Raw genomic sequence first — 57,671 nt, 5'->3', positions numbered from 1 at the left:
CCGCCATACATCACCGCTACACGATCGCAGGTCTCCGCCACCACGCCCATGTCGTGGGTGACGAGGATCACGGCCATGCCGAGGTCGCGGCTGAGCGCCTGAATGAGCCGTAGGATCTGATCCTGGATGGTCACGTCCAGCGCCGTCGTCGGCTCATCGGCCAGCAGCAGCTTCGGGTTGGACGCAAGGGCGATGGCGATCATCACCCGTTGCCGCATACCGCCGGAAAACTCGTGCGGGTAATCGCCGAGCCTGTTGCGCGCCGCGGGAATGCCGACCATGTCGAGCAGTTCGATCGCGCGCGCCTTTCTGGCTTTCCCATCCAGATCGGTATGGGCGGCAAGGTTTTCCGATATCTGCAAACCGACGGTCAACAACGGGTTCAGTGACGACATCGGCTCCTGAAAGATCATCGCGATCTCGCGTCCACGCACCCGTCTGAGCGCGCCCTCGTCGAGCGGCACCAGATCCCGGCCCTTCCAGAGGATTTCGCCGCCGACGCGGCCGCGTGGCCGCACGATGCCGAGGATCGAGCGCAAGGTGATGCTCTTGCCCGAGCCGGATTCGCCGACAAGCCCAAGGATCTCCCCCGCCCGCACCTGAAACGAAACATCGTCGACGGCAACAAGAGGGCGCTCTGGCAGGCCGAATTCCGTGCGCAGATGCCGGACGTCCAGAACCGTTTCTTTCTCGAGTTGGTTCATGTCAGCGCCCTTTCGGTCGAAGCAGATCGGCCAGCGCGTCGCCGACGAGGCTGAAGCCGAGGCCGGTGAGCACGATGGCGATGCCCGGCATCAGGCTCATCCACCAGGCTGTCAGCAGGAAGTTGCGGCCTTCGGCGATCAACACGCCCCATTCGGCCGCCGGTGGCTGTGCGCCCAGGCCGAGATAGCCGAGCGAAGAGCCGAGCAGGATGGCGAGCGCCATATCGGTCATCCAGTAGACGATGATCGGCGAGATCGCGTTGGGAAGCAGATGCCGGAAGATGATGCGTCGGTCGGAATAACCGAGCACGCGGCCGGCCGCGGCATAATCATTGGCCTTTTGCGCCATGATCTCGGCCCGCGTGAGACGGGCGTAGTACACCCAGTTCACCGCGGTGATCGCCACATACATGTTGACGAGGCCAGGCCCGAGCACCGCGACGATGGCGATGACCAGAACGAGGAAGGGAAAGGTGATGATCGCATCGACGCAGCGGCCGAAGATGGTGTCGGCGATGCCACCGTAATAGCCGACGAAAGCTCCGACCGTCATGCCGATCAGAAGTGCGAAGATCGTGGCGAAGAAGGCCATCTGCATGTCGACGCGATAGGCCCAGATGACGCGCGAGAGCACGTCGCGCCCGAAATTGTCGGTGCCGAAGGGATGGGCGAGGCTCGGCCCCTGCTGGATTGCACTCAGGTCGAAGGCAAGCGGATCGTAGGGCGCGAACATCCCAGGGAACAGCGCCAGCGCGATCGACAGCGCGAGGATCGCAAAGCCGATGACGAAGGACGGTCGTAAGAAGGCCCGGCCGAGGAAGGCGCGCACGCGACCCGCCTTACGGATGGGAGATTGCACGACGATACTCATGACTGACGAAGCCTCGGATCGAGCCAGGATTGCACGATGTCCGTCAGCAAGAAGACGACGGAAACCAGCACGGCGAAGGTGAGTGTGAGCCCCTGGATCAGCGGATAGTCACGCGCGAAGATCGCCTCCAGCATCAGCCGGCCGACGCCCGGAACGGCAAAGACGGTCTCGGTGACCAGCGTTCCGCTCATCAGGTTGCCGATGGAAAGGCCGAGCAGCGTCACGGTGGAGACCAGTGCGTTGCGCAGCACATGCCGGGTCATGACGATGCGCCGCGAAAGCCCCTTGGCGCGGGCGAACTGCACGTAGTCGGCATCGAGCACCTCGATCAGCGAGGCCCTGAGATTGCGAAGAATGATGGCCGAGGTGTAAAGCGCGACGCTGAGCGCCGGCAGGATCAGGTGATGAAGATTGTCGAGAAAGCCCGTTCCGTAGCCGCCGACAGGAAACCAGCGCAGCTGGGCTGCGAGGACCGTCAGCAGCACGAGGCCGATGTAAAAGACCGGCATGGACAGCCCGACCTGGAAGACGCTGCGGATTGCAACGTCGACCGGACGATTGACCCGCGACGCGGCAAGGAACGCCAGCGGCCCTGCGAGAGAGATCGCCAGCAGAACGGAATAGAGCGCCAGGAAGACCGTGGTCGGCAGGCGCGCGAGGATGATCTCGGTGACCGGAGCCTTCAGCATGATCGAACGCCCGAGATCGCCGGTCAGCGTGTTCTTGACGAACACGAGGAACTGGATCGGCAGCGGCTGATCGAGGCCGAGATTGTGGCGGATCTGCTCAAGTTGCGCGTCCGTTGCCTTGGCCTCGGCCATGGCAATGGCCGGGTCGCCGGGCAGCAGCCGGACGAGCAGGAAGATGAAAATCATCACCAGAAGAAAAGTCGGGATGATCTGCAGCAGCCGCGCCAGAAGATAGGATAACGAGGGCATGGATTGAACCTTGTAAGAGATGTCGGGCAGCTCTCGCCGCCCGACATCCTGAATTCAGGCTGTCGTCACTTGGCCCGCCAGGCCTCGGAGAAGTCGTTCGCACCGAGCGGCGTCTGCACGTAGCCCTCGATCGACTTCGAGACGGCAACGGCAAAAGGGGTCTCGAACAGGAAGAGCAGCGGCGCGCCCTCTGCATAGACTTCCTGCATCTGCTTGTACTCGTCCTTGCGCTTGGCCGGATCGACCTCGATGTTGGACGCTTCGAACAGCGTGTTGAACTGCTCATTGTTCCAGCCCGTGCCCACGGCCTGGCGCTGCTTGTAGTAGCCGAGCCAGCCGGTCACCTGCGCCGGGTCGTTGACGTCGTTTGCCCAGCCATAGGTGTGGATGTCGAAGTCGCCGGAGCGGTTCTTCTCGCCACGTGTCGGGTTGTCGACCTGTTCGACCTTGAGGTTGACGCCGAGCGGCGACCACATCTGCTGCAGGGCGGTGAACAAGGTCGCGTCGTCGGCGCTGCCGGCAAGCGTCGTAAACTTCACCTCGAAGCCGCCGCCGAGACCAGCTTCGTCAAGCAGCTGCTTGGCCTTGTCTGGATTGTAGGGGTAAAGCGGCTCAGGTCCGTAATGGAGCTGGGTGGCGGCCGACATCAACGACGTCATCGGTTTGCCGGTATCGAAAGTGACGAGCTTGATCAGCACGCTCTTGTCGGTGGCGTAGTTCAGCGCCTGCCGCACTTTTACATCAGCAAGCGGGTTCTTGGAGCCGTCCTTGCGTGTCTCGCGCGTATTGATCGGCGCGTAGACGATGCGGGTCGAGGGAAAGAGCTCCATCTTCAGCGCCGGATCGGCGCTGAGTTCGCCAACGCGAGCGAAAGGAATGAACTCCGCGGCATCAACTTCACCGGCCTGAAGCTTGAGGATGCGGGTGGCATCGTCTGGGATGATGACGAAATCGACCTGATCGAGATAGGGCAGCGGCTGCCCATCCGTGCCGGGCCGCCAGTAGTTGGGATTGCGTGCGAAGGTCATGCTCGAGCCCTGCACGCGGCTCTTCATCGTGAATGGGCCTGATGTGACCGGGCCGGCCTCGAAGAAGGCACGCGCCTTTTCCTGGTCGTTGGCGCCGGCCGCCTTCTCGAAGGCCGCTTGCGGCATGATGCCGGTGTTGAAGGTTGCGAGGATAGAGACGATGGTCGGGTCCGGGTTCTTGAGCGCCAGCGTTACCTGATTGCCATCGGCGGAGACTTTGTCGACGGCGCCAAGCAGACCCGCCCAAGGACCAAGCTCGGGATTGCGGGCCCGGTCAAGGGAAAACACCACGTCGGCGCCGGTCAGGGCCGACCCGTCGGAGAATTTCAGTCCGTCGCGCAGCTTGAGCTTGATCGAAAGCCCGTCGGCAGCAACGTCATAACCCTCGGCCAACCCTGGAACGATCGAACCGTCCGGGCCGTTGCGCAGCAGCGTTTCGTATAGGCCGGTGACCATCCAGAGGTCCGGGTTGCGATCGGCATAAACAGGATCGATGACCGTGGAATCGTCATAACGCGCAAAGGTCATCGCACCGCCACGTTCGATGGCGAGCGCAGACGTGGCCGCGGCCAGCCCAAGAGCGGCACCCAGTAAGATCGGCAACAAACGTTTCATCTCTCACTCCTCCTGTTTGATCGACCGGCTAGCGCCGGCACGACGCCTCACACCAATTGGATATTGGATCCAATTTTTCCGAACGTTTTCCTTTGCGTCCGGATTGCAGCGAAGGCATTCTTGTTGTTCCCCTTTTTAAAGCGGTACTAAGCCGAGTTGATCAGCTTGCATAACCGACTTTAGCTGGACTAAAGTACAACAATAGACGCGAGTCAAGCGGAAAGAAAATCATGCCTCTCGATACCGATGAGGCGCCAGCGGCAGACGCCGGCGCCCCCCTCACCGACATGCCTGCGGCCGCAACGATCGGCCAGATGCTGCGCGCCCGCCGCAAGGAAATCGGCAAGACGATGAAGCAGGTCGCGCGTGAAGCCGGCCTCACGGAGGGCTTCATCAGCCAGATCGAAAGAGGTATTTCAACCCCCTCGCTGATCTCGCTCTACAATGTCGCCAATGCGCTCGGCACCAGCGTCGATACGTTCCTGTCGCAGCCGCCGCAGCACGCCCATTCCATTGTGTCTCACGCCGGCGAACGCCGCGGTTACAATGTCGAGACGAAGGAGCGTGTCTATGAACTGCTCGAGCGCGGCTTTCCCGGCGCCCAACTCAACGGCTGCATCACCCACATGCCGGCCGGCTACGCTTCCGAGCTGACCAGCCACGAGGGCGAGGATTTCCTCTATCTGATTGAAGGCGAAATGCTCTACGAGATCGACGGCAAGGAATATGTCCTGAAAGCGGGCGACACCCTGCACTTCCCCTCGTCGCTACCGCACCGCGCCCGCAACATCGGCGCAGGGCCGGCCCGTGAACTCTGGGTCGGCACCACGCGCATCATTGCCGAACAATAGCGTCTGACGGCCTATTGCTTGCGTGGCCAGGTATCGGCCAGCCGGTAGCCTGATGGCCACGGATCGGCCGGGTCGAGCATCACCTGATGCGTACCGGTCACCCAGGCACGGCCGGAGATTTCCGGGACGACGGCCGGGCGCCCGCCAACGGTGGTTTCGCCGACGATACGGCAATCGAACGTCGAGTCGATAATCGAGTGGCCAACAAAACGCTGGCCGACCTTGATCTGGCCGCGCGCGTGAAGCACCGCCATCCGCGCGGAGCAGCCGGTGCCGGTCGGCGACCGGTCGAGCTTTGCCGGCTGGATCACCACTGTGTTGCGTCCGTGCAGGACGCCATCGCGCTCTTCCACCGGCAGCGTCAGCTGGCAGAACGAGATATGTGCCCATTCCGGGTTTTCCGGATGCGCGAAGCCGAGCTGCTCGTTGGCGGCACGGGTGATCTTGATCCCGGTCTCGGCAAGCTCTCGCGCCTCATCCGGCGTCACGGAGAAGCCGAGCATGCGAGCATCGGTGATGACGAAGCTGTCGCCGCCATAGGCGGTGTCGACGGTGAGCGTGCCAAGCCCTTCCACTTCGAGCTTGGCGTCGAGCTTGCCGGCAAAGGACGGGACGTTGGTGACCGTGATGCGCTCGGCCTTGCCGTTGCGGCAGGTGGCGACGACATCGACGAGCCCGCCGGGCGCCTCCAGTACCATTCTCGTCTCCGGCTCCTGCATCGGCACGATGCCGCTGTCGAGCAGGACGGTCGAAACGCAGATCGAGTTGGACCCGGACATCGGCGGCGTGTCTTCAGGCTCCATAATGATGAAGCCCATAGTCGCGCGTGGATCCTTTGGCGGCACCAGCAGGTTGATGTGGCGGAAAACACCGCCACGCGGTTCGTTGAGCACAAAATTGCGCAAGGTCTGATCCTCGGCGATGAAGCGTCGCTGCTCCCACAGCGTCTTGCCCGGCGGTGGCGCAACGCCGCCGACGATGACATCGCCGACTTCACCCTCCGCGTGGCAGGAAACAATATGAATGACCTTGCTGCTGCGCATCTTCTCGCCTCCACGCGATGCATGCGGACCGCATCCACATGCCATGCCTTGATATCTGCCCATCGACGATCAAGAGAACGGCTCTCTTTCGGCGACCAAACGGCCGCCGCAGCCAACGTGGAAACAGTCATAGAAAGATTGGATCCAATATACAATCTGAAATATACGATTTTTTGCGCAAAGCCGCGGCGACCTCTGTTGCCCGACCAGGGGAATGGACCTATGACCAGAGCCACGGCAGTTTCCGCACTGTCAGGGACACGAAGCCTCCGGGGTTTAGACGCGATGAAACTCGATGCCGTTGATGTCAGGCAAGCCGCTTCCGCAGCCGATATCGTCTACGAGGCATTGCGCAAGGCGATCATCGAGGGTGCGCTTGTCGAGGGGGAGAACCTGCGGCAGGACCAGATCGCCCAGATGTTCAACACCAGCCGCATCCCCGTGCGCGAAGCGCTTTCGCGCCTTGAACAGCACGGGTTGATCACGACGCAACGCTACAAAGGCGCTGTCGTTGCCGGCCTTTCGATCGAAGAGATCGAGGAGATCTTCGAGTTCCGCGCTCTTCTTGAAGCAGAGGTGATCCGGCTTGCCGTCCCCAATATGGATCGAAGGACACTCGAACTCGCCCGCCGGCATTGCGACGAGTTCGGCAAGGAATCCGATTCGGCGAAGTGGGGCGAAACCAACCGGAACTTCCACTACAGCCTCTATGAGGCCGCGCGGCGGCCCTACTACCTGCAGATCGTGCGCGCCTCGCTCGACCGTATCGATCGTTATCTGCGCGCGCAGCTGACGCTGACGGATGGCATGAAGCGCGCAGCGCGCGAGCATGAGGCGATCCTCAATGCCTGCGCCAAAGGTGACGCCGATCTGGCATCGTCGCTCACCCGGGATCACATCCTCGACGCCGGCCGTTCGCTCGTCGTTTTCCTGAAGGAGCAGAGAAGATAAGCGCCCTGTCGCAGTAACGCCGCCTCACTAGGACATGTTGCTCGCTCTCGCGTAAATTGTCGTCCAACTCTTGAACGTCCGTGGTTGACAAGGCATCAGGAACCTTGAAAAAGTGAAGCTCTATCGAGACCGGCTGCGTTGGGAGGACTTATGTCTGTGCGCGCGTTTTTCGGCCTTTCCGCTCTTCTTGTTTCTGTTTTGGCCGCCGGATATCCGGCTTTTTCGGCTCCGACCGGCCGCCAGGTCGAGATCACCCAGGACGGTGACTATTTCGGCTTCGATCTGCGAACCGAACAGAATGTCTCGCTGGATCAGTGCGAGACCGCCTGCATCGCGGACCAATCCTGCCGCGCATTCACCTACAATCCCAAGGTGAAATGGTGCTTCCTGAAGTCCGACTTCAATCAGTTGAACGACTTCCCCGGCGCCATCGCGGGCAAGATCGTCCAGGCGCAGGCCGTGCAGCCGGACCTCGGCGCGCCGCCGCGACTCTCGTTTCTCTCCGACCAGATCCTTCAGGATGCACGCGACGCCAAGGCGAACCTTTCGCTCGCTGATGATCAGCAGGGCTTCGGCGTCAACAGCCTGATCGAGACGGCGCGCGCGCAGGCGGAATCGGGCATTATCGACGGTGCATTGAAGGCGTTCCAGGGCGCGCTTGCGATCACCCCTGATGACAGCGAGCTGTGGCTTGAAACGGCGCGCACGGCAAATCGCGTCACCGGCAATACCGATGTCGCGACGCAAGCCGCCCTTGCGGCGATCAACGGCTATCAGCTGACGCGGACCGCGGAAAGCCGCGCCCATGCGCTGGCCGTTCTCGCCAAGGCGCTGGAAAATGCCGAGAATTTCCGCGGCGCCCTCAATGCCTACAAGGCCAGCCTCGAACTGGTGCAATCAAAAACGGTTGAGACCGCCTACCTCGACCTGAAGGAGCGCAAGCGCTTCCGCGTCATCGAAAACACCGTTGATGCCGATAGCGCCTCGCCGCGCGCCTGCGTGCAATTTTCGGAGCAGCTACTAAAGAGCGGCGCCGACTATGCCTCCTTCGTCACACTAGACGGCGCTGCCCCGAAAGCAGTGGAAGCCAAGGGCGACCAGATCTGCGTTGAGGGTCTGTCGCATGGCCAGCGTTACAAGCTGACGCTGCGCACGGGCCTGCCCTCGTCGGTCGATGAAGTGCTTGAGGCGCCGGTCACTCTTGAGGTCTACGTCAAGGATCGCGGCCAGGTCGTGCGCTTTACCGGCGACAGCTTCGTGCTGCCCTCGACCGCGCGCCGCGGCATTCCGCTGGTTTCCGTCAACACCGACAGCGCCAAGCTCAAGCTCTACCGCATCGGCGATCGCAGCCTGGCGCAGGTGCTGCAGAACTCGCAGTTCCTGACGCAAATCGACGGCTACAGCGCCCAGCGCATTCAAGACGAAAGCGGAGAACTGGTCTGGGAAGGTTCGATCGCCATCGACAGCGTCCTCAACAAGGAAGTGGTCACCAGCTTCCCGGTCGATGAAGCATTGCCGAAGCGCAAAGCCGGCGTCTACGTGCTGACCGCAGCATCCGAAACCGGCCTCAGCCAGGATTGGGACGCCCGCGCTACCCAATGGTTCGTCGTCTCCGACATCGGCGTGTCGACCTATGCCGGCACCGACGGCCTGAACGTCTTTGCCCGATCTCTCGCAACCGCCAAGCCGATCGAAGGTGTCGAGCTGCAGTTGGTCGCCAAGAACAACGAAATCCTCGGCACGGCAACGACGGATGGCGACGGCCGCGCCACCTTCACCGCTGGTCTGATCCGCGGCACCTCCGCCCTGACCCCGGCCGTAATCACAGCCAAGAGCGGCGAAGACGACTTCGTTTTCCTCGACATGACGAGGGCGGGATTCGACCTGTCGGATCGTGGGGTCACCGGCCGTGCGGCGCCCGGCGCCATCGACGTCCTCGCCTGGACGGAGCGCGGCATCTACCGCGTCGGCGAGACGGTGCACGCGTCAGCACTTGCGCGAGACGTTAATGGCGAGGCGATCGAGAATCTGCCGCTCACCTTCGTGTTCCTGCGCCCTGACGGCGTCGAATACCGCAGGATGATCAGCGACGGCGGCAAGCTCGGCGGCCACACGCTCGATCTCGATGTTCAGGAAAACGCCATGCGTGGCACCTGGACGATGCAGATCTTCACTGATCCCAAGGCCTCGCCGATCGGCGAGAAGCAGTTTCTAGTCGACGATTTCGTGCCGGACCGCACGGAGTTCGATCTGACGAGCGAAGCAAAGGAGATCGCTGTCGGAGAACCGGTACAAGTCGTGGTCGATGGACGCTATCTCTATGGCGCACCGGCCGCCGGCCTCGAGCTTGAGGGCGAAGTGGTTCTGAAGCCGACGCGCGAAAGTGCTGCCTTCAAGGGATATTTCTTCGGCCTTGCCGACGAAGAGGCGAGCGAGGACACGCGTCTGCCGCTAGAGGACCTGACGGCTCTCGATGACGACGGCAAGTCGACCTTCGACGTGGCTTTGAGCGAAGTGCCGTCGACGACGCAACTGCTCAACGCCAATGTCACCGTGCGGATGCGCGAGGCCGGCGGTCGCGCCGTCGAACGATCCTTGACGCTGCCGGTAAAGCCGGAAGGCGCGATGATCGGTATCAAACCCGAGTTTTCGGGCGACCTTCAGGAAAACTCCGTCGGCAAGTTCCGCGTGATCGCCATCGACCCCGACGGTGCCAGGGCCGCCATGCCGGGTGCGCTCTGGAAGCTGATCAGCGTCGAGCGCAACTATCAATGGTACCGAGACGGAACCGCCTGGAAATACGAGCCGGTGGTCACCACCAAGCAGGTTGCGAACGGCACGCTCGACGTGACCGCCGATGGAGGCGAGATCGCCGTGCCCGTCGGCTGGGGCCGCTACCGTCTCGAAGTCGAGACGGCGGCCCTTGACGGACCGACATCGAGCGTCGAATTCGATGCCGGCTGGTATGTCGCATCGACATCGACCGAAACCCCCGATGGCCTCGAAATCGCGCTCGACAAGGAAAACTACGCCGTCGGCGAAACCGCCAAGCTCAAGGTTTCACCGCGTTTTGCCGGTGAACTGCTGGTAACCGTCGGCACGGAAGGCCTGATCACGACAAAGAGCACGACGATCGCTGCCGAAGGTGGCGAGGTCGATTTACCTGTCACCGCCGATTGGGGGGCCGGCGCCTATGTCACCGCGACCCTCTATCGGCCTGGCGACGCGCAGGAAAGCCGCATGCCGATGCGCGCGATTGGCATCAAGTGGCTCACCGTCGATCCCGCCGAGCGCAAGCTTGCCGTGGCCATCGAAGCGCCCGAAAAGACCGAACCGCGCAAGCCGCTCGATATCAGCCTGCAGGTGGCAGGGGCCGGCGCCAACGAAGAAGCATATGTCACGATTGCCGCGATCGACGTCGGCATCCTGAACCTGACCCGCTATGAAGCTCCGGATCCTGCCGCCTGGTATTTCGGCCAGCGCCAGCTTGGTCTTGAAATGCGCGATCTCTACGGTCGCTTGATCGATGGCTCGCTTGGGGCGACCGGCAAATTGCGCACCGGCGGCGACGGCGGCCGGGTCGCGCTGCAGGGAAGCCCGCCCACCGAAAAGCTGGTGGCGTTCTTCGAAGGTCCGGTGAAGCTCGACGCCGATGGCAAGGCGACCGTCAGCTTCGATATTCCGCAGTTCAACGGCACGGCGCGGATCATGAGCGTCGCCTGGACGAAGTCCGGCGTCGGCCATGCTGTCCGCGACGTCGTCATCCGCGACCCGATCGTCGTGACGGCGAGCCTGCCGCGCTTCCTCGCCCCGGGAGACCGGGCCGAGCTGCGGCTCGACATCGCCAACACCGACGCTCCGGCCGGCGACTACCAGGTACAACTGGCCACCAACGGACCGGTGACGGTGGAACAGGCAGGCCGCAGCGAAACGGTACGCCTCGAACAGGGCGGCAAATCCGTTCTGACGCTGCCGCTGGTCGGCCAACACACAGGCGACGGGCTCGTTACTGTCCAGCTCACCGGCGCCTCCGGACTTTCGCTCGAACAGGCGCTCAACATTCCGGTGCGCCCGGCCACACTGCCGGTCACGCAGCGACAGGTGGTCAACCTTGCGGCGGGCAGCAGCCTTACGATCGACGGCCAGTTGCTGGCAGACAGCGTGCTCCAGGGCGCGTCGGTTTCGCTGAGCGTCACCCGGTCTGCGGCCTTCGACGTTCCCGCCATCCTGATGGCACTCGACCGTTACCCCTATGGCTGCACCGAGCAGACGACGAGCCGGGCGCTGCCGCTTCTCTATATGAGCGAACTGGCGAAGCAGTCGGGCCTTCCCGATGATGGCGAAGTGACCAAGCGGGTGCAGGAAGCGATCTACCGCGTGCTCTCCAACCAGTCGTCGTCCGGCAGCTTCGGCCTGTGGGGGCCGGGCTATGGGGACCTCTGGCTCGACGCCTATGTCACCGACTTCCTGACACGCGCACGTGAACAGAAGTACGACGTGCCTGAGGCAGCGATGGTGCAGGCACTGGAAAACCTGCAGAACGGCCTCGGCTATGACACCAATGTCAAGGATCGCGGCAACGAGATCGCCTATGCGCTCTATGTGCTCGCACGCAACCGCAAGGCCGCCGTCAACGACATCCGCTATTACGCCAACACGCTGATCAATGATTTCCCGACACCCTTGGCCAAGGCGCAGGTTGCAGCGGCGCTGGCGCTTTACGGCGATGCCCAGCGGTCACAGGAGATCTTTGCGTCCTCGGCCAACATGTCGACCGGCCTCGTCAATGTCAGCCTGTCGCGTTCCGACTACGGTTCATCGCTGCGCGACGACGCGGCCGTCCTGGCTCTGGCAGCCGAAAGCCGTCCGGTTCCGCCGATCATTCCGGAACTGTCGAAGATCGTGGCGCGGCAATGGGAGCAGAAGAAATATACCAGCACGCAGGAACAGGCCTGGATGCTGCTTGCCGCCCGTGCCGTTCAGGGCGGCGACGAGGACATGCTGCTTGACGTCAATGGCGCGTCGAAGACCGGCGGCTACGCCGCGCGGATGCCCGGCGATGCGCTTCTGTCTCATCCGGTGGTGATCAAGAACGAGGGGGCGGACGCCGTCTCCGCCGTGGTCACCACGGTTGCCGCCCCGGCTCAGCCACTGTCGGCCGGCGGTGACGGCTTTGCCATCGAGCGCACTTATTACACACTCGATGGTGCCGAAGCTAATGTCAGCCAGGCCAGGCAGAACGAGCGCTATGTCGTGGTGCTGAAGGTCACCGAAACCAACGATTGGCCGTCCCGCGTGCTTGTTTCGGACCTTTTGCCGGCCGGTTTCCAGATCGATAACCCGAGCCTGGTCGACAGCGCCCAGCTGACGAACTTCGAATGGCTCGGCGAGATTACCGCGACGCATACCGAGTTCCGCAACGATCGCTTCGTCGCCGCCTTCGACCGCGCTACCGGCGATAGCCGCGAGCTGACGCTCGCCTATGTCGTCCGCGCGGTGAACCCCGGTGTCTACGATCATCCTGCCGCAAGCGTCGAAGACATGTACCGGCCGCAGTTCTCGGCGCGCACCGCGACAGGGCGTATGGAGGTTCTGGCAGCCCAATAGGCCCGATAATGTCGATAAGGCAAAAATTGCTGATCGCGATCCCCGTCGGCCTGTTGCTGACGGGGCTGTCTGCCTTTGCGCTCGACAAGGCTGACCAGGCATTTCCGCCGCCACTGGGAGCGGCTGGCATCGTGTCTCGCGAGGTTCTCGACGTCGACGGCCAATTGCTCAGGGCCTTTGCAACACCTGACGGTCTCTGGCGGCTGAACACGACTGTCGGTGACGTCGACCCGCAGTTTCTGCGGATGCTGGTTGCCTATGAGGACCAGCGGTTTCGCGAGCACGCCGGCATCGACTTCCTGGCGCTCGGCCGCGCCGCGCTGCAGTTCGTCACCAACGGCCGCATCGTTTCCGGCGCCTCCACCCTTTCGATGCAGGTGGCGCGGCTGATCGAACCGCGCGAACAACGAAGCATTGCGGCCAAGCTGCTTCAGATTGCGCGCGCGATCCAGATCGAGCGTCGGCTGTCCAAGGACCAGATTCTCGACCTTTATCTCAGCCATGCGCCCTATGGCGGCAATCTTGAGGGTGTGCGCGCTGCAAGCCTGGCCTGGTTCGGCAAGGAACCGAAGCGACTATCTGTAGGCGAAGCCGCGCTGCTGGTGGCGCTGCCGCAATTGCCGGAAAAGCGTCGGCCGGACCGCAACCACGCCGCAGCCGAAGCTGCCCGCAAGCGCGTCCTGACCCGGATGGCGGTTGCCGACGTGATCGGCGAAGGCGAAGCTGAACGGGCCGCGATGACGGCCATTCCGAACCGCCGCCTTCAGTTGCCGGCCTATGCCGCCCATCTGGCCGAGACGGCGCTACGCAAGCAACCGACGGCCGTGCAGCATCACACGACGCTGCGCCGCAATGTCCAGCGCGGCCTCGAAGCGGTTGCGCGCGAGGGTGCGGCCAAACTGGGACCGAGAGTGTCCGTCGCCATGATCATGGCCGACGCACGCACGGGCGAGATCATCGGCGAAGTCGGCTCGGCCGATTATTTCGACGCGAGCCGCTCGGGCTGGATCGATATGACGCGGATCACCCGCTCGCCCGGTTCGACGCTAAAACCCTTCATCTACGGTCTCGCCTTCGAGGAGGGCCTGGTCAGCCAGGAAACCATTATCGAGGATCGACCGGCCGATTTCTTCGGTTACCGCCCGCGCAATTTCGACATGAGCTACCAAGGCGACGTCAGCGTGCGCCAGGCGCTGCAACTGTCGCTCAACGTTCCGGCCATTCGCCTGCTCGATGTCGTCGGCCCTGCCCGGCTGATGGTCAGGTTCCGCCGCGCCGAGGTGAAGCCGGTGCTGCCGGCAGGCGAGGCACCCGGGCTGGCAATCGGCCTTGGCGGGGTCGGCCTGACGCTGCGCGATCTCGTGCAGCTCTATGCGGGTCTTGCCAATCGCGGCTTCCCGGTGCGGCTCGGCGACGGCATCACCGGCACGGCCGGTCTGATCGACGGCGAACCGCTGCTTTCGCCCGTTTCCACCTGGCATGTCTCGGATGTGCTCTCGGCCGTCTTGCCGCCGGCGGGAAGCCGGCAGCGCGGCATCGCCTACAAGACCGGCACCAGCTATGGCTATCGCGACGCCTGGTCGGTCGGCTACGACGGCCGTTATGTGCTCGGGGTCTGGGTCGGGCGGCCGGACAATGGCGCCGTTCCGGGGCTGACCGGCTATGGCGCGGCCGCGCCCATTCTCTTTGAAGGCTTTGCCAAATCCGGATTGCCGATCACGCCGCTGCCGGATGCACCGCCGGGCGCTGTGCGCATCTCCCAAATCGAGCTGCCGATCAGCCAGCGCCGCTTCTCGATGACCGCAAGCGGCCTCGTCAACGCCTCGGCGCGCGAGCCGGCGCCACAGATCGTCTTTCCGCCCGAGGGCGCGCGTGTCGAACTTGGCATCGACCATGAGACCATGTCACCACTTACTTTGAAGCTGCAGGGCGGCCGCGCGCCCTTCCGGTGGCTCGCAAATGGCAAGCCGTTGCCCGATCCGACCCGCCGGCGGACGACGCAATGGCAGCCCGATGGCGCCGGCTATTCCACCCTCACGGTCATCGACGCCGTGGGTCGGGCCGCCAGCGTGCGCGTCTTTATCGAATAGATGAGACCCTCATTCGGCTGCAGTTTGCGCACGTCGCTCGACCCGGCGTGAACGGTCAGAATACCGCCGAGGCGCCCGACTGTCCGCGTATGGAGGGTTACGGTGCATCCCGCCAACGGGTCTCACCGCATCCACTCCTTCGGATCAATGGCAACCGGTAGTGGAATGACCAAATTTGCGACCAGCACCGCGTAAGATTGACGAAATAGTAGTTCTATCAGGAGAGGTTGCAGTCGCTCACGCTGTTTGCATCGCCTCCGCACGCGAACCTGTTTATGGTTGCGGACAATTGCTGATATCAATGAAGGATTGCTGAAATGTCGAAGGCCATGAACGTCATCGTTGCCGACGACCATGCCATCGTTCGCGAAGGCTTGAAGATGCTACTTTCGACGATGGCGGGCATATCCGTGGTTGCCGAGGCCGCCGACGGCGAAGCCGTGTTGGCGCTTGCGAGAAGTGAGCCGGCAGACCTTCTGACCCTCGATCTCGGCATGCCGGGCGTGGCAGGCATCCAGTTCATCGCCGACATCAGGGAACTGGCTCCGAGAATGAAGATCCTAGTGCTGACCGCCAATATCGAACCGCGAACGGTCCGCGCCGCCATAGATGCGGGCGCAAGCGGTTATCTCACGAAGAACGGCGACCCGGCCGAGCTTGCCTCTGCCGTTGACGCGCTTGGCGCCAACGAAATCTACCTCGCACAATCGATACGCTTTGCCGTCAGCCACCCGGAGCGACGGACCTTGCCGTCCGCGACCGACGAAGCGCTTTCGCCCATTCCCCTGACCCGGCGGGAGATGCAGATCCTTTCGCTCGCGGCTCAGGGCCTGACGGCTCGCGAGATTGCCGAACGGCTTGGCATCAGCCCGCTCACCGCGCGCAAGCACCGCGAAAACCTGATGCGCAAGCTCAGCCTGCATAGCGCTGCCGAACTCGCCGCCTACGCTGTGCGCATCGGCCTGCCCATTGGCTGAAATCCGCATGCCGCGCCGGCTCCAGCGGTGACATTCCCTTAACCACCACATCATTGGCCGCAGGTTCGAGGCTCCGAAATACGGCACCTGCCGTATGTCGCCGATCTACAACCAAGCGTAGTTCTCTGCCGACCCGATTCCGCACCGACGGGGTCGGGCCGAATGCCACGCTGCCGGAGGGGCAGCCGGCAAACCGGAGGAACTGCGATGCCCTCGATCGAGCACTGGATTTCGTTTGCGGTCGCTACGGCGATCTTTGCCTGCATGCCGGGGCCCGCCATTCTCTACATGACGGCGCAGACCTTGGCGCATGGCCGCAAAGCCGGTTTTTTGGCCGCATTCGGCATCCATATCGGCTGCTATGTGCATATTGCAGCCGCAACCCTCGGGCTTGCCGCCCTTCTCAGCCATGCACCGTTTGTCTATGCGGCAATCAAACTTGCCGGCGCCGTCTATCTGGTCTGGCTTGGCGGCACGATGCTGCTCGGCATCGGCAAGCATGATACGCATAAGACCGATGCCAAGCCCGGCGTGCTGCGCGACAGCATCCTCGTCGAAATCCTCAACCCTAAGACGGCGTTGTTCTTCGTGACGTTCCTGCCGCAATTCGTCGACCCGGCAGCGGCAATGCCGGTCTCCCTGCAGTTCCTGGTCTTCGGCATGCTGGTCAATCTGGCGTTGTCGGCCGCTGATGTCGCCGCTGTGATACTCGCATCCCTGACCCTTGGTCGCTTCACCGGCCAGAGCAGCCTGGTCCCGCGGGCATGCGGTTCGATCCTCATCGGCCTCGGCATGATGCTGGCAACGCAGTCCGTCTGACACGAGGGGTCTTGCGATCAAACCCTTTCCTATCCCGATTGTTTCGGCGATGATATCCGGGCCTTGAACGTCAGCGCAAAGCTCGAAGTCCTTCGGATGCCATCGCAAGGCTATGGATGACGTCCGTGCGAGAGGAAAACGGTCGCATGCTCAGCCCTGCCGAGATTTCGCAAGCAGCCGAGAGCCTTCACCAGGCCGAAATCGATCGCAGCCAGGTCGGCCTGTTATCCCTCAAACATCCGGGGATGACGATAGACGACGCCTATGCGGTTCAATCCGCCTGGGTGCGGCGCAAGCGGGACCTCGGCCGACGGATCATCGGCTTCAAGATCGGGCTGACGTCAAAGGCCATGCAGCAGGCGCTTGATATCGACACGCCGGATTCCGGCGTGCTGTTCGACGACATGCTGTTCGAGGATGGTTCAACCATTCCCGCCGATCGCTTCATCCAGCCTCGCGTAGAGGCCGAAATCGCCTTCGTGATGAAGGCGCCGCTCAAAGGGCCGCGCGTCACTATCCTGAACGTGCTCAACGCCACCGACTTCGTGATCCCCGCGCTTGAGATCCTCGACACCCGCATCGTCAGACGCGATCCCGAGACACAGCAAGCCCGAGGGATCGCCGATACGATCGCCGACAATGCGGCCAATGCCGGGCTGATCCTTGGCGGACGACCGATGCGCCCCGACGCGGTTGATATGCGCTGGATGGGCGCCATCCTCTCGCGCAACGCCGAAGTGGAAGAAGCCGGATTGGGGGCGGGCGTTCTCAATCATCCCGCCCATGGCATCGCCTGGCTCGCCAACCGCTTGGCGCAGTATGGCGACGCGATCGAACCGGGCCAGATCGTGCTTTCCGGCTCGTTCGTGCGTGCGGTGGAGGCGCGCAGCGGCGACACCTTCGTTGCGGATTTCGGCAATCACGGCACGGTCAGCTGCCACTTCGCCCGAAGCGCCGCCTGACCCAGCGGCACCAATGTCTTAGGCACCCATCCTCGCGTCCTATTGCACCAGGATTGCGCGGAAATCATTGACATTCGTGCCGGTCGGCCCGGGCTTGAAGATATCACCGAGCGCGTCGAAGGCACTCCAGCTATCATTCCGCTGCAGGAGTGCTGAGGCGTCGAGCCGCTGTGCGGCGAGCCGGGCGATCGTCGTTCCGTCGGCAAAGGCGCCGGCATTGTCCTCGGAACCGTCGATGCCATCGGTATCGGCGGCAAGCGCCGCAACGCCAACGGCGCCATCAATGCCAAGGGCCAGCGACAGCAGGAACTCGCTGTTGCGTCCGCCCTTGCCTGCCCCGCGCATGGTAACGGTCGTCTCGCCGCCGGAAAGAACGACAACGGGCTTCGCGAAGGGGCGGCCGCGGCCTGCGACCTCACGGGCGATTGCCGCGTGAACACTGCCGACGTCACGCGCCTCGCCTTCAATCGCGTCGGAGAGAATGATTGCCTCGATGCCGGCCTCCCGCGCCTTGGCGGCAGCCGCCTCGAGCGAGACGGAAGCGGATGCGATCAGGCGTACTTCGTTGGCAGCGAAACGCGGGTCGGACGGCGACGGCGCATCGGCAGCCGGATCGGCGAGCCACGCCAGAACCTTTTCGGGCAATTGCAGGCCATAGCGCTCGATGATCTTCAGGGCGTCGGCACGAGTGCTTGCGTCGGGCAGGGTCGGACCGGAGGCGACCAGCGCCGGGTCATCGCCGGGAATATCAGATACGATGAGTGAAACGACCTTCGCCGGATAGGCCGCGGCCGCGAGCCGGCCACCCTTGATCAATGAGACGTGCTTGCGCACCGCATTCATGGCGCTGATCGGCGCGCCCGAGGCGAGCAGCGCCCGGTTGACGGCGACTTCATTGTCCAGCGAAAGGCCTGGAGGTGGTGACGGCAGCAGGGCCGATCCACCACCGCAGACAAGAGCAACGACCAGATCGTCTTCCGACAGGCCGCTGACCTCGGCGATCAGGCGCCGAGAGGCCTGCAGACCGCTTTCATCCGGCAGCGGATGCGATGCTTCCAGCACCTCGATACGCTGGCAAGGGGCTGCGTAGCCGTAGCGGGTGACGACGACGCCGGAAAGCGGACCATCCCAATGTCGCTCGAAGGCCTGTGCCATCTGCGCCGCACCCTTGCCGGCGCCGACGACCACGGTCCGGCCCTTCGGCCGCTCCGGCAGGTTGGCGGCAATCACCAGTGCCGGGTCGGCAGCGGCAACCGCCGATGTGAACAGCGTTTCCAGAAACGTGCGCGGATCGGCAATGGCTGCCATGTCTCTCCCCTTCATCCAAGATCTCGGGCGGCGGCTCCTCCTTCCGCCGCCCGGAGGCACGATCGGCAGACGGAACGGGCCGCCGGTCGATCATGCGTATTTTCATGCTGTCGTAGCGGTGCTTCAGGCGACCTGATGGTTCGCCATGCGCTCAAGGGCACGCACCAGGCCGGAATGGTCAAGCCCGCTGTCACCATTGGCGGCGCAGTTGTTGAACAGCTCCTGCGTCGCTGCCGTGTTCGGTAGCGAAATGCCGAGGGATTTTGCGCCCTGCAGCGCCAGGTTCAGATCCTTCTGGTGCAGCGAGATGCGGAAGCCCGGATCGAAGGTGCGCTTGATCATGCGATCGCCATGCACTTCGAGAATACGCGAGGAGGCAAAACCACCCATCAACGCTTCGCGAACCCGTGCCGGATCGGCGCCGGCCTTCGACGCGAAGACGAGCGCCTCGGACACCGCCTCGATCGTCAGCGCAACGATGATCTGGTTGGCGACCTTGGTCACCTGGCCATCGCCACAATCGCCGACGAGGGTGATGTTCTTGCCCATCAGCTGGAACAACGGCAAGGCCCGGTCGAAGCTCTCCTGAGAGCCGCCGGCCATGATCGAAAGCGAAGCGTTCCTGGCACCGACTTCGCCGCCGGAGACTGGTGCGTCGACGTATTCCGCACCGGTTTCGCGGACCTTTTTGGCGAATTCCTTGGTCTCGATCGGCGAGATCGAGCTCATGTCGATGACCAACTTGCCCTTGGAAAGGCCGTAGGCGACGCCGTTCTCGCCGAAGAGAACGTCCTTCACTTCAGGCGTGTCCGGCAGCATCAGGATGATCGTGTCGACCGCCTCGGCAAGTGCCTTCGGCGTCTCGACAAACGTCAGGCCATTGTCGAGCAGTTCCTGCCGCGGCGGGATCGCAAATTTCGAAGTGATGATCGTATGCCCGGCATCCTGCAGATGGCGTGCCATCGGCGTACCCATGATGCCCAGTCCAATAAAGCCGATCGTTGCCATTGTGCTTAACTCCTGATCTTGATGATGTCTGCGGATTGCGTGCGCTTGCGCTCGGTGCCAAGCCAGCCAAGGCCCTCGACCGTGGTCGTGCGCGGCTTGTATTCGCAGCCGATCCAGCCGTCGTAGCCCGCCTCTTCGAGCGCATCGAAGACGTAGGGATAGTTGATCTCGCCCGTACCCGGTTCGTTGCGGCCCGGGTTATCGGCAAGCTGGACGTGGGCGATGCGGCCGGCAAAGCGCCTGTAGGTACCGATGAGTTCGCCTTGCGTGCGCTGCTGATGGTAGAGGTCGTACTGGATGAAGAGGTTGTCGCTGCCGACCTCGTCGATGATCGAAGCGGCCTGCTCGACCGTGTTGAGGTAGAAGCCGGGAATATCGAAGTGGTTGATCGGCTCGATCAGCAGGCGAATGCCCTGCTTGCCCAGTTCGCTCGCGGCCAGCTTGAGGTTGGCGACCAGCGTGGTGCGCAGCACGGCTTCCGAGACCCCGTCCGGCGCGATGCCGACCAGGCAGTTGACCTGCTTGCAATCAAGCGTGGTCGCATAGTCGATGGCGCTCGCCACGCCCTTGCGGAACTCGTCGATCCGGTCGGGCAGGATGGCGATGCCGCGCTCGCCGCCGGCCCAGTTGCCGGCCGGCAGGTTGTGCAGCACTTGTTTCAGACCGTAACGCTGCAACTCGGCGCGCAGGCTGACCTTCTCGAACTCGTAGGGGAAGAGATACTCGACGCCTTCGAAGCCGGCTTTTGCAGCAAGGGCAAAGCGATCGAGGAACGGCGCCTCGGTAAACAGCATTGTCAGGTTCGCAGCGAACTTCGCCATGCGATTTTTCCTCCTTGTGATAGTTTTCAATCGAGAAGCGCTTCGATCGCGGTCGGTGCATCTTCGCCACGCGCCGCCAGTTCCTCGAACTCGACGACGGAGTTGATGTCCGCACCCATGGCGATGTTGGTGACGCGCTCGAGGATGAACTCGATGACGACGGGAACCTGGTGCTCATCCATCAGGGCGCGGGCGCGGTCGAACGCTTCCTGGAACTCGTTGGGGCTGCGCACCCGGATCGCCTTGCAGCCGAGACCCTCGGCAACGGCGACATGGTCGACGCCATAGCCCTTCTCCGCGTCTTCAGACGCATTGATGTTGTCGAAGGCGAGGCTGACTTCGAAGTCCATGTTAAAGCCGCGCTGCGCCTGGCGGATGAGGCCGAGGTAGGAATTGTTCACGACAACATGCAGGTAGGGCAGCTTGTGCTGGGCGCCGACCGCCAGTTCCTCGATCATGAACTGGAAATCATAGTCGCCGGAAAGTGCGACGATCGGCCTATCGGGATCGGCGGCACGCACGCCAAGGGCAGCCGGCAGGGTCCAGCCGAGCGGACCGGCCTGGCCGCAATTGATCCAGTTGCGCGGCTTGTAGACGTGCAGGAACTGCGCGCCGGCGATCTGGCTGAGGCCGATGGTCGACACATAGCAGGTGTCGCGGCCGAAGGCCTTGTTCATCTCTTCATAGACGCGCTGCGGCTTTAGCGGCGTCTGGTCGAAATGGGTCTTGCGCAGCATGGTCCGCTTGCGCTCGCGGCATTCTTGCGCCCAGCCCGACCAGTCGCGCAGCTTGCCGGCGGTCTTCCATTCCGTCGCAACGTCAAGGAAGAGCTTCAGCGCTGCCCCCGCGTCTGAGACGACGCCGAAATCCGGCGCGAAGACGCGTCCGATCTGCGTCGGTTCGATATCGACGTGAACGAACTTTCGACCCTCGGTATAGGTCGGTATGTTGCCGGTGTGGCGGTTTGCCCAACGGTTGCCGACGCCGAGCACGAAGTCGGAGGCGAGCATGCTGGCATTGCCGTAGCGATGCGACGTCTGCAGGCCGCACATGCCGGCCATCAGCGGATGATCGTCCGGGATCGTACCCCAGCCCATCAGTGTCGGAATGACAGGAACGCCGGTGATCTCGGCAAATTCGGTCAAGAGATCCGAGGCGTCGGCATTGATGATGCCGCCACCGGCGACGATCAACGGCCGCTCGGCCTCGTTCAGCATCGCAATGACCTTCTCGGCCTGCGCGCGCGTCGCCTTCGGCTTGTAGGGCTCGAGCGGCTCATACGTCTCGGGATCGAATTCGATCTCGGCCAGCTGGACGTCGACCGGCAGGTCGATCAGCACCGGCCCCGGTCGTCCGGAGCGCATCAGGTGAAAAGCCTTCTGGAAGACGAATGGCACCAGCGCCGGCTCCATGACGGTGACAGCCCACTTGGTGACAGGTGCTGCGATCTTGGAGATATCGACGGCCTGGAAATCCTCCTTGTCCAGGCGGGCGCGCGGCGCCTGCCCGGTGATGCAGAGGATCGGGATCGAGTCGGCGGAAGCCGAGTAAAGGCCGGTGATCATGTCGGTGCCGGCCGGGCCTGACGTGCCGATGCAAACGCCGATGTTGCCGTGCTTGGCGCGGGTGTAGCCTTCCGCCATATGCGAGGCGCCCTCTACGTGGCGGGCAAGGATGTGGCGAACCGAGCCGCGCGCCCTCAGAGCGGAATAAAACGGATTGATTGCCGCACCGGGCACGCCGAAAGCACAATCGATGCCCTCTTTCTCAAGAACGTAAACAGCCGCATCAACGGCACGCATCTTAGCCATGGGAACTCCTCCTATTTGATGAGACGATACCCCATTGTCATCAATGTTCAACATTTAAATGGAATTCATTTCCACCAGATGGAAATAAACATCTTCAAGAATTTCGAAACAATCAATCCTGGTCCTGCTAGAGGATGATAGGAATGACTCGGCTGCTGGAGGATGGATCATGGATGCGACAGGCAAGGGAAAACGCGGCCGAAAGGCGGGCGAAAACGCAGCGCCCGGCTCCGTGCAGGTGCTCGACCGTAGCCTGACGCTGCTGGCGGTCGTTGCCGAAAGCGACGGCTCGACATTGACGAACTTGTCCGATGTCACAGGCATGGCGCCATCGACCGTGCACCGGCTGCTGACGTCTCTGGCCAACCACGGCATGGTGATGAACGACCCCGACACCGGCGCCTGGACGATCGGCCTCAAGGCATTCGAGATCGGCAACGCCTATCTGCGCTTCCGCAAGCTCGGCACCATCAGCCGTCCGTTTCTGAAACAGCTGATGGAAGAAAGCGGTGAGACTGCCAATATCGGCATCGAAGAAGGCGGCGATGTCGTCTTCATCTCGCAGGTGGAAAGCCATGCCCCGATGCGGGCCTTCTTCCGCCCCGGCCGGCGCGGGCCGATCCATGCCTCCGGAATCGGCAAGGCGATCCTGTCGACCTGGGCCGACAAGGATGTCGCGCATCTGCTGGCTGGACGCGACCTGGCGCATTTCACCGACAAGACACGCGACAACCTGTCGGCGCTGCTGCAGGACATCCAGAAGATCCGCCAGCGCGGCTGGTCGATCGACGACGAGGAACACACGCTCGGCATGCGCTGCGTGGCAGCGCCGATCTTCAACGAATATGGGGAAACGATCGCCGGGATCTCGATCTCAGGACCATCCGTGCGCGTCAATGACGACAAGCTCTTGGTGCTGGGACCGGTCGTGCGCGAGCGCGCCGATGCCTTGACCCGGGCCATGGGCGGCAAGCGCCCCGAAGATCTCTGATAAGGAGATCTTTGACAAGAAAGCCTCCCCTTGTGGGGGAGGCTTGCGTACGGCGTTGATTGGAACGTTCAGCGTCGAACGTTGGGAGACCACGCTTCCGCGATGGTTCAGACCGTCTCGAATTTCCGGCCGCCTGTGGCTTCTGTCTCGGCTGCCTGGTTGCTGGCAAGATGTTTCATCGGCTTGCCGGCAACATAGGTTTCGGCCACCGATCGGTCGTCGCCCATCGTCTGCAGGATGAAGAGTTCCTCGGCGAGCGTCTTGGCCACGCGCATTCTCAGCTCCATCGACGGCTTGGCGCGACTGTCGAGCACGACGATATCGGCGTCGGCGCCGATATGCAGCGAGCCAATGCGGTCGTCGAGATCGAGCGCCCGCGCGTTGCCGAGCGTCATCATGTAGAACGAGTTGAACGGCGAAAGCCGCTGACCCTGCAGATGAAGAACCTTGTAGGCCTCATCCATGGTTTCCAGCATCGAGAAGCTGGTGCCGGCGCCGACGTCCGTTGCCACCGACCAGCGCGCGCCGAGTTTGTCGAAACGGTCGCGGTCAAAGAGGCCCGAACCGAGGAACAGGTTCGAGGTCGGGCAGAAAGTGCCGACGGCGCCGGTCTCGGCGAGAACCGAGATCTCGCGATCGCTGAGGTAAATGCAGTGCCCGAGCAACGTCTTGCGGGTCAAAAGATCGTAGCGTGCATAGATGTCGGTATAGTCCTTCGCTTCCGGGTAGAGCGACGTCGCAAAGGCGATCTCGTCCTTGTTTTCGGACAGATGCGTCTGGACGTAGCATTCCGGATGTTCGGCGACGAGCGCCCGGCTCATCTCCATCTGTTCCGGCGTCGAGGTGATGGCGAAACGCGGGCTGATGGCGTAGTGGGCGCGGCCGCGGCCGTGCCACTTGCCGATCAGTTGCTTCGTCTCGTCATATCCGAGTTGAGGCGTGTCGCGCAGCGCATCGGGCGCATTGCGATCCATCATTACCTTGCCGCCGATCATCAGCATGCCGCGGCTTTCCGCAGCGCCGAAGTAGGCATCGACACTCTCCGGATGCACCGAACAATAGGCAACGGCCGTGGTGGTGCCGTTGGAAAGCAGTTCGTCCATGAACCGGCCGGCAATGAATTGAGCATGCTCCGGCTGGCGGAACTTTTGTTCCTCGACGAAAATGTAGGTGTTCAGCCATTCGAGCAATTGCGCACCATAGGACGCGATAGCCTGCGTCTGCGGGAAATGCAGATGCGTGTCGATCAGGCCCGGCAACACCAGGTTCGGTCGATGATCGGCAACCTTGACTGCTGGCCCGGCCCTGCGGGCAACGTCCGAATGCTCGCCGATATCGGCAATCTTGCCGTTGCGAACCAGCACGGCGCCATCTTCGAAGTAGCGATAGGAGGCGTGGTCGTCGATGCCTTTGGGCGCCTCGACAAACGTCAGCACGCGGCCGCGGATCAGCAAATCGGTCATTGAACCTTCTCTCCCTTTACGACCGTCTCATACCAGGCGACGAGGAGCTTGCGCTCCTCGTCCGATATGCCGGTGACATTGGCCGGCGGCATCGCGTGCGAACGGCCGGCCTGCAGATAGATTTCGCGTGCGTGGGCGGCGATCTCGCCGTCGGTCTCCAGCGTCACGCCCTTCGGCGGCACGACCAGCCCTTCCCAGCCGGGCTCCTTGGCGTGGCACATGGAACAGCGGCCAAGCACGGTGTCGCGAACCTTCGGAAAGGCCTCGGCGGTAACGAACGGCTGCTGCGCCGCCGAAACCTTCGCCTCCTCGTCGCCGCTCAGGATCTTCGGCACGGTCGACAGCCACATGATGACAATGAAGAGCAGCGCGGTCGCAAGCCACGTCCAGGTCGGATTGCCCTTGTCGGCGTGACGGGTGTTGAAATAGTGGCGGATGGTGACGCCCATCAGGAACACCAGCGAGGCGATGATCCAGTTGTACTGGGTGCCGAAGGCCAGCGGATAATGGTTCGACAGCATCAGGAACAGCACAGGCAGCGTCAGGTAGTTGTTGTGCGTGGAACGCTGCTTGGCGATGACGCCGTATTTGGCGTCCGGCGTGCGGCCGGCGATCAGGTCGGCAACGACGATCTTCTGGTTCGGGATGATGATGAAGAAGACGTTCGCCGACATGATCGTCGCGGTGAAGGCGCCCAGATGCAGGAAGGCGGCGCGGCCGGTGAAAAGCTGCGTATAGCCCCAGGCCATGCCGACGAGGATGAAATACAGGAGCACCATCAGCTTGGTGTTGTCGCGGCCGGCCGGCGACTTGCAGATCGCATCATAGGCAAGCCAGCCGAAGCCGATCGATGCCAGCGAAATGGCGATCGCCGTCGTCTTCGATACGTCGAGCACATTGGGGTCGATCAGGTAAAGGTCAGCGCCGGCGTAATAGACCATGCACAGCATGCCGAAACCGGAAAGCCAGGTGACGTAGGATTCCCATTTGAACCAGATCAGGTGCTCCGGCATGTTTGATGGAGCCACCAGATACTTCTGGATATGATAGAAGCCGCCGCCGTGGACCTGCCATTCCTCGCCGTAGGCTCCAACAGGCAGATCGGGTCTTTTCTTCAGGCCAAGATCGAGCGCGACGAAATAAAACGACGAACCGATCCATGCGATACCGGTGATGACGTGTAGCCATCTCATGGCAAAGGTGAGCCAATCCCAGGCTATGGCATACTCGTACATGCAATTCTCCCATTTCTCCGTGGCGCATTATGTGTCATTGCTGGAGGCCGCGGGAACGTCGCTGGTTCACCAACACTTTCAAAAAAATCTATAAAATCGCGACGGAATGGATGCGTTAGATAGTGCCCGGAGGAGAGATCGGGAGGCATGTCATATCTGGACAATGTTCGCGTCTTCGTACGCGTCGTAGAGCTTGGAACCCTGTCGGCAGCTGGTCGCGACCAGCGCGTAACGCCGGCGGTTGCCAGTAATAGAATCAAAGAGTTGGAGCGCCACATGGGCGTTCGGCTGTTCAATCGGACGACGCGCAAGCTGACCCCGACGGAGCACGGCCGTGTGTTCTACGACGGTGCCGTCAAGATTCTCGAAGCTGTCAATGATGCGGAGAACGCCATCGCGGATCTGTCGCACAATCCGAAGGGTGCGCTGAAGATTACCGCTCCGTTGGGGATAGGTCGGCGGCTGATCGCCTCGGGCATTCCGGAGTTTCACGACAAATATCCGGATATCGAGGTGCGGCTCAGGCTCTCCGACCACAATGTCGATATCCTGTCGGAAGGCGTCGATGTCGCCTTCAAGCTCGGCATCCTCGAAGATTCGAACCTGCGCATGCGTGGCATCATGAACTGCGAGCGCGTCGTCTGCGGCGCACCGGCCTATTTCGAGAAGCGCGGCGTGCCGCAAACACCCGACGAGCTTATCGCCGACAAACATGACTGTCTGCTGCTGCGCTATCCCGGTTCCAAGGAGTACTTCTGGACATTGCAGACGCCTGAGGGTGTCAGGAAGCTCGAAGTGACCGGGCCTTACGATTCGGATGATGGCGATGTGTTGACCCAATGGGCGCTCGATGGTCGCGGCATCATCAACAAGCCTCTCTTCGAGGTGAAGAGCTACATCAACACCGGCGAGCTGGTGCCAATCCTTGCCTCGACACCGCCGCTCGGCGTGCAACTGGCGGCGATCTATCCGCACAAGCGCTTCCAGGACCCGAAGGTTCGGCTGATGATCGACTATATGGCGGAGCGCTGTCAGCGGCTGATCGGCAAGATGCTCGCCTAACAGCCCCGCCTAAAACAGCGCTCTGCTTGATCGGTTAAGGCACGAGCACGATCTTACCGGTCGTGCTTCGTGTTTCCATGGCACGGTGCGCCTCTGCCGCCTGTTCCAGCGGAAACCGACCACCCAGATGGACCTTGAGCCGCCCGTCCTCCACGCGACGGAACAGATCGCCGAGATCGGTTTTCAGGGCGGACGGCGTGAGCAACGGCAATAGAGCGAACCCACGCAGGGATTGATTGCCCGAAAGCATTTGTTCGACGTCAGCGGCTTCGAGTTCGAAGCGCCCCATCGCGCCGAAGACGAGCTCACCGCCTTGCGCCAGAACACCAAGCGCGGATTTGGTGAAGGATCCGCCGACCATGTCGTAGATCGTCTCGACTGACCCACCTGCCTGATGCTGTCCAAGCTCCGACCGCCAATCCGCTGCTTTGTAGTCGATTGCAAGGTCCGCGCCGAGCGAGCGTGTGAACGCGACCTTCTCGCTGCCGCCCGCAAGCGCGATTACCGCTTTTGCACCAGCCTCTCTTGCAAGCTGAATGAGCAGCGAGCCGACACCGCCGGCCGCAGCAGTCACCAGCACGGTCTTTCCCTGCGGATTGCTTTGCCGAACGAGATGAAGCGCCGTCAGCCCCTGGATCATCAGCGCTGTCGCCACTTCGAACGAAACGTCGCCGGGGATCGGCACGAGTGCGTCAGCGTCGATCGCGACATATTCGGCGCACCCGCCCGCCCCGCGGCCGAAGGCGAACATCGGCACGGCGACACGCGTGCCGACCGCCGGCGTTTTCACGCCTTCGCCCTGCGCCTCGACAATGCCCGCGATCTCGACACCCGGCACCATCGGCAAACCAGGTGTCACCGCGTATCGGTCCTGCCGCATCAGAACTTCGAAGAAATTGAGCCCGATCGCCCCGACCCGCACCAGCACTTCGCCGTGCGCGGGCACCGGCTTCGGCATATCGATCAGCTCAAGGACTTCAGGGCTCCCGAAGGAGCGGTACCGGATTGCTTTCATGGATCTCAACCTCATTTGACTGGCTTTGATCCATAATTAGCCTTAGACTCCCGTTTGGCTCTACACACCCTTTTGTTCCATACTGACCGATTGGTAACCATGGCCGATATCATCAAGAGACTGCCATCACTGCCATCCGAGCGTGCGCTCAAGGTGATCTCCGGGCGATGGAAGGCAGTGATCCTCTATCACCTGTTCGACGGTCCGAGGCGCCTCTCTGAGTTGCGACGGCTCGTACCGGCCGTCAGCCAGAAAGTCCTGATCCAGCAGCTTCGCGAGATGGAAGAACACGGCCTCGTTCATCGCGAGATCTTTCGCGAAGTGCCGCCAAGGGTGGAATATTCGGCAACGGCACTGGGCCAGAGCCTCGAGCCGGTCCTGCTTGCCCTGTGCGAATGGGGTCAGCGTCACGCCGAAGAACTGGGTGAATTCGACCAAGTCGGCGATTGCATCATCCGGCCGCGCCAAAGCGCCTGAGCGTCAGGCGCCGACGCGCTTGCCTGGCTTGACCGAGGAGACAGCCGGCGCCTCCCAATGATGATTGAGCGCGGCGGTCATGATCTCGGCTGCGGCCAGGGCCGCTATCACCGCCGGCCTCTTGTCTTTCACGGCCGTGCCGCCGATCGGGCAGATAAGACGATCGAAAAGATCGGGCCGGCCGATTTCCCGCGACAGCCAGTTCTTGAAGGTCGAACGCTTGGTCTTCGAGCCGATCATGCCGACATAGGAAGCGTCGTCACGCCTGAGCGCCTCGGCTGCAATCAGGAAGTCGAGCGCGTGGTCATGGGTGAGGATCACGAAGGCGCTGCCGCGCGGCGCATCGCGGACCACCGCCTCGGGCATCGCGGTCAGGCAGGTCTCGATACCGTGGATATCGGCGGCCGAAAGCTCGTCCTCGCGGGTGTCGACGAGAATGGTGCGCACCGGCACAAGCGATAGCGCCATCGCCAGCGCATCACCGACATGCCCGGCGCCGAAGACGTAGACATGGGGGCGGCTGGCAATCTCCAGATCGCTGCGTTCAATCAACATGGCGGCTTTCTCCCGATCGATGCGCGTGAAGGCGAGCGCGACGCGCCCGCCGCAACACTGACCGATCTCGGGGCCAAGCGGGACCGTCATCGTGTCGGCGCCATCGCCGCGCTTCATCGCGCGACGACCGTGGTCGATCGCCATATATTCGAGCTGGCCGCCGCCGATGGTGCCGAAGAGGCCGTCCGGCGCCACCAGCATCCAGGCGTCGGTGTCGCGCGGCGTCGAGCCTGCGGCACCCGTCACCTCGACCAGAACGCAGTCCGGTTCGCGACGCAGGAAGTCCCTGATATCCTCTCGGCTCGCAACCATCGCCATCAACCCTGTGCTACAGCCCCTTGCCTTGCGGCGGCTCGCAGCCGCTCGATCGCCATCAGCACCCGCTCCGGCGTCGCCGGTGCGTCGATGCGCGGGGGAATACGATACTCCGCAACGCTCGCCGCTGCCATCGACAACGCCTCCAGAACCGAAATGCCCAACATGAACGGCGGTTCCCCGACGGCCTTTGACCGCCGGATCGTTTCCTCCCGGTTGACCGACCATTCCGCCAGGCGAACGTTGAACACGCGCGGTCGATCGGAGGCAAGCGGGATCTTGTAGGTCGACGGCGCATGCGTGCGCAGCCGACCCTTGGCGTCCCACCACAGTTCCTCTGTCGTGAGCCAGCCCATGCCCTGAACAAACGCGCCTTCGACCTGACCCAGGTCCAGTGCCGGGTTCAGCGATCGGCCGACATCGTGAAGGATGTCGGTGCGATCGACCTGATATTCGCCGGTCAGCGTATCGACGCTGACTTCGGAGCAGGACGCGCCATAGGCATAATAGAAGAACGGACGGCCGCGGCCTTCCGAGCGGTTCCAGTGGATTTTCGGCGTCTTGTAGAAACCGGCGGCGGACAGCTGGATACGGGCGCCATAGGCAAGCTTGATGAACTCGCCAAAGGGCAAGCGTTCCGCGCCGATCCGCACTGTGTTCGGCTCGAAGGCGACATCGGCCTCGGCAACATTCCAGCGTTCGGCGGCAAAGCGCACCAGCCGCGCCTTGATCTGCTGCGCCGCATTGGCGGCCGCCATGCCGTTGAGATCCGAACCGGAGGACGCTGCTGTCGCCGACGTATTCGGCACCTTGCCCGTCGTCGTCGCCGTTACCTTGACGCGATCGAGATCAACCTGGAACTCGTCGGCCACCACCTGGGCAACCTTGGTGTAAAGCCCCTGCCCCATCTCGGTACCACCATGGTTGAGGTGGATCGACCCGTCGGTATAGACGTGCACCAGGGCGCCTGCCTGATTGTACTCGGTCTTGGTGAAGGAGATGCCGAACTTGACCGGGGTGAGCGCGATGCCGCGCTTGATGATGTGGTTTTCGCGGTTGAAGGCGATCACGGCCTCTCGACGCGCAGCGTAATCGGCCGACGTTTCGAGCTCCTCGATGATGCGCCCGATGATGTTGTCTTCGACCGTCTGGTGATAGGGCGTGAGATTGCGGCCCTCGCCGCCATAGAAGTTGAGCTTGCGGATCTCGAGCGGATCCTTGCCGACAGCATAGGCGACATCCTCGATCATGCGCTCGCCGCCGACCATGCCCTGCGGGCCGCCGAAGCCACGAAACGCAGTGTTCGAGACGGTGTTGGTCTTCAACGGCTTCGAACGAAGACGGACGTTCGGATAGAAGTAGCAGTTGTCGGCATGAAAGAGCGCGCGATCGGTCACGGGTCCAGAGAGATCGGCGGAAAAGCCGCAGCGCGCCGCAAACACCGCATCGACCGCCTCGATCCGGCCCTCGTCATCGAAGCCGACCTTGTAGTCGACGTGGAAGTCGTGACGCTTGCCGGTTGCCGACATGTCGTCGTCGCGGTCAGGTCTGACCTTGACGGCGCAACGGTATTTCTTTGCGGCCAGGGCCGCCACGGCGGCGAAGATGTTGGCCTGCGTTTCCTTGCCGCCGAAGCCGCCACCCATGCGGCGCACATTGACAGTCACGGCGTTGGACGGCACGCCAAGCACGGTTGCCACCATGTGCTGGGTTTCGCTCGGATGCTGGGTCGACGAATAAACCAGGACCTCATCGTCCTCGCCGGGAATGGCAAAGGAAATCTGGCTTTCGAGATAGAAGTGGTCCTGACCGCCGATGCGCATCTCGCCTTCGACGATGTTCTTCGCCTTGGCAAAACCGGCTTCGATGTCGCCACGCTCCAGCTTCAGCGGATCGATGACCAGAGGATAGTTCGCGGCAGCAGCCTCAAGCACGTCGGTCACATGCGGCAGATCGCGGTATTCGACCTCGACCTTGACGGCTGCACGCCTCGCGGCTTCACGCGACGTGGCGATGACGGCGAACATCGGCTGGCCGTAGAACTCGACCTTGCCGGTTGCAAACACCGGATCGTCGTGCTTGTGGGCGGGGCTGATGTCGTTTTCACCCGGGATGTCGTCAGCTGTGAGGATACCGATGACGCCCTCGCTGGCGCTGACCGCGTCGAAATCGATCGACAGGATATCGGCATGGGCGCGCTGGGACAGACCGAGATAGCCGTGCAATGTGCCGGCCGGTTCCGGAATATCGTCGATATACTCGGCCGTTCCCGACACATGTTTGTGGCCGGACTCGTGCCGTTCGTTTTCGTGGACGCCACCGCGGATGCGGTCGATGGGCTGCATCACATTCATGGGTCTCACCTCCTAGACGGCTACGGCAATGTTGCGGTCGATCCGGATGTTTCCGGTCGCCTGCGTTTCAAGATAGAAGCGGCGCAACAGGTTCTTGGCCACCAGTTGGCGATATTCCGCCGAGGCGCGCCAGTCGGTAAGCGGCGTGAAGTCCTGATCGAAGGCGGAGATCGCCTGCTCGACCGTTGGCTCCTGCCAGGCCTTGCCCTTCAGCGCCGCCTCGACATGAACAGCCCGCTTCGGTGTTCCGGCCATGCCGCCAAAGGCGATCACCGCGTCAGCGACTTCACCGGCACCGTCGAATGTCAGGCGGAATGCGCCGCAGACGGCGGTGATGTCTTCATCCAGACGCTTGGTGATCTTGTAGACGGCAAAGCTGGTGTCAGCTTCGAGGAAAGGAATGTGAACCGCTTCGACGAATTCACCGGGCTCGCGATCCTGCTTGCCGTAGGCAATGAAGAAATCTTCGAGCGCCACGGTACGGCGGCGAGCGCCCTTGCGCAGCGTCACCGACGCGCCGAGCGCAATCAATGCCGGCGGCGTGTCGCCGATCGGCGATCCGTTGGCGATGTTGCCACCGACCGTACCCATGTTGCGGACCTGCTGTCCGCCGATCCGGTCCCAAAGCTCGCGCAATTGCGGGAAATGCTCGGTAATGACGGGATAGGCTTCGGCATAGCTGACACCAGCGCCAAGCGTCACACCCTTGTCGTCGACGGTGATGCGACGAAGTTCTTCCAGGTGCGTGAGATGCACGACCGGCGCGATATCGCGCATGAACTTGGTGACCCAGAGGCCGACGTCGGTCGAGCCGGCAACGATCGTCGCTTTCGGATTGGCTTCGAGCACATCGGCAAAATCATCGACGGAAGCCGGCAGCATGAACAGTTCCGCTCCCTCGCCGATCACCACGCGGCGACCATCCTGAAGAGCAGCCAGCTCGCCAGCGATCCGGTCGCGTTCGGCAAACAGCGGATCGGTGCCGAGATCGCCTATGGTCGAGATCACCTCGGCCGCGCGAATAATCGCGGCATAGCCGGTACAGCGACACAGGTTACCCTGCAGCGCCTTCTCGATTTCGGTGATCGAGGGTTTCGGGTTCTCCATCCAGAGCCCATAGAGCGACATCACGAAGCCGGGCGTGCAGAAGCCGCATTGCGACGCGTGCGTCTGGACCATCGCTTGCTGGACGGGATGGAGTGGACCACCCGGTGTTGCCAGCGAATCCACCGTCACCACGTGACAGCCGTCGAGCGAACCGACAAAGCGGATACAGGCATTGACGGATTCATACTTGAGTTGCCCGCCGAGCGGGCGGCCGACCAGCACTGTGCAGGCGCCGCAGTCTCCCTCGGCACAGCCTTCCTTTGTTCCGCGCAGATTGCGATCGATGCGCAGGAAATCGAGCAATGTCTGCACCGCAGAAACGTCGGAAAGCTCGACTAGGCGGTGGTTCAGGAGAAAACGGATTGTGTTACGAATCTGGATGGTCATTGCCGGTCAGCTCCCGCGATAGGTCGAATAGCCGTAGGGCGACAAGAGCAACGGCACATGATAGTGCGCCGCCTGATCGTCGATCCCGAAACGGATCGGGATGACATCGAGAAACGGGTTGGCGCCGCGCGCCGCTTCGGACCCGAGATAATCGCCGGCGTGGAAATGCAGCTCGTAGGTTCCCGCCTGCATCAGCGATCCGCTCAACAGCGGCTGATCGCAGCGTCCGTCGTCATTTGTCCTCATCGAGCGCAGATGCGTCTGGCGCTCGCCCTCGATGCGATAGAGCTCGATGCGCAGGTCCTTGGCCGGTTTGCCACTGGCCGTATCGAGTACATGGGTCGTCAGACGGCCGTCGTTTCCACCATGAGATTGCATGCGTCTTGCTCCTCCCGAAGTCATCTTTCCATTTCGCAGTATCCCGGTGAGCCAGTGCATTGAGAAGCGGGCGGATCATTCGAGACTTTCAAAATTTTTGGGGGGAATGACGGCGGAAAAATCCCGTTAGGAATCGAGGTGCAGAGACAAATGTCTGGAGGACTGCTTGCATGAGATACCCCCGCGATCTTCACGGCCATGGCCCGAACCCCACAACCGTCTGGCCCGACGAGGCGCGGATTGCCGTGCAATTCGTGATCAATTACGAGGAAGGCGGCGAGAACTGCGTGCTGCATGGCGACGCCGCATCAGAGGCTTTTCTCTCGGAAATCGTCGGTGCGCAGGCTTGGCCCGGACAGCGCCACTGGAATATGGAATCGATCTATGAATACGGCGCCCGCGCCGGCTTCTGGCGGCTTCATCGCATGTTCACGGAAAAGGGCGTGCCCGCGACAGTCTATGGCGTCGCAACAGCGCTGAAGCGTTCGCCGGCGCAGGTGGCCGCGATGCAAGACGCCGGCTGGGAGATCGCCTCGCACGGTCTGAAGTGGATCGAGCACAAGGATTTCAGCCCTGAGCGGGAGCGGACAGAGATCACAGAGGCGATCCGGCTGCACACGATCGTCACTGGCGAACCGCCGCGCGGCTGGTACACCGGTCGCTGTTCGGACAACACGCTCGATCTGGTGACCGAGACTGGCGGCTTCGACTACGTCTCGGACAGTTATGCCGACGATCTGCCCTACTGGCATGAACATGCGGGCCGCCACCAGTTGGTCATCCCCTACACGCTCGACACCAACGACATGCGCTTTGCAACCCCACAGGGCTTCAACAGCGGTGACCAGTTCTTCAGCTATCTCAAAGACAGCTTCGACGTGCTCTATGCGGAAGGTGCGGCCGGCGCACCAAAGATGCTCAGCATCGGCCTGCACTGCCGCCTTGTCGGCAGGCCGGGTCGCGCCGCAGCGCTTGCGCTTTTCATCGACTACGTGAAGGGCCACGAAAAGGTCTGGTTAGCTCGTCGCGTCGATATCGCACGGCATTGGGCAAAGGCCTATCCCTTCAAGGCCTGGGACGACCGTCCATCGCAGCTTTCCGAGGCTGATTTCGTCGCTTGCTTCGGTGGCGTTTTCGAACATTCCGATTGGATCGCCAGGCGCGCCTTTGCCAGCGAGCTATCGGCCGCCAACGACACGGCGATCGGGCTTGCTGCAGCGCTCACTGCAGTCTTCCGCGAGGCGAGGCCGGAAGAGCGTCTTGCCGTGCTCAACGCCCACCCGGATCTCGCCGGCAAGCTGGCGCAGGCAAAGCGGCTGACCGAAAGCTCGACCAGCGAGCAGGCTTCCGCCGGCCTTGACGCCCTGACCGATGCTGAACGCACGCGTTTCACCGAACTCAACAGCGCCTATGTCGAAAAATTTGGCTTTCCCTTCATCATCGCGGTCAGAGGCCGCAGCAAGGAGGACATCCTGGCGGCCTTCGAAACCCGGATCGAGAACGATCGCGACAGCGAGCTCGAGACGGCCTGCCGGCAGGTGGAAAGGATTGCGCTTCTCCGCCTCAAAGACATGCTGCCGAGCTGAGTGCAGGCGATGACGATCGACAGCGTCGGCCTGCCTGACTTCGCGCGCAAGGCGATCAATCTCGCCTCCGCCGGCCTCGGGGCAAGGCCGGTGTTTGCCACCGACGAGTTCTTCGCCCCGCTCGAACGGCTGTTGCAGGATTGTCCCGCTGTCTTTCATCCCGGCGTCTACGATGAACACGGCAAATGGATGGATGGCTGGGAAACGCGGCGTCGACGCGGTCCCGGCCACGACCATGCGATCGTCGCGCTTGCCGCCACCGGCCGGATCGCCGGCTTCGACGTCGATACGACGCATTTTACCGGCAACTACCCCTCCGCCTGCGCAGTCGACGCCTGTCTGGCGCCTGATGGGCCGGATGAAGCAACCGCTTGGACCGAGCTCTTGGGCATGAGCCCGCTTGGTCCAAGCGCCCATCACTACTTCGCAGCCCTTGCAGAGGGGACCTGGAGCCATATCAGGCTGCGGATCTATCCCGACGGTGGCGTTGCCCGGTTGCGGGTCTATGGCACGCCCGCCCTCGACCGGGATCGGATCGGCGACGACGTGGTCGATCTCGCATCCTCGCTGCTCGGCGGCCGGATCGTCGTCTTCTCCAACGGCCACTACGGTCATCAACGACTGTTGGCCCCCGGGCGGGGGATCAACATGGGCGATGGATGGGAGACGCGACGGCGGCGCGAACCCGGCAACGACTGGATCATCGTCAGGCTGGCCGCACGCACGTCGATCGAACGCATCATCGTCGATACCGCCCATTTCAAGGGCAACTATCCCGACGCCTGTTCGGTGCAGGCGGCCGACCTCGGCGAGACGGACTGTACGGTCGACGCGGCGCTAACAGCATCTTCGCTCTATTGGCGGGACGTCCTCTCGCGCCAGAAACTGAGCGCCGACAGTATTCATGAGTACGGCCCGGACCTGATCGAAGAGGTCGGTTGCGCCACCCATGTTCGTCTCAACATCTACCCCGATGGCGGCGTCAGCCGGCTGCGTGTCTTCGGGCGCATTGCAAGGGCCGGCACCCCGTAAACGACCAACATAGGACGGAGGAGCGTCACATGAAGGAGATCGAGATAAAGCCGCTGACACGCGAGGCATTCGCGCCATTCGGCGACGTGATCGAGACTGAAAACGCCCACAGCTTTCCCATCAACGGTGGAAAATGCACCCGCTACCATGATCTCGCCAAGATCGAAACCACGGGCGATAAGGCCCGGCCGATGATCAGCCTCGTGCGCGGCGAGCCCTATCCGCTGCCGTTGAAGCTAACCATGGTCGAACGGCATCCGCTCGGCAGTCAGGCCTTCATTCCCCTGACCGACAATCCGTTCCTGGTTGTCGTTTCGGAGGAGACGGCTGAAGGTCCGAGCGAACCGATCGCGTTCCGGACCGCGCCCGGCCAAGGCGTCAATATCGCCCGCAATGTCTGGCACGGCATCCTGACGCCGTTGGAAGACGTCTCGGACTTTGCCGTGGTCGACCGCGGCGGCGAAGGCGTCAATCTCGAGGAGCATTTCTTCGAGCAACCATTCCTGCTGCGTTAACGGCGGGTTTGACACCAGAGGACGGACCCGCTCTACCGGAGTGGGTCCCGTCATCCTTTCGTTCACGAGCCCTAGTACCCGCCGTCGCGCCTGAATCTCGTCGGGGTGTAGCCGGTCAAACGGCGAAAATCGCGGGAGAAATGATAGGGATCGGGATAGCCGCAGTGCGCCGCGACTGCCGAAACCTTCGCCTCCGGCTCGACCAGCAGACGTTTTGCCTGGTTGATGCGCTCATGGCGCAGCCAGTCCATCGGCGTCGTACCGATGGTGTCCTTGAATCTCCGAAACAGTTGCGATGGGCTGAGATGCGCGAGGACCGCAAGCTCATCGATCGTCCAGGCTTTGGCAAGGTCTTTTCGGACTGCGGCAAGCACACTGGTTATGCGATCGCGTGAGGCAGAATCGTCGGGTGCGGCAGCACCCACCAATCGCGGCGCACTCAGGTTGGCGATCAGGCCGGCAATCGCCGCACTGACCAGCGCATCCGTTGCCGACGAGCGATCGTCGAGATAGCCGATGACGGCCTGGAACGCGACGCGGGCCGCCTCGCGATCCGACGGCTCGAACAACGGCGACTGCTGCACATTGAGGAAGGCATAGACCTCGTCCAACCCATGTCCCTCGACACCCATCCAGAGATATCGCCATTCACGGGCGTCGGGCGCGCAGCGGTGTTCATAGGCCTGCGACGTGTCGAGCCAGACCGACAGGCCCTCCTCGGCGACGAACCGCTGCCCGCGCACCTCGATCAGCCCCCGCCCCGAGGTGGTGTGAACGAGCACGTGCTGATGGAAGCGCTTGCGTATCGGCGGCTCCTCCGGCAACGCCACCCGCGCGCCGGCAACCAGCGCCTTGTAGGGGAACGCGCCTGCAAAACGTGCCGGTGTGTGAAAATAGATCTCTTCGCGCTCAGCCAACATGCGCGACACACTGCATGGCGATGCGAGTTTTGTCCATTATCTCGCGAGATTGTTACATTTCCCAGTACTGCCTGATGACGCTATCATGCAGTTTTTGCAGGGAGTGCGGCAAATGGCAGAGACCTTATCGACGGAGAGCCAGGTGGAGGTCGCGTTTACTCCCTTGTCCCCCGATTTCGCGCGCGATCCCTATCCGACCTACAAGGCGCTGCGCGACAAGGACGGTCTGCATTATTTCGAGGACTTCGACATCTGGCTGGCCTCGCGCTTCGAGGATGTCTCGGCAATCGTCATGGACAAGCGTATGGTTCGCTCGCTCGAGGACATCGCGACATCAGAGGAAATCGCCAGGATCCAGCGCGCCGCCAACTGGCACGACATGCCGCATCACTCCCGCTTTGTGCAGTTTAGCCTGCTCGACAGCGATGGCGCCGTACACGACCGGCTGCGCAGACAGGTCTTCAAACTGTTCACGCCGGCGATGATTGCCAAGCTACGCGATCAGATCCAGGCCTATGTCGACAGGCTGATCGACAGCCTCGCCGATCGCGGCCAGATCGATTTCGTCGATGATCTCGCCGCCCACGTGCCCGGTCACATCATCGGCCGACTGCTCGGCGTTCCGGACGAAGACTGTCCCCAGTTGCGCATCTGGTCGGAGAACATCGTCCAGTTTTTCGACGTCGACCGGTCGGATGAACGCAAGCGCATCGCCGAGACCAACACCACCGAATTCTACGAATACCTGACGGCTCTGAAACACGAGCGCGAGCGAAACCCCAAGGACGATCTCATCTCGGTCCTGATCGAGGCGGAACGTGCCGGCGCGATGAATTCAGACGAGTTCATCTCGACCTGCATGCTGATCCTGATGGCCGGCCATGGATCGACCATCGACGTGCTTGGAAGCGGCATGCATGCGCTGCTGCGGTTTCCCGAACAGATGGCGCGGCTGCGAAAGGACCCTGCATTGATCCAGACGGCCGTGCAGGAGATGTTCCGCTACGAGTCACCGCTGCCGTTCTTCCATCGCCACTGCATCGAGGACGTGGAAATCGGCGGGCGGACTTTCGCGCGCGGCACGAAGTTCGGAGTGCTTTATGGCGCTGCCAACCGCGATCCCAAGCAGTTCGAAAACGCCGATGCGTTCGACATCGGTCGCACCCCCAACAGGCATCTGGCCTTTGGCGGTGGCGTGCATTTCTGTCTCGGCAACCATCTCGCCCGGCTCGACATGGACATCATCTTCAGCACCTTGCTGCGGCGCTTCCCGACGATCGAGCTTGTCGACGAAGAGCCCGAATACAAGCGAGGCCTTTCGGTGCGCGGCCCCAAGCGGCTGCAGATCGCCATCAAGCCGGCCTGAACGCCAACAGATGCGCCCTCCAGCGCGAAGCAATTCGCACGATTTCAGATTTGAGTGGAGACCATGCAATGCCCAGAATTGTCTTTGTGGATGCCGAGGGGAAATCGACCGAGGTTGAGGCCGAAATCGGCCAGTCGGTGATGTCGGCAGCCGTGCAGAACGGCATAGATGCCATCGCCGCCGAATGCGGCGGTTCCTGCGCTTGCGGCACTTGCCACTGCTATATCGACGGGACATGGGCCGGCCGGCTGCCATCGCCCGACTATCAGGAGCAGGATATGCTGGATTGCGTCGTCAATCCGGACGAAAGAAGCCGGCTCAGCTGTCAGATCACTGTTTCCGACGCGCTTGACGGCCTCGTGGTGCATCTGCCGGCCGGGCAATACTGATAGAGGAGCGCTCGCGCCACCAACCACCGCCAAACGCAAAAAGACCGGAGCCGCAGGAAACGCCTGCAGTCCGGCCAGCTTCGCGGGGGAAGTTATGTGAGGCCGGGGCGTTGTCTGCCCCGGCCTTTTTCCTATTCGGCGAAGAAGGCGAAGCGCACGATGAAGAGCGCTGCGACCAGCTGCGTTGCCGGATGGATGACGCTCCACTTGCCGGTGAACACTTTGAGCACGACATAGCTCACGAAGCCGAAGGCAAGGCCGTTGGCGATCGAGTAGGTGAAGGGCATGGCCAGTGCCGTGAGTGCGGCAGGCGCCGCTTCCGTCAGGTCGTCCCAGTCAACTTCCGTCAGTTCGCGCATCATCAGGCCGGCAACATAGAGCAGAGCCGGTGCCGTCGCATAGGACGGAACGGCCGCTGCCAGCGGCGAGAAGAACAGGGCGGCAAGGAAGAGCACGCTGACGGTCAGCGCCGTCAGGCCCGTGCGGCCGCCTGCCTGGACGCCGGAGGCGCTTTCGACATAGGCGGTGGTGCTGCTGGTGCCAATCAGCGAGCCGGCAACGATGGCGGTGCTGTCGGCCAGAAGCGCCCGGCCGAGGCGGCTTGGCTTTCCTTCTTCCACCAGCTTGGCGCGCTTGGCCACACCGATCAGCGTACCCGTGGCATCGAAGACTTCGACGAGCACGAAGACGAGGATCACGTGGAGCAAGCCGCCATGGAGCGCGCCCATGATATCGAGCTGCATGAAGGTGGGCGCGATGCTCGGCGGCGCGGAAACAATGCCCTTGAACTCACTCACCCCCAGTAGCATCGACAGAATGGTGACGACGAGGATGCCGATCAGGATCGAGCCGCGGACCTTGAGCGAATCGAGCACTGCAATGACGAAGAAGCCAAGGATCGCCAGCAGCGGTCCGGTCTGCTTCAGGTCGCCGAGACCGACCAGCGTCGCCGGATTGTCGACGACGATGCCGGCATTCTTCAGCGCGATGATGCCGAGGAAAAGACCGATACCGGTCGCAATCGCGCTTCTGAGCGAATGCGGGATACCGGCGATCAACCAGCTTCTGACCCCTGTTACCGTCAGGATCAGGAAGATCATGCCCGAGATGAACACGGCACCCAGCGCCTGCTGCCAGGTAAAGCCGAGGGCTGCGACGACGGTAAACGCAAAGAAGGCGTTGAGGCCCATGCCTGGCGCCATGCCGATCGGCCAGTTGGCGACGAGCGCCATGACGGCCGAGCCGAGCGCCGCGGCAATACAGGTCGCGACGAAGACGGCATCCCTATCCATGCCCGTGGACGACAGAATGTCGGGGTTGACGAAGATGATGTAGGACATCGTCAGGAATGTCGTGACGCCGGCGATCACCTCAGTGCGCACGGACGTCCCATGCTCGTTTAACTTGAATAGTCGTTCAAACATATTTCCTCCCTTGGCGGCGTCGCCACGACGCAGCCGAACGACAGAGATCGGGCCACAGTCTCCTCCAGTACCCGACCAGTGCATTTCGATCATCCCCGAATTATCCGGTGCGATCGCATCACGGACCATTTCCGGTCCGTGCCGGGCGGGCGATCGTCCGCCCCCTTGAGACGACGCGAATGCCCTTGTGCACAGCCTTCGGATTGTGCGTCGTCCGGCGGCCGACCGCTAGCCGTCTATTCCAGGGTTCGACAAGGAAAGACTTTCAAATTTTTCGGAGCAGTTGCGGCCGATTGGCAGGCCGATTCCTGGCACTTTCGCCACCGGGTTCGGCGGCCGAAGTGATGGGCCAAAACTAAGTTGACGCAGCTAAGTGATTGAAATCATGCGATGCGCCAAAAAATCCTGACGCCCTTCTCCAAGTACAGATGAACCAACCAGGTAATCCGCCTCTTGCCAAGGCATTTTTGACGCGTTTCGCTACTGTGAGCGCAGAGCTGCCGACGGCCGAGGAATGCTTCGAGGGAGGGGTCCTTCCGCGATCACTAAGCCGAAGACATCCGCGAATACGGGGCGAAACGGGCGGCCGGCGGGCACCCGCGACTGCCGCCGCTGCCCGACGACACGCGCCTCCACGACGCCGTCCGGCTGGTCGAAGGGGGTGCCGAGCGGATGGCTGTGGGGAATGCTGAGCGGCTGGTCGTGGGGACTGAGGCAGAACAGCGGCTCGCTGCCGGAATACTTTTTTGTCGGCTGTCCCGGGCGGTCGGCGCCCGCTCCCGAGGGAGGTCCACCCGCTGGTCGCCAACGGCCTGCCAGCACTCCTGTCGGCCGGGCGCGTCGACGCGCTGGGCTACATCAGGCCGACGACGAGACTGACCCGCGACGTGACGATGTCGAGGCAGGCGCTCAGAAGAGTGCCATGGCGTTCGCCAACGACCTCTTCACGGGTCTCGAACACCTGGGATGCCCCGTGCTGCTCGCGCCGGCGCACCCACTGTTCGTGCGGCGCGAAGGACGCAACGCAGCAACGTATGTTGACAATGGTGCACATAGTGAGCATGTTGCTCATGTCATGATTATTTTGATCGTGATTCGATCGTTTCGCCATGGAGCACGCCGGTATGATTGGATTTGACGCATCCGCATCGAGTTGTTCCAAAGCTCCGGGCTCCCACCCCGCGGGCATCGCCGCTCACCCCGGAAATGCTCTCTGCAGGCGTCGGCCGGACATGTCGCCTTCCAGGCGGTGGCCCGAAGCACCCCGCCCGGGCGGGTCGATCTGCAGCGACGCAGGGAGCCTGCCGCCAGGCGGGGAAAATCTTTGCGACCGTGGCGCGTCCGTGCGGCGGAATTGGACCGGCCAGCCCGGCAAGCTCCGCGCGGCCCGTCCTCCGTCGGACTTGATTGCGCGTTCCGGCGCGTCCGCCCACTCCGACGACACACAGCATCCAGAATCCAACTGACCAGGACAGACCTCATGCATTACACATTCGCCGGCGCGGACACGCTCTTCCGCCTCACAGACGACATCCGACGGGCCGTTTCCGAAGGATTCGATCCCGGCATGCTGGCCGATGCGCCATTCCTCGACGAGTACGCTCTCGTCCCCCAGCCCGCAGCGGCGCTGACCGGCATCGTCACCGGACACCCGCGCATCGCCGACGGGCATCGCTGCTTCTCGACCCAGGTGTTCCATATCGACACCGCACAGGGCTTGGCCCGCACGTTGAACCGCTGGTACCGCCTGGGCCGGCCCCACGGGGAAAGGAACTGACATGCGCAACCGACTGCATAACTCTGGGCTCCGCGCGTCTTCGCGGTCCCCCATCGCGTTTCCGGCACATTGGGGAATGCGAAGGACATTCCGCCGTCCGCCAACCCTGCTGCTCGGAGGGTGGATCCGGAGGGGAACGGCCATCCTCGTCGCGCCACCGCACCACAAATGCCGCGCCGCCGCCGACCATCCGCACTCGCGACTCGAGATTTCAACCGCCATCCAACACGCTGACGAGGGTGCGCACGATGCTTAGAATCGGTGAGAACCGGGCGAATTCCTCATGGGCGTCGATCGCACGCCATGCCAATGCCGTCGAGCATCTGGCGGCGGACCTGCGCGGCGTGATCGGCAGCAGATCCCTCCCCCAGCTTGACGCCAGCCACACGCCGGTCGTCGAACAGTGGTTCATCGAGAAGTTCATCGTGCCTACGCTCGTGGGATTCATCACTTATCCCGGCGATAGCGGCGGGCATCACGCGCAGCGCAGTTCGATGAGCTTCACCTCCCCCCTCCACCTCTTCTCACTTGAGCAAGGAATCGCACGCTCATCTCAGCGCTGGTACCGGATCGGTCATCCTTCGCCACTGGCCGAGGACTCGCTGCGTCGATGGAGCGTGGACGGGGAGATCTGACAATGCGGAAGAAGTCTTCGCTGGGAAGGCTCGGCGCCGGGCAGTTTCGAAAGATCTGGCAGTTGCCTGCGCTGTTCCTAGCCCAATCAACAACGACCATCACCATCCCGACTGATCGCCAATCCTTCGCAGCTCCCTGCCACAAATCGCCCGAAGAGGTTTATTCCGATGAAGTTCACCTACTTGAGCGCGGAAGATGCGCAGATACTTTCCGCCGATTTACGCTCGATTGAGGCTGGATTGACCAGGATTCTGTCCTTCGCCACCGCTCCCGTCCTCGAAACCCATCAAATGTACTCACTTAGAACGGCTTGTCTCTCTGGCTACGTCTTTGGCCACCCGGCCCTGGGCGACGGTCGAGAAATCACCACCAGTCAGATGATGTTCACGGACACAGAGGTCGGCATCGCGCGTACGCTCAACCGTTGGTACCGTCTCGGGCATCCGGCCGGAATTAGAAGCGCATGAAGCGGGACAATCGAAAGTCCTCTGTTGCGATAGGTTCCGCCACCGGCGACGCGTCTCCGGAGGCGAGCGCCATCCTCGCGATCGGACTTCCCGCCACAACGACAGATCCATGCGGCGCCGCGGCTGCCTCGCCGCAGTACTCGACCAAGGTTCAGGGGGGTGTCCTGTGACAGAAAAGCCGCCATCGTCAGACCGTCACTTTCAACGCCGGCAGAAGGCGGCAGTTGCTGGGTTGCATTTGCCGACCGCCGAGGAACTCCTCCGAGGGATGGCGTTCTTCCGCGAAGACTTGGCTGAAGACATACGCGAATATTCCAGCCGACTGTCCGGGCGCGTTAAGAAGCGCAAACGGACTGGACTCGAACTCCTCGCCATCAGCCTGGATGAGTTAGCCGTGGAGCCGAGTGAGGACAGCGTGCTTGCCGTGGAGGCTGCTCTCGATCTCATCGAAGATACACAAGGCTTACCAGTCGATGAGTGTCGCCTGCGGTGCAGATTCTATCGGGCCGTTTTTGGCGACGGCCAAGCGACGGCCCTGATCGCCGGTGAAATTGCCCATCTCGCTTCTGGGGATCTATCTCCTGCGGGGAGCCGCGACCTGCTTTGGCGTTCGCTTGGTTGGGCGGCACAATCCCGTGTACTCGACTGGCGCCGACGAGCAGGCCTCTCTGTTCAGAGGTCTGCGAAGTGGTTCGAGGCGGAAGTCCGGAACTACGAATTGCACTTTAGAAATGTGATCACGTCATCAACGGCCGACAAGCCGGAGCCCCAGGATTCATCGCCCGAAGATCTTGCGATAGCAACCTGGGAAGAAGAGTCACGGGAACACCAAACGCAACCTACCGACGGAGTGGTAGTAATCAGTGGCATCGGAAATGAAGCGACGGCCGATGGGAAGCGGGTGGCGAATGAATTCGCGAAGTTCAAGCAGCGTTCTTTGCCGCTGCCCGGCATGCCTGAACTGACCGGGATCCGTTCGCGACTGATCGCGGAATTTCCCCATGCGCTGCCGGTCGTCGACGATCTGCTCACGGGCCTCAGCGGCCGACCAAAGGTCCACCTAGGGCCGGCCATCCTTCTCGGAGCACCCGGAAGTGGCAAGACGCGGTTCGCAAGGCGATTGACAGAGGAACTCGGCGCGCCCTACGAGCTCATCTCTTGTGGAGGCTTGAACGACAGCGCCATTGGTGGAACCGCCCGGAGGTGGTCGTCGGGCGAACCTAGCCTTGCGATTATGGTCGTGCGTCGTCACGAATGCGCGGGCCCAGTGGTCATTCTCGACGAGATCGAGAAGATCGGCACCAGCCGCCACAATGGCAACGTGCACGACGTGTTGATCGGACTGTTCGAACCTGAGACCTCGCGCCGCTGGCATGATCCCTACATTCAGGCCCATTGCGATCTGTCGCATGTGTCCTGGCTGATGACGGCAAACTCGCTGGAGCCTATTCCGGCGGCTTTGCGGGACAGGTGCCGAATCCTCCGTTTTCCCGATCCGGGAGCTGACCAGTTGCCCCTCTTCGCCTCGCGAATCCTGGAGCGCCTGTACATCGAGGCGGGTCACGATCCGCGCTGGGCGACTCCGCTTGAAGGATTCGAGCTGGACGCCTTGGCGAGCGTCTGGATGGGTGGTTCGCTCCGGAGGCTGGAACATCTCGTCGAGGGATTGCGGGATGCGCGCGAGCGCGCAAGGCGACTACAATGAACTTCCCGAAGACCGGAGGCGCTGACACAGGGCCATCTCTAATTGGAGCCCACGCCTTGGCGGAAATACCTGCGCAGGATCGCCACTTGGTGGCGACTGTTTGAAATGGAGTCTGGCATGCCACGCCGTGGTAAGGACGAGACGACCAAGGCCGACGACGTTGGGCCGCTCGGAGAAACGCCGGACGACAACGATACGTTTGGCGAGGCGCTGTCAAGGGCGGGCTTCAAACCGGCCAAGGTCGGGCGCAAGTTCGTGTCCCAGGGAAAACGCAGGGAGACGCTGAAGAAGCGCCCTTCCGGGAACCCGGACAAGTAGAGCTCCTGAGCGCGGACGACTACGATTAGCCTGCCAAGGCTTTGAAGTACCTACGGGCTGCCCAGTCTCAATTTGAAAATTTGACCAGCAGGTGCGAACCGAAAGTCTGATTTGAGTCGGCAATTCCCAGCCGCTTCCAACCGGAACGGGGACCGGGCGCCGGACCACCCCCTAGTCCGCTGTTGTCTCCGTGTCAGCAGCGCCGCCCGGCCTGGCGAGAGCGACGCCCGGGCCGTGCTGAGGCGTCGCGTCCGTGAACGCCGCCCCTTTCTGCTCCAGGGCGCGGCGCACCTTCTCGACCGCGTCGACGAGGACGTTGTTCTCGCCATTCTCGATTCTCACGACGATCTGCCGGCTGACTCCGGAGAGTTCGGCCAGTTCCGCCTGGCTGAGTCCGACGAGCGCGCGGGCGGCCCGAAGGACTCGCATGATTTCCGACATCGAATCCATGCGGTGAACAGGCGGCACTTCTACAAAATTGTCAACAATTATAGGACTCCGCTCTCCAAAGCTTCCGCAAGGCGAGCCACTTAGTGGATCGATGGCCCGATGCCGGAACGGCGAGCGACCAAAGCCTCCCGGCGTCCGTGACCGGCACTCAAATATCACGCTTTGTGGGGCGCCCCGATTGAAACTGTCCGGACGGTCGAATGCAATTCAAGTCGAGAAATCTGCGTGCTTTGGCGGGATGCGTGATAGGCGCGATGTGCCGGGCTTTCCCCACCGTTCCAGCAAGTTCGAAGAACTATCCCACAATCCGACTGGACCATTTCAGTTTTCTCTGCACTGGGCAGACAGCCGCATGGGCCGGTATTCGCAGATCATCGACCATCCAACGACCCTGACCGTCGCTACACCCTCGTGAAACAAGTCTATAAGTATTGCGGTTCATTCAGCGGAATGTCTTTGTCGGACCGGTTGAGATTGCGATCGATCCGGCGCACCATTCTTGAGGAGATGTGCGAACTCGGCACATCGAGCGACGTCGCCAAAGCGGCGTTGGGCATCGGCATTTACCAGAGTGCAGTTCCTGAACAGCATTAATGTACGCAACGGTGCGGGCGTGGCTCTACATGCCGAGCTGATCAAGCCCTGTCCTGACCGGTTTCAGTCCATTTCAAAATCCGTCTCGGTGATTCCCCATCGCCCGCAAGAGGAATAACGATAAAGTAGTGGCTTCCTGACATGAAAACTTTCGATTGCGGGACACAACAACGGGAAATCTGTGCAGAGCAGCAGCAGTGTGGATGGTTAATGCGCTGACTGAATTATTCGCAGGAATTCAGGCGTTGGGCATCTAGGAAACACGCTCCGCCTGGCCTACAAATCCGAAACATTATTGCTTGTACGGGAAACGAAATGAGCATCAAGAGTTGAGCGCGCAAGAACTGAAATCTGCTCTTTGGGAAGCGGCGAATGTACTGCGTGGATCCGCCGTCGATCGCACCGATTGGAAGGGTTACATCCTTCCTCTCCTTTTCTTCAAGCGCATCTCCGATGTCTGGGACGAGGAAACGTCCGAAGCCAAGGAAATCTACGGCGACGTCGATCCCTCTCAATTCCCGGAGGCCCACCGTTTCGTGCTTCCGGACGGCAGTCATTGGAATGATGTGCGGAGCTTGGCGTCAAACGTTGGTGCGGCTCTGCAGAAGGCTATGCAAGAGATTGAGCGCGCCAATCCAGACACCCTCTTTCGTGTTTTTGGCTCCGCCGACTGGGGCAACAAAGAGAAGTTCAGTGATGAGCTACTGAAGGACCTGTTTGAAGGGTTTTCAGAGATCCAGCTCGGCAACCAGGCGGTCAGCACCGACGCTCTCGGCGATGCTTATGAATACCTCGTGGGAAAATTCGCTGACGTCACGCGGCGCAACAAGGCCGGCGAGTTCTATACGCCGAGAAGTGTTGTGCGGATGATGGTCGAGATCCTCGATCCTAAGGAAGGTGAGAGCATTTACGATCCCGCCTGCGGTACCGGCGGCATGCTGCTCGGAGCTATCGACCACGTAGTCCGCAAAGGCGGCGATGCCCGCAGATTTTATGGGAAGATCTACGGACAAGAAAAGAACCTCACCACCTCCGCGATCGCGCGGATGAACCTTGTCCTTCACGGGATTGAAGATTTCCAGGTAGCCCGAGAGGACACCCTGCGGAATCCGGCCTTCACCGATTCCAGCACGGGCGGCCTTGCCACCTTCGACTGCGTCATTGCAAACCCTCCGTTCTCACTCAAGGAATGGGGTCGCGATCTCTGGGAGGCCGACCCGTGGGGCCGCGCTATGTATGGAATCCCACCCGAGAGCTATGGCGATTATGCATTCGTCCAGCACATGATCGCTTCCATGGCGCTCACAGGAAACAGCCGCATGGCAGTGGTTCTGCCACAGGGCGCGCTATTCCGGAAGTCGGCCGAAGGTTCCATCCGGCAGGCTCTGCTTGAAAAAGATATGGTTGAGGCTGTTATCGGGCTCGCGCCGAACCTGTTCTACGGCACACAGTTGGCCGGATGCGTCGTTATCCTGCGCCGGCAAAAGCCACCGGAGCGAAAAAACAAAGTCTTGATCATTGACGCCTCTAACCTCTTCCGCAAAGGCCGGGCCCAGAACTTCCTCGATGATGAGCACAGCGACCAGATTGTCTCCTGGTACCGCGCCTTCGAGGATGTCGAGGATCGTGCCAAGGTCGCCATGCTCGACGAGATCAAGAAGGAAGGCTGGACGTTGAATATCTCGCGCTACGTCTTGCCGCCCATCGGTCAGGACATCCCGTCGCTGCCAGAAGCAGTAGAAGCCTTCAAGACTGCGCTGGCAGATGCCCGGGCCGCCGAGGACCATCTGCGTAAGGTCCTCCTCAATGGGGGGTGGCTGCAATGAGTGGACTGACCCAACGCGAACTGGAAAGCTATCTCTGGGGCGCGGCGACACTTCTTCGCGGGCTCATCGATGCCAGCGACTACAAGCAGTACATCTTCCCGCTGATGTTCTTCAAACGCCTGTCCGACGTCTGGGATGAGGATTACCAGCATGCTCTCACGGAGACAGGTGACACAGGCTATGCGACCGACACAGCCAACGACCGTTTCATCATACCGGAAGGCGCGCATTGGAACGACGTACGCGCCGCGCCGCGTGATGTGGGGCGGGCGCTGCTGTCGGCCTTCCTTGCCATCGAGGCCGCGAACCCCGAACGCCTGCAGGGTGTTTTCGGCAATGCCAACTGGACCGACAAGGCCCAGATGCCCGACAACACGCTGAAGAACCTGATCGAGCATTTCTCCAAGCACAACCTCACGCTGGCCGCCGTGCCGGAGGATGAGCTTGGCAACGGCTACGAATACCTGATCAAGAAATTCGCCGACGACAGCGGCCACACTGCGCAGGAATTCTACACCAACCGCACCCTCGTGCATCTGATGGCGCAGATGCTGGAACCCCAGCCGGGCGAAAGCATCTATGACCCGACCTGTGGCACCGGCGGCATGCTGATTTCCTGCCTGGCCGAGGTGAAGCGGCGCGGCGGTGATATCCGCACCACCGGCCTATACGGGCAGGAGCTGATCACCATCACCGCGGCCATTGCGCGGATGAACCTGGTCATCCATGGCGTGGACGATTTCCACATCGCCAGCGACAACACGCTGGCCACGCCCGCCTTCGTGCAGGGCGACCGCCTGCGCACCTTCGATGTCGTGCTCGCCAACCCGCCCTATTCCATTAAGAAATGGAATCGCGGCGCGTGGGAGCAGGATCAGTGGGTCCGCAACTTTCTTGGCACCCCGCCGCAGGGGCGGGCGGACTACGCCTTCTTCCAGCACATCTTGTCCTCGATGGACCCGAAGACCGGGCGCTGCGCGATCCTGTTCCCGCATGGCGTGCTGTTCCGCAACGAAGAGGCCGAGATGCGGAGCAGGTTGGTCGAATCCGACAGGGTTGAATGCGTGCTGGGGCTGGGGCCAGGTTTATTCTACAACTCGCCGATGGAAGCCTGCGTGGTGATCTGCCGGTCGCGCAAGCCCGCAGCGCGTAAAGGGCGCATCCTGTTCATCGACGCAGTAGCCGAGATTGCGCGCGAACGGGCGCAGAGCTTTCTGCGCCCCGAACATCAGGCGCGCATCCTGTCGGCCTATCACGAATTCACCGACGATCCCGGCTTTGCCGCGGTGGCTGATGTGGCCGATGTGCTGGCGGCCGACGGCAACCTGTCGATTGCCCGCCATGTGAAGCGGCCCAGGGCGGCTGCGGCTGCGGGAGGTGCCTCGCTGGCGGCGACATGGGAGGCGTTTGACGAGGAAGGGCGCGACTTCTGGTCGGGTATGGACGCGCTGGTGGATATGCTCGATGGCCTGACGCCTTCGGAGGATGCCGATGCTTGAGCGGCCGATTTCCAAGGCGTGTTGGACGCGCGTGCGGTTCGACCAGATCGCCACCCAGATCAACGACCGAGTCGACAACCCTGCCGAGGCCGGGGTGGAACGCTATGTCGGGCTGGAACACCTCGATCCCGACAGCCTGCGCATCCGCCGCTGGGGCGAACCTACGGATGTGGAATCGACCAAGCTGCGATTCCAACCGGGCGACATCATCTTCGGCAAGCGACGGGTCTACCAGCGCAAGGTGGCGGTGGCGGATTTCGAGGGGATCTGTTCGGCGCATGCCATGGTGCTGCGGGCCAAGCCCGGAGCGGTGCTATTCGAGTTTCTGCCCTTCTTCATGCAGAGCGACCTGTTCATGGAACGGGCTTTGAGCATCTCGGTCGGATCGCTGTCGCCCACCATCAACTGGAAGGCGCTGGCAGCCGAGGAGTTCTTGCTGCCGCCAATCCAGCAGCAGGCGCGGTTGGTGGAAACGCTTACCGCAGTTCAGGCAACGACCGACGAACTCAAGCGACTTGTTGCTGCTGGCGAAGTCCTTATTGAGGCGGCGCTTGCCGATGCGTTTCGTAAGGGTTCAAAGCCGCGGCCACTGGCGGACTGGTGCCACAACCTAATCACCTACGGAATTGTTCAAGCGGGGCCAGATATCCCGGCCGGAACCCCCTATATCCGCGTCTCCGACATGACAGATGTGGAACAACTCTCACTTGAAGGGATGCTTCGCACAAGCCCGGAAATTGCGCACAAGTATCGGCGGTCGATGGTGAGAGCGGGTGATCTGGTCATCGCGCTGAGAGGCCCTGTCGGGCTGACGCATATCGTTCCTCCTTGCCTCGACGGTGCAAATCTGACGCAAGGCACAGCGCGAATTTCAGTAAGCGAGGAAAACTCTACCGAGTATGTTCAATGGGCGCTGCGATCCCCCTTGGTCAAGCACGAGTATTCGTCTCGTGCAAAGGGCTCGACATTCGCCGAAATTAGCTTGGAAGCTCTTCGGAAACTGCCGATCCCCGTTGCTTCTATTGATGAACAACACGCAATTTCCAAGAGGCTGACTACGATTAGTAGTGCGGCGACTTCCGCTCGGGCCAGGTTGCTTGACGCCCAGCGAATTATGTCACGCATTATTTCTCAGGTGGCCGAATGAGCGCGTTCACTGAGTCCAACACCATCGAAGCCCATCTGCACCATCTCCTCGCGGGCGCGGCCTCGGCCCGCCCGGCGCAGTTCGATCCCGGCCTCGTCCGCACGGCCGGCAGGATCGTTGGCTTTAGACACGCCCGAGGGAGTTATCTCTTAGTAGGTCTGCCGGCGGCGATCTCCGGTCGCATGGGGAAGATTTAATGTCGAACCGCCCATCAATCCCTGCCGACACTCAACGTGACCTCATGATTGAATGTGGGCATCGTTGCTGCGCGTGCGGCGAAACGGTATCGCTCGAGAAAGCGCACATCGTCCCGTGGTCTGCCACAAAGGACCATTCATTCGAGAATCTTGTCGTGCTGTGCAGCGTCTGCCACAAGCTTTCCCATGACCAGAAGTGGGATACGAAGACGCTGGAACTTTACAAGAGGAAACCATGGGTGGCCCGATACAAGGGCATTCCATCTGACTTCGGTCCGAAACAGCTCGTAACCCTGAAGCTAGACACCACCAAGGACGACTACGAGAAGGATAAGGAGCGCATTCTTGTCGCGATCGCGGCAGTTATCGACGCTTCGCCGAAGGATGTGCTTACTGTGTCCGTGAAACAGGGCAGCGTTCTTCTGACTGTTGCGGTTCCCGCTGATGGAGCCGGCCGGCTGCTACATTCGGCGGAGACTCAATCTGAGTTACAGGCGCTGTTGGGGTCTATAAAATTGTCTGGGATCGAACCGGGTGCGGACAGCGCATCATACCCGGACGAGCGCGCTCGTCGTATCGCCAGCTTCAATGAAGGGAATACCGTTGAAGCGCATCTGCGCGATATCCTGGCAGGTTCGCCGAACTCACGTCCCCGAGAGTTCGCAGTCGGCCTCGCTCGCGCGGGCGGCAGGATCGCAGGCCTCGGCTGGCATTACGTCGCCCCCGCTGACCTTCCCCGCCAGCCACAAGAGGTGCTAGCCGAATCCTATCTGCGCGACGCGTTGATCCGTCTGAACCCCAACATCGCCGCCAACCCCGGCCGGGCCGATGACGTGCTCTACCGGCTTCGCGCCATCGTCATGGGCGCGCGATCGGACGGGCTGGTGAAGGCGAACGAGGAATTTGCGGCCTGGCTGCTGGGTGAACGCTCAATGCCCTTCGGCGCGAATGGCGAACACGTCACCATCCGCCTGATCGATTTCGAGGATATCGAGAAGAACAGCTTCGTCGTCACCCAGCAGTTCGTCATCCGCGCCGGCAAGACCGAAAAGCGCGCCGATCTGGTTCTACTGGTCAACGGCATTCCGCTGGTGCTGATCGAGGCCAAGACGCCGGTGCGGTCCAGCCAAAGTTGGCTCGACGCCGCATTGCAGGTGCATGACGATTACGAACGCAACGTGCCGGAGCTGTTCGTGCCCAACGTCTTTTCGGTGGCGACCGAGGGCAAGGAGTTCCGCTACGGCTCGGTCCGGATGCCTGTGGACATGTGGGGCCCTTGGCGTGACGGCGACGGGCCTCAAACGATGGGTGCGGTAGAAAAGGCCGCCACCTCGATGCTGCGACCAGCGATGGTGCTCGACATGCTCGACAGCTTCACGGCCTTCGCCACGCAGAAGGGCAAGCACCGCATCAAGATCATCGCCCGCTATCAGCAGGTGGACGGTGTCAACAAGATCGTCGCGCGGGTGGTGGCGGGTCAGCCACGCAAGGGGCTGATCTGGCACTTCCAGGGGTCGGGCAAGTCGCTTCTGATGCTGTTCGCCGCGCGCAAGCTGCGGCTGCACCCGGCGCTGAAGAATCCAACGGTGCTGATCGTGGTCGACCGGATCGACCTCGACAGCCAAATCTCCGGCACTTTCTATGCTGCCGACATGCCCAACATGGTGCGCACGGAAAGCCGCAAGGAACTGGCCTATCTGCTGGGCAAGGACGCGCGGAAGGTGGTGATCACCACGATCCACAAGTTCGCCGAGGCGGATGGAGTGCTGAACGACCGCGACAACATCATCGTACTGGTGGACGAGGCGCATCGCACGCAGGAAGGCGATCTGGGCCGCAAGATGCGCGAGGCGCTGCCGAACGCGTTCCTGTTTGGCCTGACCGGCACCCCGATCAACCGCGCCGACAAGAACACCTTCTACGCCTTTGGCGCCGATACGGACGAAGGCGGCTACATGAGCCGCTATGGCCTCAACGACTCGATCCGTGACGGCGCGACAAAAGAGCTCCATTTCGAGCCGCGTCTGGTGAACCTGCACATCGACCAGCAGGCCATCGAGGACGCCTATGCGGAACTGACGCAAGGCCTGACCGACGACGACAAGGATCGGTTGGGCAAGGCCGCGGCCAAGATGTCTATCTTGGTAAAATCGCCCGAGCGCATCCGCGCTATATGCAGTGACATCGCCAAGCACTTCCAGGAGAGAGTCGCTCCGAATGGTTTCGGCGCGCAGGTGGTGACTTTCGACCGGGAAAGCTGCCTGCTCTACAAACAGGAACTTGACCGACTCCTGCCGCCAGAAGTGTCGGACATCGTGATGTCCGTGAACAGCGGCGAACCGGAGTATGCACCTTATAAGCGCGACCGAGATGCAGAAGAAAAGCTGCTCGACCGTTTCCGGGATCCGAAGGATCCGCTGAAGATCATCATTGTGACGTCGAAGCTGCTTACCGGCTTCGACGCACCAATTCTCCAGACGATGTACTTGGACAAGCCGCTACGCGACCACACGCTTTTACAGGCAATCTGCAGAACGAATCGCCCGTACGGCGAACAGAAGACGCATGGCCTGATTGTCGATTACCTCGGTATATTCGATGACGTCGCGCAAGCCCTGCAGTTCGATGAAGAGGGGATGAAGAAGGCGGTGTCGAATATCGCCGAACTGATCAATGCTCTCCCGACCGCGCTCCAGAAATGCCTCGCCTACTTCGCGGATGTGGACCGCAGTCTCGCAGGGTATGAGGGCCTGATCGCCGCGCAGGAATGCATCCCGAACAACGACCTGCGCGATGCCTTCGCAGCCGATTTCAGCGTTCTGGCACGGATTTGGGAGGCGCTGTCTCCGGATCCGGTGCTGACGCAGTATGAGACCGACTATCGCTGGCTGGTGCAGGTCTACGAATCCTTGAAACCTTCGACCGGAACCGGAAGGCTCCTCTGGCACCGATTGGGTGCGAAGACGATTGAGCTGATCCATGAAAACGTCCATGTGGACGCCGTTCGCGATGATCTCGACACCCTAGTCCTGGATGCCGATCTGCTAGAGGCCGTTCTCGGCAACCCGGACCCCGAGAAAAAGGCCAAGGAAATCTCGATCAAGCTGGCGGGTCGACTGCGGAAGCATGCGGGAAACCCAAAGTTCAAAGCTTTGGGCGAGCGTCTCGAAGATCTGAGAAACCGGCACCAGCAGGGTCTGCTCCTGTCGATAGACTTCCTGAAGGAGCTTCTGTCGCTGGCGAAGGACGTGGTGAAGACCGAACGCGAATCGCCCGAGGAAGAGGACATCGATCGCGGCAAGGCGGCCCTCACGGAGTTGTTCGAAGAGGCGCGGAACGGCGACACGCCCGTCATGGTCAAGCGGGTCGTGGACGACATCGACGAGATTGTGCGTGCAGTTAGATTCGATGGCTGGCAGGCGACGCACGCCGGAGAGCGCGAAGTAAAGAAAGCGCTCAGGCAGACTCTATTTCGGTATAAGCTACATCAAGACGCAGATCTGTTCGAGCGCGCATATGTGTACATTCGGGAATACTACTGAGAATCCCAATTATATCAGGGGGCCACGGGCACTGCGACACGCCCCGTCAGCTTCTTCCATTGAGGGTTGTCGATTAAGGTGGACCTTGAGACTTTCAAGCGACTACATCCCTGAATAGATCTCAGAGACTCCCTGACTGCGTGTACCAAGCATGGTGCGAGCCAGGGACTAAGCGTGATCCGGACGATTGCGTCGAGTGCGACAGGAACGTCGTAAGTTTCTTTCTCGAGTTCCTTGGCACTGTAAACTGCGCGATATTCGCTTTCGTCACCATAGGGCCAGCGCTTCATAAACGGCAGCCGATCTACGACCACGTCGCTCATTCTGGATACGTTCCGCAAGTACTCATACTCAACGTATTGGTGCTGGACGCCGGCCGCGTCGAATGCCGCTCGCAATTTCTCGGCGTCGAACTCGATACAAACACCATCGGCCCCGTGGGAAAAGACACGCCAGTGATGATACGTTTCCTCTCTGACTGCGAGGCAGAGCGCCAGAAGACTCTTCAGGTCCTTCAGTCTCTTGTACTCGGACATAAAGAAGGCATCGTTCTGGTCGTCCCACGTTTCTGGACTCAACAACGTGAGACATCGGTTGCGGAGGATGTGCAGCGTGGCAGCCAAATTCGTGTAACGCCGGAAGTGTCTTTCAGTCATTTCCTCTACCCTCGCGGAGCAATGATCGCGCTCTTATCTCGTCCATTGTGCCGAGTATGTCATTGCCAACCTCAAGTGTCGCCTCGATGCGGATGGCGTTGACTACGTTGCGGTAAAGGATCGGCACCATCTTGTCGATCCGTGCAACTGCCTCGGTCGTAGTCAGCGTGACCGCCTTCTGGTTCCTAACTCTCGTCCCTCGCCCTTCGCCTCCCCGGTCTCTCATGGGAAGAACTCGCGGACCCGTATGAACGGTTTCCGCTCCTCACTCGCCCTGCGTACCTTCGCAGCGATGACCTCATCGAGCGACAGGCGACGGCTTAGGACATCATGGATATCGAGACCGTCCATCATGATCACCCGCCTTGCGGTGAACGCCGCCAGGCCATCCGGGGTAAAACCAGAGTATGAAATGAAAACGCCTCTTGTACCCTCCAAGCGATCGCCGACCTTATCCTGAAAGGACCTCAGTACCGAAGCATCGCTCTGCGCATTCCGCCACTTGGCCTCAACCAGGTATGTCGAGGATCGATGGTAAAGCTGCCATCGATCTGCTCTCCCCTTAGTCTGAAGGAACCCCTAGCTTCCAAACCCCACGCATCGAACCAGTCCTTCAGAAATCGTTCAAACGCATAGCCCCGCGCCTGCGCTGCGTGGTCCATCGAGATCAAGTCGTTGAGGTTGGCTTCACGGAAGCAGTCACGCCCGCATCGAACGTCTTGAGCGGGCGGCCTCCAAGCCTCTCGATCACCGCACTCAGGCGCGCCCGCGAGTCGGGTCGGCTGTCTGAGCGACCTCCAAGAAGCGCCTGAACCTCTTCCCTTTCGAACCGCCATGCGTGGCATAAATTTCGTCGTTGATATCTACGCCGATGTCCTGGCTGAAGGAGGTGTCGAATCTGCTGTTGCTGAAATCGAGCACGTAACCGCCATACATCCCGAAGATGCTGTCTATGAGCTTCATTTCCACTGTGGGAAGGGTTGGCATCTCAGGTCACGTCGATGATTCGGGACATGATACAACCGCAAAGGTTGTTGTGACCAATTGACCGATTGCGAAGACCGGCGCGAACGTATTCCTCCAACCTTACGCAAGCCCCTCCCGATTCAACATCGGGGACGTGCGATGTTCCTCACGTCTCGTTGCTGCCATTCTGATCAGCCCTGATCGCGAAGTAGTTATCGCGCACCTCCTCAAGTTGGGCGTGAGCGCTCCCGTCGACGATGATCGTGTCACTGCGGTAGGTCCGAAAGGTTTTTGAGATCATCACCAGCCACCATCCAGATGCCGACTACATCCACGTGTTTCCGGCCATTCCTGTTTCGGCTGAGATCTAGCTGGGTCGGATGTGGATGCCGAAAGCCCATCTCCCCATGCGAATTTACGACCACAACAGGACCCTGGGTGGATCTCGATCCACCCTCGATAGCGTGCACGGAGCATGAAACATCAGACTGCTCCTGCCCACCTTCAGGTCGGCGTGGATGCTCAAGGGAAACGGAGCACCGCCCAAGCATCAAACGGCGGAGTACGGCTGCGACAGTTCAATCTCGCTCAGGCGTGATTCCAATCACGCCCTCGTTTCCAGCCCCGATCGAAAACCCCTGCTCCCATTCATTTTCTGCCGGCAGGAGTTGCTGTCATCATTGATGAAGCATAGCGTGTAGGGCGAGGAATCGCCTCAAGGATTCAACTTGTAATAACAATTGCTCGGTAGGATTCGGTGGCGGATGGGGGAACGATGCGCCTGTGGCAATATACAGATCAAGCGTTACGTGCCGAGTTTGAGAGAAGTCGGGGTAACCTGAGCCGCCTAGCGGAAATCAGCGAAGTATTGAAGGCCCGTGAGACCGACGCCGCTCTCGAACTCCACTGGCAGGTC

At 61.6% G+C, this 57,671-nt stretch carries 50 protein-coding genes (2 of these 50 running past the window's edge); 26 read left to right on the top strand and 24 right to left on the bottom strand.

The window, feature by feature from the left end:
• The 4 genes from IB264_RS16275 to IB264_RS16260 form a co-directional block, all read right to left on the bottom strand.
• Positions 1-704 carry the 5' portion of an ABC transporter ATP-binding protein gene (locus IB264_RS16275; protein ID WP_192433831.1) on the bottom strand. The gene continues 310 nt to the left of window position 1, outside the view, so the window shows 704 of its 1,014 coding nt (coding positions 1-704); it begins with the start codon at positions 702-704; its stop codon lies beyond the left edge, outside the window.
• Position 705: 1 nt separating this feature from the next.
• On the bottom strand, positions 706-1,575 hold the full coding sequence (locus IB264_RS16270) for an ABC transporter permease (protein ID WP_025428616.1): 870 nt from the start codon (positions 1,573-1,575) through the stop codon (positions 706-708).
• Positions 1,572-2,513: an ABC transporter permease gene (locus IB264_RS16265; RefSeq protein WP_057226667.1), complete on the bottom strand. Its 942-nt coding sequence runs from the start codon at positions 2,511-2,513 to the stop codon at positions 1,572-1,574. The genes IB264_RS16270 and IB264_RS16265 overlap by 4 nt, the downstream gene beginning before the upstream one ends.
• A gap of 65 nt (positions 2,514-2,578) precedes the next feature.
• The gene (locus IB264_RS16260) at positions 2,579-4,156 is read right to left on the bottom strand and encodes an ABC transporter substrate-binding protein (RefSeq protein WP_057226669.1); all 1,578 of its coding nucleotides are present in this window, start codon (positions 4,154-4,156) and stop codon (positions 2,579-2,581) included.
• Positions 4,157-4,386: 230 nt separating this feature from the next.
• On the opposite strand from IB264_RS16260, the gene IB264_RS16255 reads away from it, so the two are divergent.
• A complete protein-coding gene (locus tag IB264_RS16255) occupies positions 4,387-5,007 on the top strand; it encodes a helix-turn-helix domain-containing protein (RefSeq protein ID WP_192433829.1) in 621 nt (206 codons plus the stop codon).
• An 11-nt stretch (positions 5,008-5,018) separates the two neighbouring features.
• Here the strand turns inward: IB264_RS16255 and IB264_RS16250 are convergent, their stop codons facing one another.
• A complete protein-coding gene (locus IB264_RS16250; protein WP_192433827.1) occupies positions 5,019-6,050 on the bottom strand; it encodes a proline racemase family protein in 1,032 nt (343 codons plus the stop codon).
• Positions 6,051-6,335: 285 nt separating this feature from the next.
• Between IB264_RS16250 and IB264_RS16245 the strand changes: the two genes are divergently transcribed.
• The 6 genes from IB264_RS16245 to hpaH all read left to right on the top strand — a co-directional run bounded on the left by IB264_RS16245 (position 6,336) and on the right by hpaH (position 17,456).
• A complete protein-coding gene (locus IB264_RS16245) occupies positions 6,336-7,001 on the top strand; it encodes a GntR family transcriptional regulator (RefSeq protein ID WP_192433825.1) in 666 nt (221 codons plus the stop codon).
• 156 nt (positions 7,002-7,157) lie between these two features.
• On the top strand, positions 7,158-12,608 hold the full coding sequence (locus IB264_RS16240; RefSeq protein ID WP_192433858.1) for an alpha-2-macroglobulin family protein: 5,451 nt from the start codon (positions 7,158-7,160) through the stop codon (positions 12,606-12,608).
• Between the two features lie 8 nt (positions 12,609-12,616).
• A complete protein-coding gene (gene pbpC / locus IB264_RS16235; RefSeq protein ID WP_038577835.1) occupies positions 12,617-14,698 on the top strand; it encodes a penicillin-binding protein 1C in 2,082 nt (693 codons plus the stop codon).
• 317 nt (positions 14,699-15,015) lie between these two features.
• A complete protein-coding gene (locus IB264_RS16230; RefSeq protein WP_057211243.1) occupies positions 15,016-15,675 on the top strand; it encodes a response regulator transcription factor in 660 nt (219 codons plus the stop codon).
• Positions 15,676-15,882: 207 nt separating this feature from the next.
• On the top strand, positions 15,883-16,494 hold the full coding sequence (locus tag IB264_RS16225; protein WP_025428607.1) for a LysE family translocator: 612 nt from the start codon (positions 15,883-15,885) through the stop codon (positions 16,492-16,494).
• A gap of 146 nt (positions 16,495-16,640) precedes the next feature.
• A complete protein-coding gene (hpaH, locus tag IB264_RS16220; RefSeq protein ID WP_057211245.1) occupies positions 16,641-17,456 on the top strand; it encodes a 2-oxo-hept-4-ene-1,7-dioate hydratase in 816 nt (271 codons plus the stop codon).
• A 39-nt stretch (positions 17,457-17,495) separates the two neighbouring features.
• Here hpaH and IB264_RS16215 read toward each other — a convergent pair whose 3' ends face one another.
• The 4 genes from IB264_RS16215 to gcl form a co-directional block, all read right to left on the bottom strand.
• Complete coding sequence (locus tag IB264_RS16215) at positions 17,496-18,764, bottom strand: glycerate kinase (RefSeq protein ID WP_057211247.1); 1,269 nt, start codon at positions 18,762-18,764, stop codon at positions 17,496-17,498.
• A gap of 123 nt (positions 18,765-18,887) precedes the next feature.
• Positions 18,888-19,772 carry a 2-hydroxy-3-oxopropionate reductase gene (gene glxR / locus IB264_RS16210; RefSeq protein ID WP_057211249.1) on the bottom strand — a complete coding sequence of 295 codons (885 nt, stop codon included), beginning with the start codon at positions 19,770-19,772 and terminating at the stop codon, positions 18,888-18,890.
• Positions 19,773-19,777: 5 nt separating this feature from the next.
• On the bottom strand, positions 19,778-20,593 hold the full coding sequence (hyi, locus tag IB264_RS16205; RefSeq protein WP_057211251.1) for a hydroxypyruvate isomerase: 816 nt from the start codon (positions 20,591-20,593) through the stop codon (positions 19,778-19,780).
• A gap of 26 nt (positions 20,594-20,619) precedes the next feature.
• Complete coding sequence (gcl, locus tag IB264_RS16200; RefSeq protein WP_025428602.1) at positions 20,620-22,404, bottom strand: glyoxylate carboligase; 1,785 nt, start codon at positions 22,402-22,404, stop codon at positions 20,620-20,622.
• Positions 22,405-22,573: 169 nt separating this feature from the next.
• Here gcl and IB264_RS16195 point away from each other — a divergent pair, with 169 nt between their 5' ends.
• Complete coding sequence (locus tag IB264_RS16195) at positions 22,574-23,395, top strand: IclR family transcriptional regulator (RefSeq protein ID WP_025428601.1); 822 nt, start codon at positions 22,574-22,576, stop codon at positions 23,393-23,395.
• Positions 23,396-23,502: 107 nt separating this feature from the next.
• On the opposite strand, the gene guaD is transcribed toward IB264_RS16195, so the two are convergent.
• Positions 23,503-24,858: a guanine deaminase gene (gene guaD, locus IB264_RS16190; RefSeq protein WP_057211253.1), complete on the bottom strand. Its 1,356-nt coding sequence runs from the start codon at positions 24,856-24,858 to the stop codon at positions 23,503-23,505.
• The gene (locus IB264_RS16185) at positions 24,855-26,093 is read right to left on the bottom strand and encodes a urate hydroxylase PuuD (protein WP_025428599.1); all 1,239 of its coding nucleotides are present in this window, start codon (positions 26,091-26,093) and stop codon (positions 24,855-24,857) included. Before IB264_RS16185 ends, guaD begins: the two co-directional genes overlap by 4 nt.
• A gap of 147 nt (positions 26,094-26,240) precedes the next feature.
• Between IB264_RS16185 and IB264_RS16180 the strand changes: the two genes are divergently transcribed.
• Positions 26,241-27,155 (top strand): LysR family transcriptional regulator, encoded by a 915-nt coding sequence (locus IB264_RS16180; protein WP_192433823.1) that lies wholly within the window; start codon positions 26,241-26,243, stop codon positions 27,153-27,155.
• A 34-nt stretch (positions 27,156-27,189) separates the two neighbouring features.
• Here the strand turns inward: IB264_RS16180 and IB264_RS16175 are convergent, their stop codons facing one another.
• Complete coding sequence (locus IB264_RS16175) at positions 27,190-28,170, bottom strand: zinc-binding dehydrogenase (RefSeq protein WP_057226689.1); 981 nt, start codon at positions 28,168-28,170, stop codon at positions 27,190-27,192.
• Between the two features lie 99 nt (positions 28,171-28,269).
• Between IB264_RS16175 and IB264_RS16170 the strand changes: the two genes are divergently transcribed.
• The gene (locus IB264_RS16170; protein ID WP_025428596.1) at positions 28,270-28,647 is read left to right on the top strand and encodes a helix-turn-helix domain-containing protein; all 378 of its coding nucleotides are present in this window, start codon (positions 28,270-28,272) and stop codon (positions 28,645-28,647) included.
• 3 nt (positions 28,648-28,650) lie between these two features.
• On the opposite strand, the gene xdhC is transcribed toward IB264_RS16170, so the two are convergent.
• Genes xdhC through uraH form a run of 4 tightly spaced genes read right to left on the bottom strand, consistent with a single transcriptional unit; the run spans position 28,651 to position 33,743 of the window.
• Positions 28,651-29,520 carry a xanthine dehydrogenase accessory protein XdhC gene (xdhC, locus tag IB264_RS16165; RefSeq protein ID WP_025428595.1) on the bottom strand — a complete coding sequence of 290 codons (870 nt, stop codon included), beginning with the start codon at positions 29,518-29,520 and terminating at the stop codon, positions 28,651-28,653.
• On the bottom strand, positions 29,520-31,871 hold the full coding sequence (gene xdhB / locus IB264_RS16160; protein WP_057226690.1) for a xanthine dehydrogenase molybdopterin binding subunit: 2,352 nt from the start codon (positions 31,869-31,871) through the stop codon (positions 29,520-29,522). Before xdhB ends, xdhC begins: the two co-directional genes overlap by 1 nt.
• A gap of 12 nt (positions 31,872-31,883) precedes the next feature.
• On the bottom strand, positions 31,884-33,365 hold the full coding sequence (gene xdhA / locus IB264_RS16155; protein ID WP_192433821.1) for a xanthine dehydrogenase small subunit: 1,482 nt from the start codon (positions 33,363-33,365) through the stop codon (positions 31,884-31,886).
• A gap of 6 nt (positions 33,366-33,371) precedes the next feature.
• Positions 33,372-33,743 (bottom strand): hydroxyisourate hydrolase, encoded by a 372-nt coding sequence (gene uraH / locus IB264_RS16150; protein ID WP_192433819.1) that lies wholly within the window; start codon positions 33,741-33,743, stop codon positions 33,372-33,374.
• A gap of 170 nt (positions 33,744-33,913) precedes the next feature.
• Here uraH and puuE point away from each other — a divergent pair, with 170 nt between their 5' ends.
• Genes puuE through IB264_RS16135 form a run of 3 tightly spaced genes read left to right on the top strand, consistent with a single transcriptional unit; the run spans position 33,914 to position 36,876 of the window.
• Positions 33,914-35,329, top strand: coding sequence for an allantoinase PuuE (puuE, locus tag IB264_RS16145; protein WP_192433817.1), 1,416 nt, complete (start codon positions 33,914-33,916; stop codon positions 35,327-35,329).
• 9 nt (positions 35,330-35,338) lie between these two features.
• Entirely contained in the window at positions 35,339-36,361 is a 1,023-nt protein-coding gene (gene alc, locus IB264_RS16140) for an allantoicase (RefSeq protein ID WP_192433815.1), read from the top strand.
• A gap of 29 nt (positions 36,362-36,390) precedes the next feature.
• Complete coding sequence (locus IB264_RS16135) at positions 36,391-36,876, top strand: ureidoglycolate lyase (protein ID WP_025428589.1); 486 nt, start codon at positions 36,391-36,393, stop codon at positions 36,874-36,876.
• 71 nt (positions 36,877-36,947) lie between these two features.
• On the opposite strand, the gene IB264_RS16130 is transcribed toward IB264_RS16135, so the two are convergent.
• Positions 36,948-37,796 (bottom strand): AraC family transcriptional regulator, encoded by an 849-nt coding sequence (locus tag IB264_RS16130; RefSeq protein WP_192433813.1) that lies wholly within the window; start codon positions 37,794-37,796, stop codon positions 36,948-36,950.
• Between the two features lie 112 nt (positions 37,797-37,908).
• On the opposite strand from IB264_RS16130, the gene IB264_RS16125 reads away from it, so the two are divergent.
• Both IB264_RS16125 and IB264_RS16120 read left to right on the top strand, forming a co-directional pair.
• Complete coding sequence (locus IB264_RS16125) at positions 37,909-39,162, top strand: cytochrome P450 (protein WP_057226696.1); 1,254 nt, start codon at positions 37,909-37,911, stop codon at positions 39,160-39,162.
• A gap of 68 nt (positions 39,163-39,230) precedes the next feature.
• Complete coding sequence (locus IB264_RS16120) at positions 39,231-39,551, top strand: 2Fe-2S iron-sulfur cluster-binding protein (RefSeq protein WP_025428586.1); 321 nt, start codon at positions 39,231-39,233, stop codon at positions 39,549-39,551.
• Positions 39,552-39,682: 131 nt separating this feature from the next.
• On the opposite strand, the gene IB264_RS16115 is transcribed toward IB264_RS16120, so the two are convergent.
• Together IB264_RS16115 and IB264_RS16110 are read right to left on the bottom strand one after the other, a co-directional pair.
• Entirely contained in the window at positions 39,683-40,975 is a 1,293-nt protein-coding gene (locus tag IB264_RS16115) for an NCS2 family permease (protein ID WP_025428585.1), read from the bottom strand.
• A gap of 853 nt (positions 40,976-41,828) precedes the next feature.
• Positions 41,829-42,047 carry a hypothetical protein gene (locus tag IB264_RS16110; RefSeq protein WP_192433811.1) on the bottom strand — a complete coding sequence of 73 codons (219 nt, stop codon included), beginning with the start codon at positions 42,045-42,047 and terminating at the stop codon, positions 41,829-41,831.
• Positions 42,048-42,455: 408 nt separating this feature from the next.
• Between IB264_RS16110 and IB264_RS16105 the strand changes: the two genes are divergently transcribed.
• The 5 genes from IB264_RS16105 (at position 42,456) to IB264_RS16085 (ending at position 45,878) form a co-directional block, all read left to right on the top strand.
• Entirely contained in the window at positions 42,456-42,752 is a 297-nt protein-coding gene (locus IB264_RS16105) for a DUF6634 family protein (protein WP_192433809.1), read from the top strand.
• Between the two features lie 248 nt (positions 42,753-43,000).
• Complete coding sequence (locus IB264_RS16100; RefSeq protein ID WP_192433807.1) at positions 43,001-43,387, top strand: hypothetical protein; 387 nt, start codon at positions 43,001-43,003, stop codon at positions 43,385-43,387.
• 168 nt (positions 43,388-43,555) lie between these two features.
• Positions 43,556-43,855 (top strand): DUF6634 family protein, encoded by a 300-nt coding sequence (locus tag IB264_RS16095; RefSeq protein ID WP_192433805.1) that lies wholly within the window; start codon positions 43,556-43,558, stop codon positions 43,853-43,855.
• A gap of 166 nt (positions 43,856-44,021) precedes the next feature.
• A complete protein-coding gene (locus IB264_RS35390; RefSeq protein ID WP_192433803.1) occupies positions 44,022-45,560 on the top strand; it encodes an AAA family ATPase in 1,539 nt (512 codons plus the stop codon).
• Between the two features lie 117 nt (positions 45,561-45,677).
• Positions 45,678-45,878: a hypothetical protein gene (locus IB264_RS16085; protein ID WP_192433801.1), complete on the top strand. Its 201-nt coding sequence runs from the start codon at positions 45,678-45,680 to the stop codon at positions 45,876-45,878.
• Between the two features lie 171 nt (positions 45,879-46,049).
• On the opposite strand, the gene IB264_RS16080 is transcribed toward IB264_RS16085, so the two are convergent.
• Positions 46,050-46,328 (bottom strand): helix-turn-helix transcriptional regulator, encoded by a 279-nt coding sequence (locus IB264_RS16080; RefSeq protein ID WP_192433799.1) that lies wholly within the window; start codon positions 46,326-46,328, stop codon positions 46,050-46,052.
• A 923-nt stretch (positions 46,329-47,251) separates the two neighbouring features.
• Here IB264_RS16080 and IB264_RS16075 point away from each other — a divergent pair.
• From IB264_RS16075 to IB264_RS16055, 5 genes are read left to right on the top strand one after another with little or no spacing between them, the layout of a single operon-like run.
• Positions 47,252-48,748: a class I SAM-dependent DNA methyltransferase gene (locus IB264_RS16075; RefSeq protein ID WP_210335629.1), complete on the top strand. Its 1,497-nt coding sequence runs from the start codon at positions 47,252-47,254 to the stop codon at positions 48,746-48,748.
• Entirely contained in the window at positions 48,745-50,247 is a 1,503-nt protein-coding gene (locus IB264_RS16070) for a class I SAM-dependent DNA methyltransferase (RefSeq protein WP_192433796.1), read from the top strand. Before IB264_RS16075 ends, IB264_RS16070 begins: the two co-directional genes overlap by 4 nt.
• Entirely contained in the window at positions 50,240-51,394 is a 1,155-nt protein-coding gene (locus IB264_RS16065; RefSeq protein ID WP_192433794.1) for a restriction endonuclease subunit S, read from the top strand. Before IB264_RS16070 ends, IB264_RS16065 begins: the two co-directional genes overlap by 8 nt.
• On the top strand, positions 51,391-51,591 hold the full coding sequence (locus tag IB264_RS16060; RefSeq protein WP_192433792.1) for a hypothetical protein: 201 nt from the start codon (positions 51,391-51,393) through the stop codon (positions 51,589-51,591). The genes IB264_RS16065 and IB264_RS16060 overlap by 4 nt, the downstream gene beginning before the upstream one ends.
• Entirely contained in the window at positions 51,591-55,133 is a 3,543-nt protein-coding gene (locus IB264_RS16055; protein ID WP_192433790.1) for an HsdR family type I site-specific deoxyribonuclease, read from the top strand. The genes IB264_RS16060 and IB264_RS16055 overlap by 1 nt, the downstream gene beginning before the upstream one ends.
• A gap of 14 nt (positions 55,134-55,147) precedes the next feature.
• On the opposite strand, the gene IB264_RS16050 is transcribed toward IB264_RS16055, so the two are convergent.
• The 4 genes from IB264_RS16050 to IB264_RS35150 form a co-directional block, all read right to left on the bottom strand.
• Positions 55,148-55,789 (bottom strand): DUF2971 domain-containing protein, encoded by a 642-nt coding sequence (locus IB264_RS16050; protein ID WP_192433788.1) that lies wholly within the window; start codon positions 55,787-55,789, stop codon positions 55,148-55,150.
• Between the two features lie 222 nt (positions 55,790-56,011).
• Positions 56,012-56,305: a hypothetical protein gene (locus tag IB264_RS34640; protein ID WP_375154971.1), complete on the bottom strand. Its 294-nt coding sequence runs from the start codon at positions 56,303-56,305 to the stop codon at positions 56,012-56,014.
• Between the two features lie 240 nt (positions 56,306-56,545).
• On the bottom strand, positions 56,546-56,776 hold the full coding sequence (locus IB264_RS34445; protein ID WP_210335628.1) for a hypothetical protein: 231 nt from the start codon (positions 56,774-56,776) through the stop codon (positions 56,546-56,548).
• 145 nt (positions 56,777-56,921) lie between these two features.
• Entirely contained in the window at positions 56,922-57,056 is a 135-nt protein-coding gene (locus IB264_RS35150; protein ID WP_256435855.1) for a hypothetical protein, read from the bottom strand.
• A gap of 474 nt (positions 57,057-57,530) precedes the next feature.
• Here IB264_RS35150 and IB264_RS16040 point away from each other — a divergent pair, with 474 nt between their 5' ends.
• Positions 57,531-57,671: the beginning of an STY4851/ECs_5259 family protein gene (locus IB264_RS16040; RefSeq protein ID WP_210335627.1), read on the top strand. The gene runs 3,270 nt beyond the window's last position; 141 of the gene's 3,411 nt are visible here — the first part of the coding sequence; it begins with the start codon at positions 57,531-57,533; the stop codon falls past the right edge of the window.

Origin of the sequence: Ensifer sp. ENS11 (genome assembly GCF_014851895.1) — a bacterium.
GTDB lineage: Bacteria > Pseudomonadota > Alphaproteobacteria > Rhizobiales > Rhizobiaceae > Ensifer > Ensifer canadensis.
Note: the sequence above shows the minus strand (reverse complement) of the source record. Positions and strands in the feature narration are given on the sequence as shown.

Bases quoted from the DNA above. Each gene is read 5' to 3' on its own strand.
- xdhB (WP_057226690.1), bottom strand. From the start codon at position 31,871: ATGAATGTGATGCAGCCCATCGACCGCATCCGCGGTGGCGTCCACGAA.
- IB264_RS16105 (WP_192433809.1), top strand. From the start codon at position 42,456: ATGCATTACACATTCGCCGGCGCGGACACGCTCTTCCGCCTCACAGAC.
- gcl (WP_025428602.1), bottom strand. From the start codon at position 22,404: ATGGCTAAGATGCGTGCCGTTGATGCGGCTGTTTACGTTCTTGAGAAA.
- IB264_RS16070 (WP_192433796.1), top strand. From the start codon at position 48,745: ATGAGTGGACTGACCCAACGCGAACTGGAAAGCTATCTCTGGGGCGCG.
- IB264_RS16115 (WP_025428585.1), bottom strand. From the start codon at position 40,975: ATGTTTGAACGACTATTCAAGTTAAACGAGCATGGGACGTCCGTGCGC.
- IB264_RS16245 (WP_192433825.1), top strand. From the start codon at position 6,336: ATGAAACTCGATGCCGTTGATGTCAGGCAAGCCGCTTCCGCAGCCGAT.
- IB264_RS16110 (WP_192433811.1), bottom strand. From the start codon at position 42,047: ATGAGCAACATGCTCACTATGTGCACCATTGTCAACATACGTTGCTGC.
- IB264_RS16255 (WP_192433829.1), top strand. From the start codon at position 4,387: ATGCCTCTCGATACCGATGAGGCGCCAGCGGCAGACGCCGGCGCCCCC.
- IB264_RS16055 (WP_192433790.1), top strand. From the start codon at position 51,591: ATGTCGAACCGCCCATCAATCCCTGCCGACACTCAACGTGACCTCATG.
- IB264_RS16125 (WP_057226696.1), top strand. From the start codon at position 37,909: ATGGCAGAGACCTTATCGACGGAGAGCCAGGTGGAGGTCGCGTTTACT.
- IB264_RS16080 (WP_192433799.1), bottom strand. From the start codon at position 46,328: ATGGATTCGATGTCGGAAATCATGCGAGTCCTTCGGGCCGCCCGCGCG.
- IB264_RS16250 (WP_192433827.1), bottom strand. From the start codon at position 6,050: ATGCGCAGCAGCAAGGTCATTCATATTGTTTCCTGCCACGCGGAGGGT.
- IB264_RS16130 (WP_192433813.1), bottom strand. From the start codon at position 37,796: ATGTTGGCTGAGCGCGAAGAGATCTATTTTCACACACCGGCACGTTTT.
- IB264_RS16100 (WP_192433807.1), top strand. From the start codon at position 43,001: ATGCTTAGAATCGGTGAGAACCGGGCGAATTCCTCATGGGCGTCGATC.
- IB264_RS16170 (WP_025428596.1), top strand. From the start codon at position 28,270: ATGGCCGATATCATCAAGAGACTGCCATCACTGCCATCCGAGCGTGCG.
- IB264_RS16095 (WP_192433805.1), top strand. From the start codon at position 43,556: ATGAAGTTCACCTACTTGAGCGCGGAAGATGCGCAGATACTTTCCGCC.
- IB264_RS16085 (WP_192433801.1), top strand. From the start codon at position 45,678: ATGCCACGCCGTGGTAAGGACGAGACGACCAAGGCCGACGACGTTGGG.
- IB264_RS16120 (WP_025428586.1), top strand. From the start codon at position 39,231: ATGCCCAGAATTGTCTTTGTGGATGCCGAGGGGAAATCGACCGAGGTT.
- IB264_RS16225 (WP_025428607.1), top strand. From the start codon at position 15,883: ATGCCCTCGATCGAGCACTGGATTTCGTTTGCGGTCGCTACGGCGATC.
- alc (WP_192433815.1), top strand. From the start codon at position 35,339: ATGACGATCGACAGCGTCGGCCTGCCTGACTTCGCGCGCAAGGCGATC.
- IB264_RS16065 (WP_192433794.1), top strand. From the start codon at position 50,240: ATGCTTGAGCGGCCGATTTCCAAGGCGTGTTGGACGCGCGTGCGGTTC.
- IB264_RS16060 (WP_192433792.1), top strand. From the start codon at position 51,391: ATGAGCGCGTTCACTGAGTCCAACACCATCGAAGCCCATCTGCACCAT.
- IB264_RS16270 (WP_025428616.1), bottom strand. From the start codon at position 1,575: ATGAGTATCGTCGTGCAATCTCCCATCCGTAAGGCGGGTCGCGTGCGC.
- IB264_RS34445 (WP_210335628.1), bottom strand. From the start codon at position 56,776: ATGCCAACCCTTCCCACAGTGGAAATGAAGCTCATAGACAGCATCTTC.
- pbpC (WP_038577835.1), top strand. From the start codon at position 12,617: ATGTCGATAAGGCAAAAATTGCTGATCGCGATCCCCGTCGGCCTGTTG.
- hpaH (WP_057211245.1), top strand. From the start codon at position 16,641: ATGCTCAGCCCTGCCGAGATTTCGCAAGCAGCCGAGAGCCTTCACCAG.
- IB264_RS16180 (WP_192433823.1), top strand. From the start codon at position 26,241: ATGTCATATCTGGACAATGTTCGCGTCTTCGTACGCGTCGTAGAGCTT.
- IB264_RS16050 (WP_192433788.1), bottom strand. From the start codon at position 55,789: ATGACTGAAAGACACTTCCGGCGTTACACGAATTTGGCTGCCACGCTG.
- IB264_RS16175 (WP_057226689.1), bottom strand. From the start codon at position 28,170: ATGAAAGCAATCCGGTACCGCTCCTTCGGGAGCCCTGAAGTCCTTGAG.
- glxR (WP_057211249.1), bottom strand. From the start codon at position 19,772: ATGGCAACGATCGGCTTTATTGGACTGGGCATCATGGGTACGCCGATG.
- IB264_RS16230 (WP_057211243.1), top strand. From the start codon at position 15,016: ATGTCGAAGGCCATGAACGTCATCGTTGCCGACGACCATGCCATCGTT.
- IB264_RS16215 (WP_057211247.1), bottom strand. From the start codon at position 18,764: ATGGCAGCCATTGCCGATCCGCGCACGTTTCTGGAAACGCTGTTCACA.
- IB264_RS35150 (WP_256435855.1), bottom strand. From the start codon at position 57,056: ATGATCTCAAAAACCTTTCGGACCTACCGCAGTGACACGATCATCGTC.
- xdhC (WP_025428595.1), bottom strand. From the start codon at position 29,520: ATGGCGATGGTTGCGAGCCGAGAGGATATCAGGGACTTCCTGCGTCGC.
- IB264_RS16135 (WP_025428589.1), top strand. From the start codon at position 36,391: ATGAAGGAGATCGAGATAAAGCCGCTGACACGCGAGGCATTCGCGCCA.
- IB264_RS16260 (WP_057226669.1), bottom strand. From the start codon at position 4,156: ATGAAACGTTTGTTGCCGATCTTACTGGGTGCCGCTCTTGGGCTGGCC.
- xdhA (WP_192433821.1), bottom strand. From the start codon at position 33,365: ATGACCATCCAGATTCGTAACACAATCCGTTTTCTCCTGAACCACCGC.
- uraH (WP_192433819.1), bottom strand. From the start codon at position 33,743: ATGCAATCTCATGGTGGAAACGACGGCCGTCTGACGACCCATGTACTC.
- puuE (WP_192433817.1), top strand. From the start codon at position 33,914: ATGAGATACCCCCGCGATCTTCACGGCCATGGCCCGAACCCCACAACC.
- hyi (WP_057211251.1), bottom strand. From the start codon at position 20,593: ATGGCGAAGTTCGCTGCGAACCTGACAATGCTGTTTACCGAGGCGCCG.
- IB264_RS16185 (WP_025428599.1), bottom strand. From the start codon at position 26,093: ATGTACGAGTATGCCATAGCCTGGGATTGGCTCACCTTTGCCATGAGA.
- guaD (WP_057211253.1), bottom strand. From the start codon at position 24,858: ATGACCGATTTGCTGATCCGCGGCCGCGTGCTGACGTTTGTCGAGGCG.
- IB264_RS16195 (WP_025428601.1), top strand. From the start codon at position 22,574: ATGGATGCGACAGGCAAGGGAAAACGCGGCCGAAAGGCGGGCGAAAAC.
- IB264_RS16265 (WP_057226667.1), bottom strand. From the start codon at position 2,513: ATGCCCTCGTTATCCTATCTTCTGGCGCGGCTGCTGCAGATCATCCCG.